The organism is Bradyrhizobium sp. CCBAU 51753 (assembly GCF_015291565.1).
Lineage (GTDB): Bacteria > Pseudomonadota > Alphaproteobacteria > Rhizobiales > Xanthobacteraceae > Bradyrhizobium > Bradyrhizobium ivorense.
This window is the reverse complement of sequence record NZ_CP030037.1, coordinates 1484202-1540374: the sequence shown is the minus strand read 5'-3', so window position 1 is coordinate 1540374 and position 56173 is coordinate 1484202. Positions and strand designations below refer to the sequence as shown.

The 56173-nt window shown below is 64.9% G+C and carries 54 protein-coding genes (2 of these 54 only partly in view); 34 read left to right on the top strand and 20 right to left on the bottom strand.

The window, feature by feature from the left end:
• Nucleotides 1-34, top strand: partial view of a putative quinol monooxygenase gene (locus XH93_RS07060; RefSeq protein ID WP_194472949.1) — the final stretch only. The gene continues 305 nt to the left of window position 1, outside the view; the window shows 34 of its 339 coding nt (coding positions 306-339); its start codon lies beyond the left edge, outside the window; it ends in the stop codon at nt 32-34.
• 121 nt (nt 35-155) lie between these two features.
• Here the strand turns inward: XH93_RS07060 and XH93_RS07055 are convergent, their stop codons facing one another.
• Complete coding sequence (locus XH93_RS07055; RefSeq protein WP_139480859.1) at nt 156-1052, bottom strand: DUF2189 domain-containing protein; 897 nt, start codon at nt 1050-1052, stop codon at nt 156-158.
• A 548-nt stretch (nt 1053-1600) separates the two neighbouring features.
• Between XH93_RS07055 and coxB the strand changes: the two genes are divergently transcribed.
• From coxB to XH93_RS07025, 6 genes are all read left to right on the top strand, one after another.
• Nucleotides 1601-2434 carry a cytochrome c oxidase subunit II gene (gene coxB, locus XH93_RS07050; RefSeq protein ID WP_139480685.1) on the top strand — a complete coding sequence of 278 codons (834 nt, stop codon included), beginning with the start codon at nt 1601-1603 and terminating at the stop codon, nt 2432-2434.
• A gap of 71 nt (nt 2435-2505) precedes the next feature.
• Nucleotides 2506-4281: a cytochrome c oxidase subunit I gene (gene ctaD / locus XH93_RS07045; protein ID WP_139480686.1), complete on the top strand. Its 1776-nt coding sequence runs from the start codon at nt 2506-2508 to the stop codon at nt 4279-4281.
• Complete coding sequence (locus XH93_RS07040) at nt 4278-4982, top strand: cytochrome c oxidase subunit 3 (RefSeq protein WP_194472948.1); 705 nt, start codon at nt 4278-4280, stop codon at nt 4980-4982. The genes ctaD and XH93_RS07040 overlap by 4 nt, the downstream gene beginning before the upstream one ends.
• Before the next feature lie 16 nt (nt 4983-4998).
• The gene (locus XH93_RS07035; protein WP_139863475.1) at nt 4999-5721 is read left to right on the top strand and encodes a heme-copper oxidase subunit III family protein; all 723 of its coding nucleotides are present in this window, start codon (nt 4999-5001) and stop codon (nt 5719-5721) included.
• 8 nt (nt 5722-5729) lie between these two features.
• The gene (locus XH93_RS07030; protein WP_194472947.1) at nt 5730-6137 is read left to right on the top strand and encodes a cytochrome C oxidase subunit IV family protein; all 408 of its coding nucleotides are present in this window, start codon (nt 5730-5732) and stop codon (nt 6135-6137) included.
• 154 nt (nt 6138-6291) lie between these two features.
• Nucleotides 6292-7200 (top strand): heme o synthase, encoded by a 909-nt coding sequence (locus XH93_RS07025; protein ID WP_194472946.1) that lies wholly within the window; start codon nt 6292-6294, stop codon nt 7198-7200.
• A 91-nt stretch (nt 7201-7291) separates the two neighbouring features.
• On the opposite strand, the gene XH93_RS07020 is transcribed toward XH93_RS07025, so the two are convergent.
• Nucleotides 7292-8785 (bottom strand): FAD-linked oxidase C-terminal domain-containing protein, encoded by a 1494-nt coding sequence (locus XH93_RS07020; RefSeq protein ID WP_139863477.1) that lies wholly within the window; start codon nt 8783-8785, stop codon nt 7292-7294.
• Between the two features lie 237 nt (nt 8786-9022).
• Here XH93_RS07020 and cycA point away from each other — a divergent pair, with 237 nt between their 5' ends.
• Nucleotides 9023-9418, top strand: coding sequence for a cytochrome c-550 CycA (gene cycA / locus XH93_RS07015; RefSeq protein WP_139863478.1), 396 nt, complete (start codon nt 9023-9025; stop codon nt 9416-9418).
• Between the two features lie 64 nt (nt 9419-9482).
• On the opposite strand, the gene poxB is transcribed toward cycA, so the two are convergent.
• From poxB to XH93_RS07000, 3 genes are all read right to left on the bottom strand, one after another.
• Nucleotides 9483-11219, bottom strand: coding sequence for a ubiquinone-dependent pyruvate dehydrogenase (gene poxB / locus XH93_RS07010; protein ID WP_194472945.1), 1737 nt, complete (start codon nt 11217-11219; stop codon nt 9483-9485).
• A 114-nt stretch (nt 11220-11333) separates the two neighbouring features.
• On the bottom strand, nt 11334-12296 hold the full coding sequence (locus XH93_RS07005; RefSeq protein ID WP_194472944.1) for an alpha/beta fold hydrolase: 963 nt from the start codon (nt 12294-12296) through the stop codon (nt 11334-11336).
• 109 nt (nt 12297-12405) lie between these two features.
• Entirely contained in the window at nt 12406-12846 is a 441-nt protein-coding gene (locus XH93_RS07000; protein WP_194472943.1) for a PEGA domain-containing protein, read from the bottom strand.
• A gap of 341 nt (nt 12847-13187) precedes the next feature.
• On the opposite strand from XH93_RS07000, the gene XH93_RS06995 reads away from it, so the two are divergent.
• Nucleotides 13188-13364: a hypothetical protein gene (locus XH93_RS06995; protein WP_172626676.1), complete on the top strand. Its 177-nt coding sequence runs from the start codon at nt 13188-13190 to the stop codon at nt 13362-13364.
• Here XH93_RS06995 and XH93_RS06990 read toward each other — a convergent pair.
• The 3 genes from XH93_RS06990 to ykgO all read right to left on the bottom strand — a co-directional run bounded on the left by XH93_RS06990 (nt 13361) and on the right by ykgO (nt 14534).
• Nucleotides 13361-13642, bottom strand: a complete 282-nt coding sequence (locus XH93_RS06990; RefSeq protein ID WP_246799502.1) for a hypothetical protein — start codon at nt 13640-13642, stop codon at nt 13361-13363. The genes XH93_RS06995 and XH93_RS06990 overlap by 4 nt on opposite strands.
• Before the next feature lie 14 nt (nt 13643-13656).
• On the bottom strand, nt 13657-14313 hold the full coding sequence (locus XH93_RS06985; RefSeq protein ID WP_194472942.1) for a tetratricopeptide repeat protein: 657 nt from the start codon (nt 14311-14313) through the stop codon (nt 13657-13659).
• A gap of 95 nt (nt 14314-14408) precedes the next feature.
• The gene (gene ykgO, locus XH93_RS06980; protein WP_002718645.1) at nt 14409-14534 is read right to left on the bottom strand and encodes a type B 50S ribosomal protein L36; all 126 of its coding nucleotides are present in this window, start codon (nt 14532-14534) and stop codon (nt 14409-14411) included.
• A gap of 298 nt (nt 14535-14832) precedes the next feature.
• On the opposite strand from ykgO, the gene XH93_RS06975 reads away from it, so the two are divergent.
• The 4 genes from XH93_RS06975 to XH93_RS06960 all read left to right on the top strand — a co-directional run bounded on the left by XH93_RS06975 (nt 14833) and on the right by XH93_RS06960 (nt 17910).
• Nucleotides 14833-15717: an amidohydrolase family protein gene (locus tag XH93_RS06975; RefSeq protein WP_139863481.1), complete on the top strand. Its 885-nt coding sequence runs from the start codon at nt 14833-14835 to the stop codon at nt 15715-15717.
• Nucleotides 15718-15837: 120 nt separating this feature from the next.
• Nucleotides 15838-16680, top strand: coding sequence for a dienelactone hydrolase family protein (locus XH93_RS06970; RefSeq protein WP_194472941.1), 843 nt, complete (start codon nt 15838-15840; stop codon nt 16678-16680).
• Nucleotides 16677-17420 (top strand): haloacid dehalogenase type II, encoded by a 744-nt coding sequence (locus XH93_RS06965; protein ID WP_139863483.1) that lies wholly within the window; start codon nt 16677-16679, stop codon nt 17418-17420. Before XH93_RS06970 ends, XH93_RS06965 begins: the two co-directional genes overlap by 4 nt.
• A gap of 22 nt (nt 17421-17442) precedes the next feature.
• The gene (locus XH93_RS06960) at nt 17443-17910 is read left to right on the top strand and encodes a YbaK/EbsC family protein (protein WP_194472940.1); all 468 of its coding nucleotides are present in this window, start codon (nt 17443-17445) and stop codon (nt 17908-17910) included.
• 200 nt (nt 17911-18110) lie between these two features.
• Here XH93_RS06960 and XH93_RS06955 read toward each other — a convergent pair whose 3' ends face one another.
• The 3 genes from XH93_RS06955 to XH93_RS06945 form a co-directional block, all read right to left on the bottom strand.
• Entirely contained in the window at nt 18111-18479 is a 369-nt protein-coding gene (locus XH93_RS06955) for a hypothetical protein (protein WP_246799501.1), read from the bottom strand.
• Nucleotides 18480-18624: 145 nt separating this feature from the next.
• Nucleotides 18625-19614 (bottom strand): tripartite tricarboxylate transporter substrate binding protein, encoded by a 990-nt coding sequence (locus XH93_RS06950; protein WP_194472938.1) that lies wholly within the window; start codon nt 19612-19614, stop codon nt 18625-18627.
• A 96-nt stretch (nt 19615-19710) separates the two neighbouring features.
• Nucleotides 19711-20625, bottom strand: coding sequence for a LysR family transcriptional regulator (locus XH93_RS06945; RefSeq protein WP_139480703.1), 915 nt, complete (start codon nt 20623-20625; stop codon nt 19711-19713).
• A 117-nt stretch (nt 20626-20742) separates the two neighbouring features.
• Here XH93_RS06945 and XH93_RS06940 point away from each other — a divergent pair, with 117 nt between their 5' ends.
• The 4 genes from XH93_RS06940 (at nt 20743) to XH93_RS06925 (ending at nt 24033) form a co-directional block, all read left to right on the top strand.
• Nucleotides 20743-21495 carry an SDR family NAD(P)-dependent oxidoreductase gene (locus XH93_RS06940; protein WP_194472937.1) on the top strand — a complete coding sequence of 251 codons (753 nt, stop codon included), beginning with the start codon at nt 20743-20745 and terminating at the stop codon, nt 21493-21495.
• A 76-nt stretch (nt 21496-21571) separates the two neighbouring features.
• The gene (locus XH93_RS06935; protein ID WP_194472936.1) at nt 21572-22270 is read left to right on the top strand and encodes a pirin family protein; all 699 of its coding nucleotides are present in this window, start codon (nt 21572-21574) and stop codon (nt 22268-22270) included.
• Between the two features lie 90 nt (nt 22271-22360).
• Nucleotides 22361-22960: an NAD(P)H:quinone oxidoreductase gene (gene wrbA / locus XH93_RS06930; RefSeq protein WP_194472935.1), complete on the top strand. Its 600-nt coding sequence runs from the start codon at nt 22361-22363 to the stop codon at nt 22958-22960.
• 125 nt (nt 22961-23085) lie between these two features.
• Nucleotides 23086-24033: a DUF5996 family protein gene (locus XH93_RS06925; protein ID WP_194472934.1), complete on the top strand. Its 948-nt coding sequence runs from the start codon at nt 23086-23088 to the stop codon at nt 24031-24033.
• Nucleotides 24034-24065: 32 nt separating this feature from the next.
• Here XH93_RS06925 and XH93_RS06920 read toward each other — a convergent pair whose 3' ends face one another.
• Both XH93_RS06920 and XH93_RS06915 read right to left on the bottom strand, forming a co-directional pair.
• Entirely contained in the window at nt 24066-25256 is a 1191-nt protein-coding gene (locus XH93_RS06920) for a GNAT family N-acetyltransferase (RefSeq protein WP_194472933.1), read from the bottom strand.
• Nucleotides 25257-25283: 27 nt separating this feature from the next.
• Nucleotides 25284-26231 (bottom strand): cupin-like domain-containing protein, encoded by a 948-nt coding sequence (locus tag XH93_RS06915; protein WP_194472932.1) that lies wholly within the window; start codon nt 26229-26231, stop codon nt 25284-25286.
• Nucleotides 26232-26423: 192 nt separating this feature from the next.
• On the opposite strand from XH93_RS06915, the gene XH93_RS06910 reads away from it, so the two are divergent.
• A complete protein-coding gene (locus tag XH93_RS06910; RefSeq protein ID WP_194472931.1) occupies nt 26424-27515 on the top strand; it encodes a glycosyltransferase family 4 protein in 1092 nt (363 codons plus the stop codon).
• A gap of 197 nt (nt 27516-27712) precedes the next feature.
• Here XH93_RS06910 and XH93_RS06905 read toward each other — a convergent pair whose 3' ends face one another.
• Nucleotides 27713-28285, bottom strand: coding sequence for an STM3941 family protein (locus tag XH93_RS06905; RefSeq protein WP_194472930.1), 573 nt, complete (start codon nt 28283-28285; stop codon nt 27713-27715).
• Between the two features lie 340 nt (nt 28286-28625).
• Between XH93_RS06905 and XH93_RS06900 the strand changes: the two genes are divergently transcribed.
• Nucleotides 28626-29984, top strand: a complete 1359-nt coding sequence (locus XH93_RS06900; RefSeq protein ID WP_210340449.1) for a glycerophosphodiester phosphodiesterase — start codon at nt 28626-28628, stop codon at nt 29982-29984.
• 164 nt (nt 29985-30148) lie between these two features.
• On the opposite strand, the gene XH93_RS06895 is transcribed toward XH93_RS06900, so the two are convergent.
• Both XH93_RS06895 and XH93_RS06890 read right to left on the bottom strand, forming a co-directional pair.
• The gene (locus XH93_RS06895) at nt 30149-31462 is read right to left on the bottom strand and encodes an O-antigen ligase (RefSeq protein WP_194472929.1); all 1314 of its coding nucleotides are present in this window, start codon (nt 31460-31462) and stop codon (nt 30149-30151) included.
• On the bottom strand, nt 31459-32454 hold the full coding sequence (locus XH93_RS06890; protein ID WP_194472928.1) for a glycosyltransferase family 2 protein: 996 nt from the start codon (nt 32452-32454) through the stop codon (nt 31459-31461). The genes XH93_RS06895 and XH93_RS06890 overlap by 4 nt, the downstream gene beginning before the upstream one ends.
• 393 nt (nt 32455-32847) lie before the next feature.
• On the opposite strand from XH93_RS06890, the gene XH93_RS06885 reads away from it, so the two are divergent.
• Nucleotides 32848-33936 carry a radical SAM protein gene (locus XH93_RS06885; protein ID WP_194472927.1) on the top strand — a complete coding sequence of 363 codons (1089 nt, stop codon included), beginning with the start codon at nt 32848-32850 and terminating at the stop codon, nt 33934-33936.
• Between the two features lie 1026 nt (nt 33937-34962).
• On the opposite strand, the gene XH93_RS06880 is transcribed toward XH93_RS06885, so the two are convergent.
• Nucleotides 34963-35925, bottom strand: a complete 963-nt coding sequence (locus XH93_RS06880; protein ID WP_194472926.1) for a hypothetical protein — start codon at nt 35923-35925, stop codon at nt 34963-34965.
• 416 nt (nt 35926-36341) lie between these two features.
• Between XH93_RS06880 and XH93_RS06875 the strand changes: the two genes are divergently transcribed.
• The 7 genes from XH93_RS06875 to XH93_RS06845 all read left to right on the top strand — a co-directional run bounded on the left by XH93_RS06875 (nt 36342) and on the right by XH93_RS06845 (nt 45496).
• On the top strand, nt 36342-37268 hold the full coding sequence (locus XH93_RS06875) for a DUF6492 family protein (RefSeq protein WP_194472925.1): 927 nt from the start codon (nt 36342-36344) through the stop codon (nt 37266-37268).
• The gene (locus XH93_RS06870; RefSeq protein WP_194472924.1) at nt 37262-38698 is read left to right on the top strand and encodes a lipopolysaccharide biosynthesis protein; all 1437 of its coding nucleotides are present in this window, start codon (nt 37262-37264) and stop codon (nt 38696-38698) included. The genes XH93_RS06875 and XH93_RS06870 overlap by 7 nt, the downstream gene beginning before the upstream one ends.
• 22 nt (nt 38699-38720) lie before the next feature.
• Nucleotides 38721-39539 carry a bifunctional 2-polyprenyl-6-hydroxyphenol methylase/3-demethylubiquinol 3-O-methyltransferase UbiG gene (locus tag XH93_RS06865; protein ID WP_246799500.1) on the top strand — a complete coding sequence of 273 codons (819 nt, stop codon included), beginning with the start codon at nt 38721-38723 and terminating at the stop codon, nt 39537-39539.
• Nucleotides 39536-40288 (top strand): polysaccharide deacetylase family protein, encoded by a 753-nt coding sequence (locus XH93_RS06860; RefSeq protein WP_246799499.1) that lies wholly within the window; start codon nt 39536-39538, stop codon nt 40286-40288. The genes XH93_RS06865 and XH93_RS06860 overlap by 4 nt, the downstream gene beginning before the upstream one ends.
• Nucleotides 40289-40438: 150 nt before the next feature.
• Nucleotides 40439-42778: a GumC family protein gene (locus tag XH93_RS06855; protein ID WP_194472923.1), complete on the top strand. Its 2340-nt coding sequence runs from the start codon at nt 40439-40441 to the stop codon at nt 42776-42778.
• 32 nt (nt 42779-42810) lie between these two features.
• Nucleotides 42811-43917, top strand: coding sequence for a glycoside hydrolase family 5 protein (locus XH93_RS06850; protein ID WP_194472922.1), 1107 nt, complete (start codon nt 42811-42813; stop codon nt 43915-43917).
• 106 nt (nt 43918-44023) lie between these two features.
• Nucleotides 44024-45496, top strand: a complete 1473-nt coding sequence (locus tag XH93_RS06845) for a hypothetical protein (protein ID WP_194472921.1) — start codon at nt 44024-44026, stop codon at nt 45494-45496.
• Between the two features lie 12 nt (nt 45497-45508).
• On the opposite strand, the gene XH93_RS06840 is transcribed toward XH93_RS06845, so the two are convergent.
• Nucleotides 45509-46105, bottom strand: a complete 597-nt coding sequence (locus tag XH93_RS06840) for a DUF1080 domain-containing protein (protein WP_194472920.1) — start codon at nt 46103-46105, stop codon at nt 45509-45511.
• A gap of 230 nt (nt 46106-46335) precedes the next feature.
• On the opposite strand from XH93_RS06840, the gene XH93_RS06835 reads away from it, so the two are divergent.
• The 3 genes from XH93_RS06835 to XH93_RS06830 all read left to right on the top strand — a co-directional run bounded on the left by XH93_RS06835 (nt 46336) and on the right by XH93_RS06830 (nt 47143).
• Nucleotides 46336-46695 carry a hypothetical protein gene (locus XH93_RS06835; protein ID WP_210340448.1) on the top strand — a complete coding sequence of 120 codons (360 nt, stop codon included), beginning with the start codon at nt 46336-46338 and terminating at the stop codon, nt 46693-46695.
• Nucleotides 46668-46802 (top strand): hypothetical protein, encoded by a 135-nt coding sequence (locus XH93_RS42675; RefSeq protein ID WP_256436596.1) that lies wholly within the window; start codon nt 46668-46670, stop codon nt 46800-46802. The genes XH93_RS06835 and XH93_RS42675 overlap by 28 nt, the downstream gene beginning before the upstream one ends.
• Nucleotides 46803-46903: 101 nt before the next feature.
• The gene (locus XH93_RS06830) at nt 46904-47143 is read left to right on the top strand and encodes a DUF2171 domain-containing protein (protein WP_139863509.1); all 240 of its coding nucleotides are present in this window, start codon (nt 46904-46906) and stop codon (nt 47141-47143) included.
• A gap of 18 nt (nt 47144-47161) precedes the next feature.
• Here XH93_RS06830 and XH93_RS06825 read toward each other — a convergent pair whose 3' ends face one another.
• A complete protein-coding gene (locus XH93_RS06825; RefSeq protein ID WP_194475016.1) occupies nt 47162-51307 on the bottom strand; it encodes a GAF domain-containing protein in 4146 nt (1381 codons plus the stop codon).
• A gap of 400 nt (nt 51308-51707) precedes the next feature.
• Here XH93_RS06825 and XH93_RS06820 point away from each other — a divergent pair, with 400 nt between their 5' ends.
• The 3 genes from XH93_RS06820 to XH93_RS06810 are packed head-to-tail and all read left to right on the top strand — an operon-like array spanning nt 51708 to nt 54965.
• A complete protein-coding gene (locus XH93_RS06820; RefSeq protein WP_194472919.1) occupies nt 51708-52760 on the top strand; it encodes an Ldh family oxidoreductase in 1053 nt (350 codons plus the stop codon).
• A 27-nt stretch (nt 52761-52787) separates the two neighbouring features.
• Nucleotides 52788-54155, top strand: a complete 1368-nt coding sequence (locus XH93_RS06815) for an LLM class flavin-dependent oxidoreductase (RefSeq protein WP_194472918.1) — start codon at nt 52788-52790, stop codon at nt 54153-54155.
• Nucleotides 54156-54167: 12 nt separating this feature from the next.
• Nucleotides 54168-54965, top strand: coding sequence for a fumarylacetoacetate hydrolase family protein (locus XH93_RS06810; RefSeq protein ID WP_194472917.1), 798 nt, complete (start codon nt 54168-54170; stop codon nt 54963-54965).
• A gap of 235 nt (nt 54966-55200) precedes the next feature.
• On the opposite strand, the gene XH93_RS06805 is transcribed toward XH93_RS06810, so the two are convergent.
• A complete protein-coding gene (locus XH93_RS06805; protein ID WP_194472916.1) occupies nt 55201-55656 on the bottom strand; it encodes an Lrp/AsnC family transcriptional regulator in 456 nt (151 codons plus the stop codon).
• Between the two features lie 156 nt (nt 55657-55812).
• On the opposite strand from XH93_RS06805, the gene XH93_RS06800 reads away from it, so the two are divergent.
• Nucleotides 55813-56173, top strand: partial view of an indolepyruvate ferredoxin oxidoreductase family protein gene (locus XH93_RS06800; RefSeq protein ID WP_194472915.1) — the start only. It continues 3113 nt past the right edge of the window; 361 of the gene's 3474 nt are visible here — the first part of the coding sequence; its start codon is at nt 55813-55815; its stop codon lies off the right edge, out of view.

Here is a 56173-nt window from a genome sequence, read left to right as displayed (position 1 = left end):
GAAACGCGAGCGCGCGCAATACGCGCTGCTGTAAGCAGACCGCGGGGAAGGACCGCAACGCCAGCCCTTCCCCGCGGCGCCGGAACGGGGCTCTGGATTCTTGTTTTGACGCGTTTCCTTCACGCGAACCGGTATCCACTTCGCTCGAAAGCGCTCTAGCGCTCACGGCTCCAGGGGAAGAGAGAGGCCGGGAAATCGGCCGCGTAACGGTGTCCGATCGGCGGGCGGGGCTCTTCTTGCGGAGGATTCGGGTCGGGCTCGACCACTTTCCTGTAAAGATGCCAGGTGGCATGACCGAGCACCGGCAGAACGACGCAGAGACCGACGAAGAATGGCAGTGAGCCCACGGCCAGCAACACCGCAACGATCAATCCCCACGCGGCCATCTCAATTGGATTCATCGTCACAGCCCGGATCGAGGTGCGGATCGCATCGATCGCCGTCGCATGGCGGTCGAGCATCAGTGGAAATGAAACGACGCTGACGCACAGGGCAACCAGGGCAAAAAGGAAGCCGACGCCGCACCCGATGATGATGAGCGTCCAGCCTTCGGGCGTCGTCAACACGCGCTGTGCGAAATCAGGGATGCTCGCAGCCGGAGCATAGCCGAAAGTCGCAATGTAGATCGCGTCCGCCGCGGCGATCCAGACCCCGAACAGAACCAGCAGGAGAACGCCAAGTTCGAGCATGGCGCCGAACGACGGCGCACGCAGCACCTGCATCGCATCCCAGGCGCCCGGCTCTTCTCCACGCTCGCGGCGGCGGCTCAGTTCGTAGAGGCCCAGTCCGGCGAAAGGACCGATCAGGGCGAAGCCGGCCGCGAGCGGAAACAGCAGCGGCAGCACCGAATAGCCGAGCACAAGTCTGAAGAGGACGAGGCCGAGGACGGGATACATCACGCACAGGACGATGGCGTGGGTCGGGATGGCTTTGAAGTCTTCCCAGCCGAGGCGCAGCGCATCGCCCAAGTCGGAAAGGCTGATCTTGCGAACGACATAGGCGGTAGAGACGCCAAACACTTGCAGTTTGGGTCGTGCGAATACTGTCGTCATGGTTCCGTCTCCTTGCTTGTGGCCGCAGGGGAACGGAGCGCCATCAAAACACGCACATCCGCCTCATCCGCGAAAATCGCGACTGAGTCCGGCAAATCAGGTTCAACCAGAAGGAGCTTGCCGGACGACATCTGTCGCAGCCGGTCCAGTGAAACTAATCCGATGCGCGGCAGAAGCAAGGTGGTGAACGCGGTCGACGGAATTGTGCAGTTGCACACGCCCGGTTTTGCGATGCGTCAAGCGACAGGGGGGATGGCCGGTCAGTATTCGCGGCATGCAATGCTTTCCCGCCAACACGCGCCGGACCGAGGCGGGCATACTCCTCTATTGACGCCGGGCTCGACGGGTACCATGTTGAAGCAGTGAACGCCCCCAAGCTCCGATGAGGTTGCGGCCGTGACGTTGAGCCTTTGTCATGTCCGACGTCGCGACCGGTAGAATGGGCGAGGCAAGAGGCACGGCGATGGTGACCGTGACACCGTCGCTTTGACGTGAGCTCCGCCCTTTCGTTCGTCTCCGCAGCCTTCGATGGCAAGGAGGAATGAGGGATGGCTGTAGCACTCATACTGCTCCTGGTTGCCGTCGCCTCGGTGCTGTTCCACCTGTACAGCCCCTGGTGGTGGACCCCGATTGCCTCGAACTGGAGCTATATCGACCACACGATCAACCTGACATTCTGGATCACCGGAGCGGTATTCTGCGCGGTGATCGCGTTCATGGCCTATTGCGTCCTGCGCTTTCACCACACCGAGGGACGGCGCGCCCACTACAATCCCGAGAACAAGAAGCTCGAATGGTGGCTCAGCATCGGCACCGCGATCGGCGTCGTCGCCATGCTGGCGCCCGGCCTCGTCGTCTGGCACCAGTTCGTCACCGTTCCCGCCGACGCGACCGACGTCGAGGTCGTTGGACAACAGTGGATGTGGAGTTATCGGCTTCCGGGCAAGGATGGCCGGCTCGGCACGTCGGATGCGCGCCTGATCAGCTCCGACAACCCACTCGGGTTGAATCCCAATGATCCGAACGGGCAGGACGACATCGTCGTCCAGAACGAGGATCTGCATCTGCCGGTTGGGAAGCCGGTGAAGGTGCTGCTCCGCTCGATCGACGTCCTGCATGATTTCTACGTGCCCGAGTTCCGGGCGAAGATGGACATGATCCCCGGCTCGGTGACCTACTACTGGCTCACGCCGACCCGGACCGGAACCTTCGACGTCCTCTGCGCCGAGCTGTGCGGCGCCGCGCACGCGCAGATGCGCAGCAAGGTCGTCGTGGAAGAAGAGAAGGAATATCACGCGTGGCTGGAGAGGCAGCACACGTTCGCCGCCTTGTCCGGCCAGCGCAACGTCGCGAAGGCGGCGTACAAGACGGATAGCGAATGAACATGCCGACGAGGGTTAGCCGGATATGAGGTGAACTCGTCGCCGAGCGGAAGACCAAGGAGGGTATTCCGATGGTCGATATCCCGTTTGATGAGGTCGCAGGCATCCCGCCCGCCGAAGTAGGTGAGGTCGAGCTCTATCACCCGCACAGCTGGTGGACGCGGTACGTCTTTTCGCAGGACGCCAAGGTGATCGCCATCCAGTATTCGATCACGGCGATGTCGATCGGAATGGTGGCGCTGGTGCTGTCGTGGATGATGCGCCTGCAACTGGGATTCCCCGGCACATTCTCCTTCATCGATGCCAACCAGTATCTCCAGTTCATCACCATGCATGGCATGATCATGGTGATCTACCTGCTCACCGCCTTGTTCCTTGGCGGCTTCGGCAACTACCTCATCCCGCTGATGGTCGGCGCGCGGGACATGGTTTTCCCCTATGTGAACATGCTGAGCTATTGGGTCTACCTGCTCGCCGTGCTGGTGCTGGCCGCGACCTTCTTCGTGCCGGGCGGACCGACCGGCGCCGGCTGGACGCTGTATCCGCCGCAGGCCATCCTCTCCGGGACGCCCGGGCAGGACTGGGGCATCGTTCTCATGCTGGCCTCACTGATCCTGTTCATCATCGGCTTCACGATGGGCGGGCTCAATTACGTGGTGACGGTGCTGCAGGCCCGCACCCGCGGCATGACCTTGATGCGGATGCCGCTGACGGTGTGGGGCATCTTCACCGCCACCGTGATGGCGCTGCTGGCGTTCCCGGCGCTGTTCGTCGCCTCGGTGATGCTGTTGCTGGACCGCCTCCTTGGAACCAGCTTCTTCATGCCGACGCTGGTCGAGATGGGCCAGTTGACCAAGTATGGCGGCGGCAGCCCGATCCTGTTCCAGCATCTGTTCTGGTTCTTCGGCCACCCCGAGGTCTACATCGTCGCGCTGCCGGCGTTCGGCATCATCTCGGACCTGATCAGCACGCACGCGCGCAAGAACATCTTCGGCTATCGCATGATGGTCTGGGCGATCGTGGCGATCGGGGCGCTGAGCTTCGTCGTGTGGGCGCACCACATGTATGTCAGCGGCATGCACCCGTATTTCGGGTTCTTCTTCGCCACCACGACGCTGATCATCGCGATCCCGACCGCGATCAAGGTCTACAACTGGGTGCTGACCCTGTGGCGCGGCGACATCCATCTCACGGTGCCGATGCTGTTTGCGCTCGGCTTCATCATCACCTTCGTCAACGGCGGCCTGACCGGGCTGTTCCTCGGCAACGTGGTCGTCGACGTCCCGCTGTCCGACACGATGTTCGTTGTCGCGCACTTCCACATGGTGATGGGGATTGCGCCGATCATGGCCGTGTTCGGCGGGATCTATCACTGGTATCCGAAGGTTACCGGGCGGATGCTCAATGACGCGCTCGGACACTTCCACTTCTGGGTGACGTTCATCGGGGCCTATGCGGTGTTCTTCCCGATGCACTATCTCGGCCTGCTCGGGATGCCGCGCCGCTACCACGACATCGGCGAGACCGCGTTCGTGCCGGCATCCGCCCATGACCTCAATGCGTTCATGAGCGTGGCGGCGCTGATTGTCGGCTTCGCCCAGCTGGTCTTCCTGTTCAATCTGGTCTGGAGCCTGTTCAAAGGAAAAGAGGCGGGCGGCAATCCCTGGGGCGCCACCTCGCTGGAATGGCAGACGCCGGAGACCCCGCCGGGGCATGGCAACTGGGGCAAGGAGCTCCCCGTCGTCTATCGCTGGGCCTACGATTACAGCGTGCCCGGTGCCACAAGGGACTTCATCCCCCAGAATGAACCGCCGGCCAGGGTGGCGGCGCAGGGAGCCCATCCGTGAGTGCCATCGTCCTGTTCATTGCTACGATTGCAGCGATCGCGGGATGGTGGCTCTCGCAGCAACGGCTGGCCGCCAAGCCGTGGCTGGAGCAGGGCGTTGCCGTCGATCTTCGCGGCGATCGCGGCTCGTCGGTGCCGGCGGCGAAAATCGGCCTCGGGGTTTTTCTCGCGGTGGTCGGCTCGCTGTTCGCGCTCCTGATCAGCGCCTACTCGATGCGCACCACCATGGCGGACTGGCGCGAGCTGCCGCTGCCGAAATTATTGTGGTTCAACACCGGCGTCCTCGTCATCAGCAGCGTGGCGCTGCAATGGGCGCTGATGGCCGCGCGCCGCGAAGACAGTGACGGCCTGATCGTCGGTCTTCTGATCGGTGGTGCATCGGCCGTGATGTTCCTGACCGGGCAGCTCGTGGTGTGGCAGCAGCTGAAGATCGCCGGCTATGTCGTGGCGTCGAACCCGGCCAATTCCTTCTTCTACCTGATCACCGCGTTGCACGGGCTGCACGTGACCGGCGGCCTGGTGGCGCTCGGCAGGACGACCGCAAAGGTGTGGCGCGGCGCGCCGATGGCGCAGCTGCGCCTGAGCGTCGAGCTCTGCACCATCTATTGGCATTTCCTGTTGTTGGTCTGGCTGGTGCTGCTCGGTCTCCTGACCGGCTGGACCGACAATTTCGTCGACATCTGTCGCCAGTTGCTCAGTTAAGCGAGGGCAGGACGCGATGACAGAAACCACATTGGCAACTCCCAAGGCGCCGCCCGGGACGATTCCCGGGCTGCGCGGCATCGCCGCCGACTGGGCATCGGATCAGCGCGCGTTCAAGAACGTGTCGTGGGGGAAGGCCATGATGTGGATCTTCCTGCTCAGCGACACCTTCATCTTCAGCTGCTTCCTGCTGTCGTACATGACGGCGCGGATGTCGACGACCGTGCCTTGGCCCAACCCGAGCGAGGTCTTCGCCCTCAATATCGGCGGCAAGCACATTCCGCTGATCCTGATCGCCATCATGACCTTCATCCTGATCTCGAGCAGCGGCACGATGGCGATGGCGGTCAATTTCGGCTATCGCCGCGATCGCGTCAAGACCGCGGCCCTGATGCTGGCCACCGCGGCCTTCGGCGCAACCTTCGTCGGCATGCAGGCCTTCGAATGGACCAAGCTGATCATGGAGGGCGTGCGGCCCTGGGGCAATCCCTGGGGCGCGGCGCAGTTTGGTTCATGCTTCTTCATGATCACTGGCTTCCACGGCACCCATGTGACGATCGGCGTCATCTTCCTGATCGCGATTGCGCGAAAGGTCTGGCGCGGAGATTTCGATGTCGAGCGGCGCGGTTTCTTCACGAGCCGCAAGGGCTACTACGAGATCGTCGAGATCATGGGCCTGTACTGGCATTTCGTCGATCTGGTCTGGGTGTTCATCTTTGCCTTCTTTTATCTCTGGTGAGGTAGCGCATGACAGAAGCAGCAGTACATGTCGAAGGGCAGGCAGCACAGCATGCGCTTCATACCTATGTGCATGACGCGGTGGCATCAGGCAGCGCGCACGCAGAGGGCCAGCAGCATCCCATCAAGCTCTATCTCGTGGTCTGGGGATGGCTGTTCGTGCTCAGCACCTGCTCCTATCTCGTCGACTATTTTGGCATCCACGGCCACCTGCGGTGGTCGCTGATCCTGCTGTTCATGGTGCTCAAGGCCGGCCTGATCGTCGCTGTCTTCATGCACATGGCCTGGGAGCGGCTGGCGTTGGCTTACGCCATCCTGTTGCCGCCGGTGCTGGTGCTGGTTTTTGTAGGGATCATGGTGTTCGAATCCGACTATACGCATCTGCTCCGCGTCATATTTTTCGCGTCGGCGAACTAGGCGCAGGACGGCTATGATCACCTGCGCCGTGCCGCCAAACTGGACCAAGCAAGGCATCCTGAAGGCGAAGGACAAGCCATTTCGTCCGGGACTCTGCGAAGAAAGCCGTCGACCGACGGCCTTCTGAGTATCGAACTGACGAGGAATCAATCTCGTGCAAATCAATCGTTCAATTCTTCGCCGGAGCTATGCCAACATCGGAGATTACGTCGCACTGACGAAACCGCGCGTTATGTCGCTGGTCGTCTTCACCGCGCTCGTCGGTCTGATGGTCGCACCAGGCGGCATCGATCCCTTCACCGGCGTCGTTGCGCTTCTTTGCATCGCTGCGGGAGCCGGCGCCGCAGCTGCGCTCAATATGTGGTACGATGCCGACATCGATGCGGTGATGGCGCGGACCGCCATCCGCCCGATCCCCAGCGGCCGTGTATCGCGTTCGGAAGCGTTGGTGTTCGGATTGATGCTTGGCACGTGCGCCGTCCTCGCCCTCGGCGCTTTGCTGAACATGGCCGCGGCTGCGCTGCTTGCTTTCACAATTTTCTTCTACGTCGTCGTCTACACGATGTGGCTCAAGCGCCGAACACCGCAGAACATCGTCATTGGCGGTGCCGCCGGTGCACTGCCGCCGGTGATCGGCTGGGCTGCGGTCACCGGAAATGTCGGGCTCGAGCCGCTCAGCCTGTTTCTGATCATCTTCCTTTGGACGCCGGCCCACTTCTGGGCACTGTCGCTCAATCTTGCTGGAGAATATGCCCGCGCCGGTGTGCCGATGTTGCCGGTCGTGGCCGGCAAGACCGAAACAAAGCGCCAGATTTTTCTTTATAGTGTGATTTTGGTTCCGATCTCACTGCTCCCCTGTGCACTGGGGTTCGCGGGAGCCATCTATGGCGCGGCCGCGGCGATGCTGGGAGCGACCATGATTTTTCTCGCATGGCATGTCCGTCGAAGCCACGACAGGGAATGGCGGCCTGCTCGTCGCCTGTTCGCGTTTTCTATGCTCTATCTGGTCCTGCTTTTTGCCGTGCTGCTGATGAATGCTGCACCCTACGCTCAGCCCCACTAGAGCCAGTTCCGTTCCGATGGGCGTTTGCGCGAAGATCATGCTCAAGCAAGAAGCCAAAGCGCGATGACGATCAACCTGGTCGCATCACGCTTTAGAACCGCGGGATATCCGGAAACGCCAGCTTGCCGGCATGGACGTGGACGCGGCCGAGCTCGGCACAGCGGTGCAGGGTCGGAAACACTTTTCCAGGGTTGAGCAGGCCCTTCGCGTCGAACGCGCATTTCAGCCGCTGCTGCTGGTTGAGGTCGATCTCGGTGAACATCTCGCCCATCAGGTCGCGCTTCTCGATGCCGACGCCGTGCTCGCCGGTGAGCACGCCGCCGAGCTCGACGCAGCAGCGCAGGATGTCGGCGCCGAACGCTTCCGCCTTCTCGATCTCGCCGGGCTTGTTGGCATCGTAGAGGATCAGCGGGTGCAGATTGCCGTCGCCGGCGTGGAACACGTTGGCGACGCCGAGGCCGTATTTTTCCGACAGGTCGCGGATCCGCGCCAGCGCCTTCGGCAGCGCGCCGCGCGGGATGGTGCCGTCCATGCAGAGATAGTCGGGCGAGATGCGGCCGACCGCGGGGAACGCCGCCTTGCGGCCGGCCCAGAACAGATTGCGCTCGGCCTCTGAATTGGAAATCTGCAGGGTCACCGACCCGCAGCCCTTGGCGATGCTTTCGACCCGCGTGATCAACTCATCGACCTCGACCGACGGACCGTCGAGCTCGATGATCAGCAGCGCCTCGACGTCGAGCGGATAGCCGGCATGGACGAAGGCCTCCGCGGCGTGGATCGCGGGCTTGTCCATCATTTCCATGCCGCCCGGGATGATGCCGGCGCCGATAATTCGCGCCACGCATTCGCCGGCGGCCTCGACCTCGGCAAAGCCGACCATCAGGGCGCGCGCCGTCTCCGGCTTGCGCAGGATGCGCACCGTGATCTCGGTGACGACGCCGAGCAGGCCCTCGGAGCCGGTGATGATCCCCATCAGATCGTAGCCGGCGTTCTCCGCCGACTTGCCGCCGATGCGCAGGATCTCGCCGTTCATCAGCACGATCTCGCAGCCCAGCACGTTGTTGGTGGTCATGCCGTATTTCAGGCAGTGCACGCCGCCGGAATTTTCCGCGACATTGCCGCCGATCGAGCAGGCGATCTGCGACGACGGATCGGGCGCGTAATAGAACCCGGCATGGGCGACCGCCTGGCTGATCGCCAGATTAGTGACGCCGGGCTCGGTGACGACAACGCGGTTGTCGAAGTCAATCTCGCGAATCCGCTTGAACTTGCCGAGCCCAAGCAGGACGCCGTCGGCGAGCGGCAGCGCGCCGCCGGACAGCGAGGTGCCGGAGCCGCGCGGCACCACCTTGATGCCCTGCGCGTGGCAATATTTCAGGACCTTTGCCACCTGCTCGGTGGTATCGGGCAACACCACGACCATCGGCGGCTGCCGGTAGGCGGTCAGCCCGTCGGATTCATAGGCCAGCATCTCGGCGGCACTGTCGACCACGCCCTCTCCCGGGACGATGGCACGCAGGGCCGCCACGATTTCGCCGCGGCGATCGAGGACGGCCTGATCGGCCGCCGGCATCATGATGGACATCGCAGTTCCCTTCGGGGCATCGTCCTGTTGCCGATTTGTTACGACAAATCAACCACGTCCGCACCTGTTTCGATCGACCGGCCAAAGGTCGGTCTTGCCTGCACCCGGCAGGGCGAGTTCGCTCTGAGACAAGCGGGCTGTCATGAAAACTGTCAAAGTTTCGTGGCTTGTCCTGCCCAAGCCGGACATGCCACAAACGATTCTACTCACCTCCCGGGACGAAACGAAGAGCACCCCATGAAGCTAAAGACCTTGAGCGCGCTGGCGGTCGTCACATCGCTGGCTTTCGCATCCTCCGCGCTGGCCCAGGATGCGGCCGCCGGCAAGACCTCGTTCAACAAGTGCCTCGCCTGCCACGCGATCGGCGAAGGCGCCAAGAACAAGGTCGGACCCGAGCTCAACGGCCTCGACGGCCGCCATTCCGGCAGTGCGCCGGACTACAATTACTCGGACGCCAACAAGAATTCCGGCATCACCTGGAACAAGGCGACCTTCCTCGAATACATCAAGGACCCGAAGGCCAAGATCCCCGGCACCAAGATGGCGTTCGCCGGCATCAAGAACGAGACCGAGGCCAACAACCTCTGGACCTACATCTCCTCGTTCGACAAGGACGGCAAGCAGAAGCAGTAAATCGCCCGGATCGGGCTTGCGTCCGCCCTGAGGCTGATCTCAGGGCGGACTTTGCCGCGCCCGGTCAGCGCGGCAACAGATTGGTCTTGGCGAGATCGAGCACCTCGTCGCCGCGGCCGCTCATCACGGCGCGCAGCACCCACAGGCTGAAGCCCTTGACCTGCTCCAGCGTGATGGTCGGCGGCATCGACAATTCCTGCGTCGCGGTCACGACGTCGAGCACCGCCGGGCCGTTATGCGCGAGCACGTCGCGGACCGCGCCCTCGAGCTCGCCGGGATCCTCGACCCTGATGCCGTGAATGCCCATGGCGCGGGCCATCGCCGCGAAGTCGGGGTTCTTCAGATCGACCCCGGTTTCGATGAAGCCGGCGGCCTTCATCTCCAGCGCCACGAAGCCGAGCACGCTGTTGTTGAAGATCACGACCTTCACCGGCAGCTTGGCCTGGGTCAGCGTGATCAGGTCGCCCATCAGCATGGCGAAGCCGCCATCGCCCGACATCGAGACCACTTGCCGCCCAGGCTGCGCCGCCTGGGCGCCGATCGCATGCGCCATCGCATTGGCCATCGAGCCATGCACCAGCGAGCCGATCAGGCGGCGCTTGCCGTTCATCTTGAGATAGCGCGCCGACCAGATCGTCGGGGTGCCGACATCGGCCGTGAACACCGCGTCCTCGGAGGCGTTCTCGCTGAGCAGGCGGGCGAGATATTGCGGATGGATCGGCTTCTGGCCCGGCGTGCCGCGAGCGAGATCGTCGAGGCCGGCGCGGACATCCTTGTAGTGCGCCATGGCGGCGTCGAGATGCTTGCGCTCGGTCTTGGCGGTGAGCTTCGGCAGCAGCGCGGCGATGGTCTCGTTGACGTCGCCGACGATGCCGAGATCGAGCTTGCAGCGGCGGCCGAGATTCTCCGGGCGGATATCGACCTGCGCGATGCTGACATCGGTCGGGAAGAACTGCTTGTAGGGAAAATCGGTGCCGAGCATCAGCAGCACGTCGCAGGCGTGCATGGCGGCATAGCCGGAGGAGAAGCCGATGAAGCCGGTCATGCCGACATCGTAGGGGTTGTCGTACTCGACATATTCCTTGCCGCCGAGCGCGTGCACGATCGGGCTCTTCAGCGCCTCGGCGAGCTTCATCAGATTGGCATGCGCGCCGGCGCAGCCGCGGCCGCAGAACAGCGTGACCCGCCGCGCGCCGTTGAGCAGATCGGCCAGCGCCGTCAACTCGGCGTCGGCCGGCCGCACCACCGGCGCCGGTGGCAGCAGGCCGGCATTGGGCGAGACGTTGCGCTTCGGCGCCGGCTTGAACGCGACATCGCCCGGCAGCACCAGCACGGCGACGCCGCGCTTGCCGACCGCGGCGCGGATCGCGTTCTCCAGCATGTAGGGCAGCTGCGACGGATCTGACACCAGCTCGCAATAATGGCTGCATTCGCGGAACAGGTCCTGCGGATGGGTCTCCTGGAAATAGCCGCCGCCGATTTCCGCGGACGGGATCTGCGCCGCGATCGCCAGCACCGGGGTGCGGCTGCGATGCGCATCGAACAGGCCATTGATCAGATGCAGATTGCCCGGGCCGCAGGAGCCGGCGCAGACCGCAAGCTCGCCGGTGAGCTGGGCCTCGGCGGCCGCGGCAAAAGCCGCCACCTCCTCGTGGCGCACATGCAGCCAGTCGATCGTGCCGCGCTTGCGCAGGGCCTCGGTCAGACCGTTGAGGCTGTCGCCGACGATGCCGTAGATGCGCTTCACGCCGGCCTGGGCAAGGGTTTCAGCGATGAGGTCGGCGACGTTGTCGATCCGCATGAGACTTGTCCTTTGATGAAACTCGAGAACCGCGCGGGGGCATGATGTTCGGCGGCCTCGCACCGCGCAAGCCTCGCCGGATCACATTCGTGCGGATCGGCCGGTGCGCGGCAGCTATTGCACCGTCACCATTTGCGGCGCCACCCGGCCGGCCATCGTCTCGATCTCGGACAGTACAAGATCGGCGGCCACCTGCTGCACCATGTGGCCCACGCCCGGCAGTACGGTTAGCTTCGTGTTGGGCGCGGTGGCGGCGAGCGGGCGCGAATGGATGGCAGTCGAGACCGTCTTGTCGATGGCATCGCCCGCAATGATCGAGATCGGCGCCTTGATCTCGGCGTAGCACGGCGCCTGCGCGATCACCGCGGCTTTCAGCGTCACCAGATCGCGCGCATTGGCGATGAACTCGCGCGGCCGCAACAGCAGCAGCGTGGCGCTGTCGCGGATAAAATCGGCGGGCACCGGCTGCGGCGCGAACACGCCGCGCACGCCTGCCTCCGCGACCAGCCGGCCGAGCGGCAGCGTGATGGTGTGCGCGAGCAGCGGCCCGATCAGCGGCGTCGAGATCACATTGTTGTAGCGGCCGGCGCCGCCGCGCCACGGATAGGCGACCGGCGCGAGCAGCACCAGGCCGGCGACCCGGTCCGGCTGATCCAGCGCCATGCGGAGCGCGAGCGCACCGGCCCAGGAATGCGCCACCACGAGCGCGCGGCCGACGCCGAGCTTGCCGAGCGCCTCGATGATCATGCGGCCCTGGATTTCGGGCGCGGCATCCTCGACGCGGTCGCGCGTGCTCCAGCCATGGCCGGGACGATCGATCAGGATTACGCGATGGTTTCGCGCCAGCCGCTCGCCCAGCGGATGCTGCATGACGCGGAGGTTGGAGCTTGCACCATGCAGCAGCACGATCGGCGGGCCGGCGGCGTCCCGCGGGCCGAGCTCGACGACATGCAGCCTGCCGCCGGCCACATCGACCAGGCGGCCATGGGCCGGAAACGCGCGCTCAATCATCGCCGAGCCGACTTGCGTCGCCAGCACGAGCCCGGCGACCGTAAGCACAACGATCAAGACAAGCATCACGACGATCGGGGAAATCCTGCGCACCGAAAAGTTACGGCGGGAGCACCGGCCAGTTTCGATGCTACCCCGCTTTAACGCCCGAAGTCCAATTGGCAGGGTGATGCGGCTACGAGACGGGCCTCGAGTCGCGCCGCCTGGGCGGCCGCGGTGGTGGCGGCGGAGGCGCGGCCGGCTGCAATGTCACAATGACCGGATTGGGCTTGTGATCGAGTGCGGCGCCGGTCGCCGCGTCGACACCCATGCCGACCACGCCGCCGAGCAACAGATTGCCGGCGAAACCGGCACCGCCGGATCCGCTGATATCCTTGGTCAGCGGGATGATCTGCTGTTGATAGCCTTCCTTGCTGACCGTCACGACGATGTCGGCGTTGCGCTTCGCCTGAATCGCGCACGGCGTCACGCAGGCCGTCGGCACTTCCAGTCCCGCAATGTCGGCCGTCGCACCTGATGGCGTCGAGGCGATCGAAATGGTTTCAGTGGTGCCGCGCGTCACAGAGGCACAGGCGCCCAGCGCGACGCAAAGCGCCGCGGCAATCATCTGCTTCATAAAATATGCATTCCCCCAGCCCGCCACAGCTGTGGCGCAACCTGTGGGAGAAGGCAATCAACCTTTAGCCTAAGTGGGTGTGGGACAGGAGGTCTGTTGCCACCCAGCATCAAGGGCCCAGCGCGAGGCGCGCAGCGGTTTCCGCGGTTGTCCACAGTACCCCCAGCCTGTGGATAGCGGGTTCATACCAGCGTCATTAACGATTCCATAGATTGCCCGCGGCAATTTTGCCATCAGCGGCGAGGCTTCATCCAAACCGGGACGCTTCCTATCTTGTGCACTGTATCCACAGGAACCGGCGTCCTCACGACGAGTTCAACGGGAATAATCGGAGGAGTACCATGATTTCCGACCCTAGCGATGCGGCAATCGACCAGATCGTGGCAAGCTGCAATGGCGACCTGCGCGGGGCCCTGAAGGCGCTGCTGCTCGTCAATGAGCATCTGGAGGCGGAGCTACAGCAGTTCTACGCTGCCGCCGCCCAGGATAGCGCACCCCGCGGCAAGTTCCTGCACTAGCGCGTCTCGCCATCGTCGTCTTCGCGGGACAGTTCGTCCTTCGGACAGGCGCCGACCGTCGAGCGAGCAAGCTTCGCATCCGCCACTAAGGGTTCGTCCCCGAACCAGTTGTCGCCGTCGATCACCGGATTGGTCCTGACGATCGGACAGCGGCCTGTGGCGTGATTTCCGACCACCGAATAAGGGCTGTCGGCGAGGCACAGGTTCCGGCTGCGAGCATCATCGCGCTGGCCAGCAGCAACAATGTCACGGCTTTGCTGCCCATGCCGGGCCGGCAAGCCGCCGCACGCAATCAGATGTCGCGGCCTTCGACCTTTTCGGAGAGCTGCTTGACCATGTCCGGCACCTTCTCGAGGAAGGGATCGACCGCCAGCGCCCTGCGGAACGCGTCCAGCGCCCGCTTCTCGTCGCCGAGATCCTGCATGATCATGCCGACGCCCGCCAGCGCGCCGAAATGGCGCGGTTCGCGCGACAGCACCTGCTGCAGGTCTTCCAGCGAACGGACATAGTCGTTCTTTAGGTAATACAGCGTCGCGCGCCGGTTCCAGGCCTCGACATAGTCCGGCCTGAGCTTGATCACGGCGTCCAGCAGCTTGAGCGCGACATCGATGTTCTGGGCGTCGATCGCCGCCTTGGCGCGGGTCATCAGCAGCGCGGCGGTGTCGCTCGGGGTCTGCAGCCACAGCGCCCAGATCCGCGCCTCGACATGACGGGCGCTGTCTTCATCGGGCGCGGCCTTCAGCGCGCCGAACAGGAAATCCAGCCCGCGCGAGCGGTCGGCCGGAACCTTGGGCAGCTTGGTCGGGGCTTCCGGCAGCTTCTTCTGGGTGCGCGGCGGCGGGATCACGCGGGGATCGCCCTGCGCAGCCGCGGCGACAGGCATCACCAACAGCGCGGCGAGGACGATCGCCAGCCGGCGGTGGTTGGTCCCAGGAAGTCTCAAACGCATGGGGCAAGTCTAGACGCGCAAACGCGCGCTGCAAAGCAGCGCGGCGTCAAAGACCTGTGAGGAGCGCAGTTCGGGGCCCGAAACGGGCCCGCCGATCAACCCTGGCGCGCCTTGAAGCGGCGCTGAACCTTGTTGATCACGTAGACGCGGCCCTTGCGACGGACCAGGCGGTTGTTGCGATGACGACCGCGCAGCGACTTCAACGAGTTACGGACCTTCATGGGACCAATCCTGTTGCTTCGAAAGGCCCGTGTTGGAGGCCGTACCGATCCATGCCACGACCAATCGATGGCAAAGAACGGCGAAAATGGATTTATCCCGACAAGCGACCCTGCCGCCCGGGACGGGGCGGTTTCTAAGCCATCGGACCGGCAAATGTCAACCGAAACGGGCCGATCTTCACCGCCCGGCTGGAACCCGGTCAGATGGCTGCCCGCAGTTAGAAACGGCCCTTGCGAAATTCGTTATATATTATAATCATTATCCAACGCCACCAATCAGGCCGCCGGGGAAACCGCCATGCCCAAGCTCAAACTGCCCGACATCGAAAAAGTCGTCGCGATCGACATCCACACCCATGCCGAGGAGCCCTGCGGCATGCATGGCGACGACGGCTATGACGACTTCCAGGCCCAGATGGCGGAGTATTTCAAATCGCCGCACAAGCATCCGCCAACCGTGCCGGAGACCGCGGCCTACTACCGCGCCAAGAACATCGCGGCGGTGATCTTCCCGGTCGATGCCGAGCGCGAGACCGGCTTTCGCCGCTACAAGAATGAGGAGATGCTGGAGATCGCCTCCGACCATCTCGACGTCCTGATCCCGTTCGTCTCGATCGACCCGCACAAGGGCAAGCTCGGGGTGCGCGAGGCGAAGCGGCTAATCGAGGACTACGGCGTCCGCGGCTTCAAATTCCATCCGACCATGCAGGGCTTCTACGCCAACGACCGCATGGCCTATCCGCTCTATGAAGCGATCAATGACGGCGGCGCGATCGCGCTGTTTCACACCGGCCAGACCGGCGTCGGCTCGGGCATGCCCGGCGGCATGGGGATGCGGCTGAAATACTCCAACCCGATGTACATGGACGACGTCGCGGCCGACTTTCCCGACCTCAAGATCATCCTCGCGCACCCCTCCTTCCCCTGGCAGGAAGAGGCGCTGTCGGTCGCGACCCACAAGCCGAACGTCTATATCGACCTCTCCGGCTGGTCGCCGAAATACTTTCCGCCGATTTTGGTGCGCTACATCAACTCGATCCTGCAGGACAAGATGCTGTTCGGCTCCGACTGGCCGGTGATCACGCCGGACCGCTGGCTCGCCGATTTTGCAAAGCTCGACATCCGCGAGGAGATCCGGCCAAAGGTCCTGAAGGCCAACGCGCGCAAGATTTTGGGGATTTAAGGGAGTATCATCGGCGGCACGCTAAAGCATGATCCGGAAGCGAGGCGGTTTTTCCGAAAAGATCATGCTTCAAGCAAAGAGCTAAAGCGCGATCACGATCGCGCGTTAGCGGGGCAGCCGATGACGAACTGCGCCGGACTTGCCACCCTCCTCACCGTGCTCCTGGTCGGGAGCGCGGGCGGCAAGCCTGCGGCGGCGGCCGAAATTCCTGCCGCGCTGGTCGAGCTCGAAAGCCCGCTGACCAACACGCAGCCGTTGCAGGGCCTGTTGCGGCGGCCGGAGCGACCGGGTCTTTTGCCCGCCGTGGTGTTGCTGCATGGCTGCAGCGGCCTGTGGCGCGAGCTCGACGAGCGCTGGGGCAAGCGGCTCGCGGCCTGGGGCTATGTGACGCTCACGGTGGACCGGTTCGGCCCGCGCGGCATCAGCAACACCTGCATCGGCGGCGTTCCGGCGGCAACGATTCACGACGCCTATCGCGCGCTGAGCTTCCTGACCCGGCAATCCCAGGTCGATCCGGAACGCATTGCCGTGGTCGGCTTTTCGCAGGGCGGATGGCTCGCGCTGCTCTCGGTCGAGCGCGGTGCGATCGAGCGCTACGCGACCGAAAAATTCCGCGCCGCCGTCGCCTTCTATCCGCGCTGCCTCGGCATCAAGGGCAACATGACGGTGCCGACCCTGATCATGGTCGGCGAGCTCGACGACTGGACGCCGGCGCAGGAGTGCCGGAACCTGGCCGAAGGCCGCGACGATGACGGCATCTCGCGCCAGCAGGGCCTCGGCTATCCGATCCAGCTCATCGTCTATCCCGGCGCCTACCATGGTTTCGACGTGCCGCAATACCGCACGCCGGGGCGGTTACTCGGTCATCTCCTGGAATTCAACGAGCCGGTCCGCGATCAATCCATCGACGCTCTCAGGAAATTCCTGTATGCGACGATCGGCGGACAAGAGAAAACACAATGACCATCAAAGCTGTTGTCTTCGATGCCTATGGCACGCTCTACGATGTCCAGTCGGTGGCCGATGTCACCGAGGACGCCTTTCCGGGCTATGGCGACATCATCACCCAGATCTGGCGCATCAAGCAGCTCGAATACAGCTGGTTGCGAACGCTGATGCGGCGCTACCAGGACTTTTCCGTCGCCACCCGCGACTCGCTGGCCTACACGCTGCGCAGCCTCGGCCTGCAATACGACGATGCGACGTTCGCGCGCATCATCGACAAGTATCAGCATCTCGCGCTGTATCCGGATGCGGTGGCGGCGCTCGAGGCGATGAAGGACCGGAAGCTTGCGATCCTCTCCAACGGCAGCCCCGACATGCTCAATGCGCTGGTGCGCAACTCAGGGCTCGACCGGCTGCTCGATGCCACGATCAGCGTCGATGCGCACAAGGTGTTCAAGCCGGCGCCCGAGGCCTACACGCTGATCGAAGAGGTGCTGAAGGTCGCACCCGCGGAGGTGCTGTTCATCTCCTCCAATCCATGGGACGCCTGCGGCGCCAAGGCGTTCGGCCTCAACGTCGCCTGGATCGAGCGGGTGACGCCGGAAGCGATGGCGCTCGCCTGCGTCGAGAGCGAAACCGTCGCCCCGTTGACGATGTTCAAGGCGTTGCGTACCCAGATGGACGAGCTCGGCGTCGCGCCCGATCACCGCATCCACGGCCTCTCCGAGCTTCCCGCTTTGGTGTCTGCCAAATCCTGAATCTTCAAGGTCCTGAAATCATATGAGTCTCGAGTCCGTTCGTGCCTTCTTCGCCGAGAAGGCGCCCGACATTGCCGTGATCGAATCCAGCGTGAGCTCTGCGACCGTCGTGCTGGCAGCGGAGGCCTATGGCGTCGAGCCGGCGCGGATCGCCAAGACGCTGAGCCTGCGCGTCGGCGACCGCGTCGTGCTGATCGTCGCCAGCGGCACCGCGCGAATGGACAACAATAAGGTGAAAGCGATGTTCGGCGGCAAGCCGAAGATGCTCGGCCTCGACGAGGTCGCCGAGATCACCGGCCACGAGGTCGGCGGCGTCTGCCCGTTCGGGCTGAAGACGCCGCTGCCGGTCTATTGCGATGTGTCGCTGAAGGCGTTCGACATCGTCGTGCCCGCCGCCGGCTCGACCCACAGCGCGGTACGCATCACACCCGACCGGCTGGCGGAACTGACCACGGCCGAGTGGGTCGACGTCTGCGAGGTCAGGGCCTAGCGCGACAACAGTTTGGTTCGGTTAGTCCGACGGGATTCTCAGTGCACCTCTCCCGCTTGCGGTCGGATCGCATCGACCGATGCGATCCGGGTGGGGGCTCTCTCCGCTAGTCATGTTGCGAAGAGAGCCCCCACCCTAACCCTCCCCCGCAAGCGGGAGAGGGGACGCAATTCCGATGCAGGTACTACTCGGCCTCGAGGTTAATCGTCGTCGTCATCGTATGATGGCCGCGGCGGCGCAGGCTGTACCTGCTGCGGCGCGCGCGGGCGCTGCTGATACTGCGGCTGCGGCGCGCGCCCCTGCGTCCGCGGTTGCTGCTCGGCCTGCTGTTGCGCTTGCGACTCGAACACCGCGCGGCAGGAACTGCCAAGCCGTGCCGTGTTCTGCCGCAGACAGGCGACGATGCGGTTGGTGTCGGGAATCTGGTCACCGCACAGGCGCATCACGTCGGGCGTGCACGCCATCTGCTGTTCCCAGGTTCCACGATATTCTTGCGCGAGCGCAGGCGTCGCGGCGGCCGCGCCGCCGATAACGATCGCCAGGCTCAGGACCATCCGATGCATTTGCATGCCGCGTCCCCTCATCCGATTCATGAAGCGCGCGGAAGTTCCGCGTCGCATTCGCGCTAATGCTGGCAAATGAATGCGGCCAAGGATCGTTTCAAGGATCGATCTCAAGCACAACTAAATGTGAAGAAAATCGTGAGCAGGTTCCCTACTCGACCTTGCCAATCTTCTTCACCGCCGCGATCAAGCGCGCGCTGTCGGCTGCAACAAATTTTGAAAACTCGGGCGCGTCGAGATAGGCGACCGGGCTGCCGGCGGTCTCAAACGTCTTGATCACCTCCGGCGCCTTCACGGCCTCGGCCATCGCCTCGCGCAGCCGGGTCATGATCGGCGCCGGCAGCGCGGCCTGCGCGAACAATCCCGCCCAGATGTAGAACTCGACGTCCTTGTAGCCGAGTTCCTTGAAGGTCGGCAGGTCGGGGAAGCTCGCGATCCGCTCATTGCCCCAATTGGCGAGCACGCGCATCTTGCCGTCCTCGACCTGCTGCTTCAGCGTGCCCGGCGCCGACGCCAGCGCCTGCACCGTGCCCGAGAGCAGCGCGGTGAGCGCGGGCCCGGCGCCGCGGAACGGCACGTGCAGCAGTTTTATTCCTGCGCTGGCGGCGAACATCTCCATCGCGACATGCAGCGTGCCATAGGGGCCGGACGAGCCGTAGGGAATCTGGCCCGGGCGCTTCTTCGCATCGTCGACGAATTCCTGCAGCGTTTTCCACGGCGCCGAGGCCGGCACCGCCAGCAGCGTCGGATCGGCGAGGACGCGCGCGACCGGCGCGAACTGCGAGACCTCATAGGCGACCGGGCGATCGAACAGGCGGTCGGCCTCCGGCAGCACCGCGAGCGAGGACAGCGTCATCAACAGCGTGTAGCCGTCGGGCTCGGCGCGCGCGGCCTGCGCATTGCCGATCGATCCGCCTGCCCCGCCGGCGCGGTTGTCGACGATGCAGGGTTTGCCGAGGATCCGCTCCAGTGCCGCCGCCACCGGCCGCGCCGCGAGATCGGCCTGGCCCCCGGCCGGAAACGGCACGATCATCGTGATGTTGCGGGTGGGATAGGGACTTTGCGCGAAGGCGGAGTTTGCGAGCGCGGCGTGCGCAAGCGGCAATGCGGCAGCAGCGCGCAGAAGTTCGCGGCGGTTCATCGAAGTTTCTCCCCGGCGGTTTTTGTCGTTGTGGGGAGAGACTAGCCGCAACTCACAGGGTGGGCAAAAGCGAAGCGTGCCTACCCTACGAAAATGCTACGAAGGGCGTTTCTTGCCCTTGGCAAAATGCTTCGCCAAAAAATCCGCGAGCACTTCCACCCGCGCGGGGCGCGGGCCGCCGGGCGGGGTGACGAGATGAACGGCGCCCTCGGGCTGCTTCCAGCCCTTGAGGATCACCTCGACCTCGCCGCGCGCGATCGCGTCGCCGACGATGAAGTCGGGCAGATCGGCGATGCCGAGGCCGGCGACCAGCGCCGGCATCACGGCCTCGCCATTGTTGACCCGCAGCTGCCCCGCGGGACGCACATTGGCCTGCTCGCCTGAGGCGTTGGTGTATTGCCAGACGCCCTGGGTCGAGAGGTAGGCGTAGCCGAAGCATTTGTGATCGGCGAGATGCATCGGATGCGTCGGCCGCCCGTGGCGCTTCAGATAGGACGGCGCGGCCACCGTGTAGCGCGGCATCGCGCACAGCCTTCGCGCGATCAGCGAAGAGTCCGGCAGCCGCGCGATGCGCAGGCCGGCATCAAAACCCTCGCCGATCAGGTCCACCGTCGCATCGCTGAGGTGGAGATCGATCGAAACCTCCGGATAGGCTTCCATGAACTCCGGCAGCAGCGGCGCCACCGTCTTGATGCCAAAACTCATCGGCACCGCGAGCCGCACCAGCCCTCGCGGCGTGGTCGATTGCGCCAGCGCCTCGTTTTCGGCGGCCTCGCCGTCGGCAAGCAGCCGGGCCGCGCGCTCCGACAATTTCTGGCCGGCATCGGTCAGCGCCAGCCGCCGCGAGGTCCGGTTGAACAGCCGCGCGCCGAGCCGCTCCTCCAGTCGGCTGACCGCCTTGGAGACCGTGGCCTTGGACAGCGACAGCTCGGTCGCGGCCGCTGCAAACGACCGTAATTCCACGACTTTTGCGAAAATCGCGAGCGCCTCGAAGTCCGGCAGTTTCGGCATGGGCAGTGGTCCCGCTTGCTCAATATGGGAAACAATGAGTTTCGATAGTTTCTATTTCTATATCACAGCGGGAGGCATATCCAAGGGTCAACAGAACTTAACCCATGGAGAAATCCAATGACCAAGAAGCTCTCAGGCAAGGTTGCCCTGGTCACCGGCGGCTCCCGCGGCATCGGCGCTGCCAGCGCCCGGGCGCTCGCCGCCGAAGGCGCCAGTGTCGCGATCAGCTACGTCGCCTCGCCGGAAAAGGCCGAGGCCGTCGTTACCGAGTTGAAGGCGAGCGGCATCGATGCCCGCGCTTACAAGGCCGATCAGGCGTCATCATCCGACGTCGATCAGCTGGTGAAGACCGTCGCCAGGGATTTTGGCCGGCTCGACATCCTCGTCAACAATGCGGGCGTTGCCAATGGCGGCGCGGTCGATGACCCGAAGGTCGACACCGCCAACCTCGCCCGCCAGGAAGCGATCAACATCGACGGCGTGATCACTGCGATCCGCGCAGCCTCCAAGCTGATGGGCGAAGGCGGCCGCATCGTCACCGTCGGCTCGATGCTGGCCGATCGCGCCTCGTTCCCGGGCCTTGCCGACTACGTCGCCACCAAGGCGGCGGTCGTCGGCTACACCAAGGGTGCAGCGCGCGACCTCGGACCGCGCGGCATCACCGTCAACGTCGTGCAGCCGGGTTCGATCGACACCGACATGAACCCGAAGGACGGCGGCGAGTTTGCCGAGACGCAGCGCTTGCAGCACGCGCTGCAGCGCTTCGGCCGCCCGGAGGAAGTTGCCGCCGGCGTGCTGTTCCTGGCGAGCCCGGAAGCCTCCTTCGTGACCGGCACTGTGCTCAACGTCGACGGCGGCTTCGGCGCCTGATCGAAGAATTCCGAAAGATGCCGGGCGCAATTCGCCCGGCCCCTCCGCAAACATTCCAATCAAGGAGACATCACAAATGATCGAACTGAGACCATTCGCAAAGCTCGGCGGTGCCGATCACGGCTGGCTGAAGGCGAAGCATCACTTTTCGTTTGCGAGCTACTACGATCCCGACAATGTGAGCCACGGCGCGCTGCGCGTGTGGAATGATGACGAGATCGCACCCAACAGCGGCTTCCCCGCGCATCCGCACGCCAACATGGAGATCATCACCTATGTCCGCGAAGGCGCGATCACGCACCAGGATTCGCTTGGCAACAAGGGACGCACCGAAGCGGGCGACGTTCAGGTGATGAGCGCCGGCAGCGGCATCCGTCACTCCGAATACAATCTGGAACCGTCGAAGACCAAGATCTTCCAGATCTGGATCGAGCCGACCACGAGGGGCGGCCAGCCGACCTGGGGCTCGAAGCCGTTCCCCAAGGCCGACCGTTCGGGCAAGCTCGTCACCATCGCCTCGGGCTTTGACGGCGACGCCGATGCGCTGCCGATCCGCGCCAAGGCGCGGGTGCTCGCCACCACGCTGAAGGCCGGCGAGAGCGCGGAGTATGCGCCCGACAGGGCCCGCCACCTCTATCTGGTGCCGGCAGCCGGCAGCATCGAGGTCAACGGCGTGCGCGTCAACGCGCGCGACGGCGCCGCGATCCGCGACGAAGCCACACTGAAGATCACCGCGCTCGAGGACGCCGAGCTCGTGCTGGTCGACGCGGCGTAACCTCCTTCCACCGCTCCATGCGCGGACAAAGCTCCGCGCATGTGTTTCCCCAAAACCTCCTCCCCCCTGAAAACCTGAAAGGAAGCCATCATGGCCAAGGTTCTCGTCCTCTACTACTCCGCCTACGGTCACATCGAGGCGATGGCGAATGCCGTCGCGCAAGGCGCCCGCGAAGCCGGCGCCACCGTCGATATCAAGCGCGTGCCCGAGCTGGTGCCGGCCGAGGTCGCGAAAGCGTCGTACTACAAGCTCGACCAGGCCGCGCCGATCGCCAAGATCGATGACCTCGCCAACTACGATGCAATCGTCGTCGGCACCGGCACCCGGTTCGGCCGCATGTCCTCGCAGATGGCCAATTTCCTCGACCAGGCCGGCGGCCTGTGGGCCAAGGGCGCGCTGCACGGCAAGGTCGGCGGCGCCTTCACCTCGACCGCGACCCAGCATGGCGGCCAGGAGACCACGCTGTTCTCGATCATCACCAACCTCTTGCATTTCGGCATGACGGTGGTCGGCCTCAACTATGGCTTTGCCGGCCAGATGAAGCTCGACGAAGTCACCGGCGGCGCGCCCTACGGCGCCACCACGATCACCGGCGGCGACGGCAGCCGCCAGCCGAGCGAGAACGAGCTCGCCGGCGCACGCTACCAGGGCCGCGTCATCGCCGAGACGGCCAAGAAACTTCACGGCTAAGCTGCACCGCCGATGCGTCGGGGCGGCATGCTCGTTCGGGACTGCCGCCCTGCCCCCGCGCCATCCGCATGTTCACCCTTCAATGATAGAATACAGGTCGCATAGCAGCGCCCGGGAGTTTTGCCATGACCAACACTGCGAAGAACCGCTGGCCGGAACTGCCGACCGCGGCGTGGCGTGACACCAGCCTGACGCTCCAGCTCTGGACCCAGATCGCCGGCAAGATCCGGCTGACGAAATCGCCCTGGCTCAACCATTCCTGGCACGTCACGCTTTATGTCACGGCGCGCGGATTGACGACCTCGCCGATCCCGGACGGCGATCGCACCTTCCAGATCGACTTCGATTTCATCGATCACGTGCTGCGTATCTCGACCAGCGACGGCGCCGAGCGCCGGTTCGCACTGGCCGGACAATCGGTCGCGAGCTTCTACGCAGCAATTATGGCCAGCCTGAAGGACCTCGGCATCGAGGTTGCGATCGACGAGATGCCGAACGAGCTGCCCGATCCCGTCAGGTTTTCGCAGGACACCCAGCACGCATCCTACGATGCCGATGCGGTGCGCCGCTTTCACCAGATTCTGGTGAACTGCGACCGCGTCTTCAAGCGCTTCCGCACCGGCTTTCTCGGCAAGGCCAGCCCGGTGCATTTCTTCTGGGGCAGTTTTGATCTCGCGGTCACGCGCTTCTCGGGCCGCCTCGCGCCGCGGCATCCCGGAGGCGTGCCGCATTTGCCTGACAGCGTGGCGCACGAGGCCTATTCGCACGAAGTCAGCAGCGCCGGCTTCTGGCCGGGCGGCGGCGCGATCGATTATCCCGCGTTCTATTCCTACGCCTACCCGGAGCCGCCGGGTTATCGCAGCAAGCAGGTCGGGCCCGCTGCGGCGTTCTTCAGCGAGGCGCTCGGCGAATTCATCCTGCCCTACGACGCCGTGCGCACCGCTGCCGATCCCGACCGGGCGCTGCTCGAATTCCTGCAGTCGAGCTATGAGGCTGCCGCGATCAGCGCGAACTGGGACCGCGGCGCGCTCGAATGCGCGCCGGGGCAGCCCGGTGTGGTCAGAAAGATCTAGCCGGGATCGAGCGCGGACGCCTTGCCGTCGGCTCAGTCCTCTTCGCGCGACGGCGCCGTCTTGCCGAGCGCCTGCTTCAGCCGCGCGGTGAGCTTTGGATAGCGGCGCAGCGCCAGCACCGCGCGGTCGCGCAGGGCGTGCGGCCGGCCGCGCCAGCTCAGGAATGAGCTGACATCGACCAGCGGCGTCCGCTGCGGACCGAAGCGCCGCTTGTAGCTGTAATTGCCGATCGAGAAATCGAACTCGCGCACGCCATCCTTGTGCAGCGCTGCGATGGTGCGGTCGATGATCAGCCGGCCCGGCGAGCAGGTCGACCATTTCTCGCCCGCATTGCTGATGCGGATCATGACGTAGCGCGCGCCGGTGCGGATACCGAGCAGCGTCGCTACCACCTCGTCGCCGGCCGTGAGCGCGGTCATCAGCGCATAGCCGCGATCGGTGCCTTCGCGCACGAGGTCGCGGTAGAAGGCGGCGCAATCCGCGTTGTTGAGCGCGTAGTTGATCCCGAGACCCTCCAGCCGCGTGCCCTGCTGCACCTCCGTTACCGCGAGCAACCCCAGTGCCTCGTCGGTATCGGTCGCGACCTTGAAGGCGGCGGACGGGTCGCGCGTGAATACGCGCCAGCTCCGGCCCAGTTCCTTGCGAACCTTCCTGTCGAGCTCGTACCGCCAGGCCTCGTGATCGTCACCCATGGTGAGCAGATTGCCGTTGACGAGCGACGGGCCGGCGCCGTCGAGCAGCGCCAGCGGATTGGGGCGCGCGGCGAGCCTTGGCGGCATCTTGCGCAGACGGATGATATCCGCACCGCCGTTCGATTTGCGCAGCGCGGCCTGCAGATCGCGCCACAGCCGCCGTGCTGCGGTGACGTCGCGAGGGGCGGCCGGGCCGAGCAACGGCGCGTTGAAATCGGTGAGATTGAGGTCGGCGAATTCCACGACGCGGAGGCGGCCCTGCCGGTGGCGGATCAGCGGCAGCAACGCCGCGCGCTCGCCGCTCGATGCATCGGTCACGACGGCGATCAGCGGATCGACGCCGTCGGTCGCCGCGAAGGCCCGATACCACGACGCATACCATTGCGGATGCTGGAACGCGGTCGGCGGATCGAACGTGCCCCAGCGCGCCACCGCCTGCGCCCAATCGGAAACCAGCTCGACGCGGAAGCCGACCGCGTCGGAGGATGCCCGCGCCCCGAATTTTTCGGCCGCCGTCGTCAGCACCGTCATGTCAGCACCTGCGTCCCGCGCCACGACTCACGCTGCTTCCAGGGCCGGCTTCGGCAGATCGACGATCTTGCCGAGATCGGTCTCGTCGAGACGGAAATCGATCGCGCGCCGCACCGCGCGCTCGCGCTTCACCCATTTGCCGTCGCGCAGCAGCTTCTGCATCACCTGCTTGGCGAAGAACACCGGACCGCGGATGCTGCGGCTGCGCGGCGCGTAACCGAATCTGTGCCGCAGCATGCCGTTGGCCAAATGCAGGATCTGGGCGCGGCGGATGTCGTCGTTCACATAGGAGATCGTCATCGAGATGTTCACCGTATCGAGATTCTCGACCCGGTGCGGCGCATTGAGCGGCCAGTTCAGCATCTGGCCGGGCTCGAGATCGATCACCTTCGCGTGCCAGTCGTACCAGGGCTCGTAGGGGATATCGACCTCGACATCGAACAGCGCGATGTTTTCGAGGTGCTCGGGCCGGATGAACGGCTTGGTGTTGGGATAGATGTAGACCCGCTTGCGGCCGGAAATCTGCACCAGCCCCTGCCCCGGCAGATCGGCGTGGTAATAGACCTGCGCGTCGGGCGACGAGATCAGAATGCCGGCCTGGTGCGTCGGCGCGTCGAAGCCCGGCACCTTGGCGGCGATCTCGCCGAACATCTGCTCGATCATGTCGCGGTAGCGGCGATCGACCGCGGTGACGTTGCGCAGATTGAGCCACAGCCCGCCGCGCGAGATCGCCTCGATCACCTGGCGGCCGCGCAGCCTGCCGATCTCGCCCTCGCGCCAGACCCGGCTCGATCCCTTGGCGCCGGTCTTGACCAGGCTGTAATGCTCGCGCGGGTAATGCTCGATCAGCTTGGCGAGGTCATCCATCGAGAACGCCGGCTGCTTGTGCATGGCGTGCTCGAGCCGGATCGGCGCATGGCCCCACAGCTTGGAATGCTTGTCGTCCCAGTTGGTGAAGATCCGGCCTGTCGTCATTGTCGCGCTCCTGGTGCTGCGCCATTTCGCTTCATCCGATGTCCCGTTCCGGGACGTGCGGATGGCTTTGAGCTAGGGATTGGCAAGATCGGTGCCGCCCTGTATGCGACGCCGCTTACCGGAAGCTAATGTCTCGGCGATATGGCTAACCGCGTCGCCGGACCCGGCCAACGAGAACCGTTAACAGGCACGATGACGCAAAAATCCCGATATCGGGCGCTGTTTCTCGACGCCGGGCCGCAGATGCAATGCGGCGTCGGGCAGTTCACACGCCTCGCGCAGGCGACGCTCGAGAAGATCGAGCCCGGCGCTAGCACGGCGTTAACCCTGACCCAGAGCGACGGAACAATTGCCGAGATCTGGCGCGCGGTCGGCAGCGCCGACAGCGTGGTCTGCAATTTCCCGATCGTGGCCTGGAAGCGGGTGATCGTGCGGCCGCTGCTGGCGCTGCTGTTCGCGCGGCTGCGGCGGCGCAAGGTTGTCCTGATCCAGCACGAATGGGCCGGCCTCAACACGCTGCGCCGGCTGACCTACATCCCGGCGCTGTGGCTCGCCAGCAGCATCGTGATGTTCTCGCCGCTGGTGCGCCGGGAACTCGCCGACGATCGCCTGATGCGCGGCATGCTGCGGAAATGCGTGCTGGCGCCGCTGCCGCCGAACATCGCGGCGCCGGCCGGCATCGCCGACTCGATGCTGCTGCAGCGACTCGTTGCCGCGCGCGGCGACGGCCGGCTCATCATCGGCCATTTCGGCTCGCTCTATCCGGGCAAGCAGCCGAACGCGCTGCTGGCGATCGGCGCGATCCTGAAGCAGCGCGGGTTGCGGCCGCTGGTCATCTACATCGGCTCTTTCATCCGCGGCGTCGACAATATCGAGCAGAAATTCGACGCACGGGTTGCCGAGCTCGGGTTGAAGGGTGACGTGATCGTCTCTGGCTATATCGGCTCCGATCACGAGGTGTTCGGCCTGCTCAGCGAAGTCGATGTGTTCTGCTATCCGCTCAACGAGGGCCTGACCGCGCGGCGCTCGAGCGTGCTGGCCTGCGTGCAGTCCGGCCGGCCGCTGATCGCCACCGGCCCGGCGCTGCCGGACGAATTCGACCACCATCCGCGCTTCAAGGAGCTGATCGACCGCGGCGCCGTCCAACTGGTGCCGCGCGACGCCGACAGCGCCGCCTATGCCGACCGGATCGTCGCGGCGCTGAAGCGGCCGACGGTGGCGGTGCCGTTCGACTTCGACGGCTGGTGGGGCGACGTGGCGAAGGCGATCCGCGCTCAGCTGTGAAGGATTCGCTCGGGAACTCGCCGCCGCAGGGGCGCGCGCCATTATCGACAAAACAACCCCATGCAAAGTAGCCGGCGGCTGCCGGCGCTCGACCAGACGCCGCTTGACACGTCGGGCAAGTCAGGGGTAATCTTCCAATATTCCGAAATTTCGGAACGACCATAGCTAAGATTATTTGAACGCGTGCGGGCTTCGACTTATCTGCCTTCTTCGGCAACCGCATAGGTCCGTGTTACTCCCGCTCGCAGTTGCCAAGCGCGCGCAAAAGCCAAGCTTGTCGCTAGCAACTCGTCGAAACCGACTTTGAGGTCATTTGACCCTACGCAGAGGCCGTCAACGCCGAGCGCACGATTGGCGTCTCGCGACCAGCGCGCAAGCCGGGTGAGACCGAGCCCCGCCTCGATCGCTGGATCGATCACGAGCACCATAAATCGTTGTCGCCGGTGCTCCCAGACTCTGATGTCTTTGACGACGTTCCACGGAATAAGCTCGGTCGCTAGGCGGCTATCCCGAATCCCATCCCGTGTGATAGTGACCACTGGGCCGTGGGTTGTGACTGCTCTCCACCCCGCAAGCAATGTACAAGCGGTGAAGAACAGCACACCAACATAACCGCAGAATTCGGCAAAGCTGCCGGGCTGAACCTTAGGAAACAACCGAAGGGCCATCGCCGTCGAAAGCGCCGTCATGACGAACCCGAGTACCGCGATGCCGAGGAGCTTAATTCTCGACGCTTCGATCTCAACTGCGCCGCCGGCATCGATCGTCATGTTGAAGCTCCATTCATATGGGTTGGTTGATCAGCAGCGCTTCCCAAAGCCGCTTATTTGGCACAGCTTACCATAAGTTGCATCGCCGGTTTAATTCCTTTGTGATTGCATTGATCTATGTGTGGTAGCGGGGAGCAGCGATGTCGGTTTTGGCCCGAAGCAGCGCTCAATGATGTCCGCTCCAATGTCGGTGTTCGGGGGTGAAGCAGAAATCTTGTGCTCGACCTGAGCCTTACCGGTTTTGACCCTGGCTGTGTGAAAACGGCCGCCAATACCGAGCCAGTGCGCCGTTTGATCCTTCGCATTGGCTAAGGGTTGGAGACGTTCAGCCGATGATCGAGTGTCTATCGAAACGGCGCTGGGTGGCCGGGTTGAGGACATGCTCGACGCTTGCACGCGACAGCTGTCGGTCATCCCAGCGTCACTCCTCGCGCGTAGCGTGCGCCCCGCAATCAACCATGGGGGGAATAACATGAAAGTGGGGTTTCTTGCGCGTGGCCTCGCGCTCGCCGCGGCAATCTTGGCTCTTTGTCCGGCGTACTCGACCGCCGGGGACCGCGACGATATCAAATTCCGCAAGCCGCTCGTGATCGGTCACCGCGGCGCGCACGGCTATCTGCCGGCGCACACGCTGGAGGGCTACGCCCTCGCGATCGAACTGGGCGCCGACTTCATCGAGCCGGACCTGGTAGCCACCAGGGACGGGCATCTCATTGCCAGCCACGAGCCCAACCTCATCGCAACCACCGACGTGGCGAGCCGGCCGGAGTACGCCTCGCGCCGGCGCACCGTCGTCATCGACGGCGCGGCCGAGACCGGGTTCTTCGCCTCCGACTTCTCGCTGGTCGAGATCAAGCGGCTGCGCCGCGTGCAGGACTTCGCCGACCGGCCGCAGCAGTTCAACGGCAAGTTCGAGATACCGACGCTTGAGGAGATCATCGCGCTCGTCAAGCGCAAGAGCGGGGAGAACGGCCGCACCATCGGCATCTACCCGGAGACCAAGCACCCGACCTACCACAAGTCAATCGGCCTTCCGCTCGAGCAGCGGCTGGTGCAAGTGCTGGCACAGGCCGGCTGGAGCCGCCGCGACGCACCAGTCTTCATCCAGTCGTTCGAGCAGAGCAACCTGATGGAGCTGCGCAGGATGACGCCGGTCCGCTTGATCCAGCTGGTCGACGCGAACGACGTGAATGCCGACGGCAGCCTCGATTACACCGCGCCGTTCGACCGGCCCTACGACTGGACCGCCTCGCGCAACCCGCGCCTGCTCGCGCGCACTTTCGGCTACTTCGCCACCGACGCCGGACTGCAGGAGATCAAGAGCTACGCCGACGGCATCGGTCCGTGGAAGCGCTACGTTGTCAGCTCGACGGCCGCCGGTCTGCCCGGTCCGGGCGAGGCGAGCCGCAAGCTCCTGCCGGCGGGCGACCTGATCGAGCGCGCGCACAAGGTCGGCCTGCTGGTGCACATGTGGACCTTCCGCAACGAGCAAAAGCGCCTGGTCTCGGACTACCAAGGCAACCCCGTGAATGAATATCTGCAGTTCTATCGGCTCGGCATCGACGGCGTGTTCTCCGACTTCGCCGACACCGCGATCGCGGCCCGCGTCCTGTTTAGACTCGAGCGTGACCCGGATTTCGGACGCTGCTTCACGGGCGACCGCGGCGGCGCGCAGCGCTCGCCGCCGAACTGCGAGTGAAAACGAAGCGCGAGGCGCGGACCTGGGGCGGCTCGCGCAGCACGCCTCACAGATGCATCGTGGAATCGGTGCGGTTCGATGCGCGTGGCTCGCCGGCACTCGAATTAGCTGCATCCGTCCAACGCACTCGGCGAGCCGACATGGCGAATTTGTGAGTACACGCCCTAGCTCCGCATCCGGAACCGGGCGAGATAGTGCAGCCCGAACACGGAGATCAGGAACGTCACCCAGATCGTGTCCGCGCGGTCGAGGAAGAAGCTCTCCATCGCCGAAAGATAGAGTCCGAACAGCCAGATGCGCAGAAACAGCATCGCCAGCGGGCCGGCATTGCCGCCCTGATCGGCGGCCTGGAAATCGCGCAGCGGCTTGATCACGATCGCCGCGATCAGGAGCGCGAGCCCGGGCAGCCCGGTGCCGAGCGCGATGTCGAGGTAGCCGTTGTGGCTGTGCGAGGCCAGGGCGGCCCACTCCTTGCCCTCCTGCAGGTTCTGGATCGCGCTGCTGCCCCAGAACGACTCGAAGCCGTATCCGGTCCACAGCCGCCGGCGCAGCGAGTCAAAGGCGAACTCCCAGATGTCGGCGCGGCCGGTGAAGGAGGTATCGAGCGGCAGCCGGCTCGCGATCGCATCGAGCGTATCGCTCATGACGGTACCGACGCCCAAAAGATTGAGCAGCACCAGCGGCGTCAGCAGCAGCAATGCCCGGCCCCACAGCGAACGAACCAGCGGCATCAGCGAAGTCAGCAGCAGCACCGCGACGCAAAGCGCCATCGAACTCTTGCCAGCGGTGCAAAACAGGAAGACCGCCGCAAGCCCCGACACGGCGATACCCGCCAGCCATCCGCCGACCCTGGTCAGCGCGATGCCGAGGAACAGCAGCATCGCCATCATCGCGGCTGCGACGTTCTTGTGACCGAACACGCCGCGCCAGTGGCCGGCGAGCGCCGGCTCCTGCGGGTCGCCGGCCTGGTGGATCGACAGATGCGGCGCCAGCAGCACGCCGAGATAACAGGTCGCGAGCAGCACCAGCGCGGCGATGCCGCACCAGCGCAGCAATTGGTCCTGCGACTTCGGCAGCAGCAAAATGGTCGCCGCCACCACGACCACGAACACCGAGAGCGACAGCCGGCGCAGCGATGTCGCCGGATCGAACGACAGCACGACGGTGACGCAGATCCAGCCCGCGAACAGCAGGAAGGCCGGGGTCAGCAGCGATTTCAGCGCCGGCATGTTGTCGCTGACGGTCAGAGCCAGCATCACCACCATCAGCACGCCGAACAGGCCGTAGAGGAACGCGTCGCCGCCCGCGGTCACGTCGCTGAGATAGAACCCGCTGAGGTCCGGGAACGGCCGCAGCGAGATCCAGACCAGGAGCAGGATGCCGATGAACAGTGCGCCGCGGACGATATCCAGCACCGGCCGGCGCGCGATGCCGGCGACCAATGCCCGGCCTTCCGCGGTGATCGGAAGATCGCTCACGACGCGATCTTGGAGGCCGCGTAGGGCTGCGGCTCGATGCCGAGCACCGCCAGCGCGCTGCCGACGGCGACCACCATCGGATGCATCGCGATCACGGCCTGATGCTCGCGCAGCACGATGCGCGCGAAGCGAAACAGCGAGAACGGCACCAGGCCGAACATCTTCGCCTTCACGGCCGCGCGCGACCACACCGTCCGCGCCGCCTTGCTTTCGATGTGATAGTTGATCGCGCCGATCCGCAGGCCGCGCCGCACGATCCAGCCGAGATTGGTGCGGCTCTGCGGCACCGTCTCGCTGATCGCAGCCTCGACGACCCAGTAGAAGCCGAAGCCCGCGCGACGCGCCCGGGCGAAGAAATCATGGTCGCCGCCACCGAGGAAGTTGAAGCGCAAGTCGAAGGCCGGCTGGCCGAGCCGCTCGAACACCGCGCGCCGGATCAGGCAATTGCCGCAGCCATAGATCACCGGAACCGGGCCGCTCTCATGATAGGCCGGCGCAAATGCCGGATGACGCTTGAGACCGCCCTTGTGCTTGTCGGCGAAATTCGGCCACACCGGCCCGCCGATGACGGCGGCGCCGGAAGTTTCGGCTGCGCGCACCATGCGCTCCAGCCAATCCGGAGAGGCCACCTCGTCGTCGTCGATCATCAGGAAGTTTTGCGCGCGCGGAAAATTCTCGAGCGCGGTCTCGAACGCCGCGTTGATCGCCCGGCAATTGCCCTGCCGCGGCTCGACGATGCAGATGCCGTGCAGCCGGCCGGAATTGAGGAACTCGGCCGCGACCGGCGCGCTCTCGCATCGCCCGGCGTCGTTCTCGACCACGACCACCGCAAAGCGGCGTGCGGTGCGCTGCGCCGCGAGCGACTCCAGAGTCAGGCGCAGATGCTCTGGCCGGCGAAAGCTCGGAATGCAGATCACGGTTTCGACGGTGCAGTCGAGCGAAGACGAGGTGGTGACCCAGGCGCGGTCGGCAAAGGGCAGCTCGATCGACATCTCATCGCCTCCTGGCAATCCCGATCCGCATGCATCGTCCCGGCACGGCTCAGAATGGGACATCACCGTCCCGAATTGATTGGCCTGTGCCGCGATGCAGACGCGGTTCAAACGTTACGGCGAGCTCATGGCAAAATCCGATCCAGCCGCCGCACGCATCGCCGCGACTTCGCCGCAAGGTTAATTTGAAGGCGAACGAGCCGATCTATCGGCGCGAATAGACCTATCAGGGGCGCGGACCCCATCAGCGCTGCGCCCCTTAAAGGATCCTTAGGGTTAAAGACTGGCCTGCGCCCGCGACAGTCTGCGCGGCGGCGAGGCTGGCATCCGAATTGCTCAGCACCGGCCGGATCAACGCGTTCTCCCAAAAACACGCAACAGCTGAGGTTCACCTTGAAAGCGCTCGACCTCGTCTCGCTCGGCACCAAGCATGTCCGCAACGCATTTTCAGAAGAGCTCTACCTGCGCACCGGACGCGACGTCACCCGCCCGGCCGCGATCTTCGCGGAGGTGGTGGAACGCTGCAATTACAAATGCCGCTATTGCGACTACTGGCGCCGCCCCAACTATCGCGACGAGATGAGCATCGAGGAGTGGCAGCGCGCGCTCGCCAGCCTGAAGGAGTTCATCGGCGCCTATCATATCGAGTTCGCGGGCGGCGAGCCCTACATCAAGAAGGGCTTTCTCGACCTGCTGCGGTTCTGCCGCGACAACGACATCCACTGGGGCGTCACCACCAATGGCGGCGCCTATCTCAACAAGAAGATCGTGGCGCAGACCGTCGAAGCGCACCCGTTCAACATCAACATCTCGATCGACTCGACGGACCCGACAATCCACAACTACTCGCGCGGCATCGAGAACTCGCTCGACGACATCGTGCAGGGCATCCGCAACGTCGCCGAGGCGCGCCGCGCCGCGGGGCTGGATTTTCCGATCATCATCAAGCCGGTGGTGCACAAGCTGAACTTCCGCCGCCTGCCCGAAATGGTCGACTGGATCCAGGAGATCGGCGCCACCGCGCTGAGCTTCCAGCCGGTCGAGCAAGGCACGCAGGAGGTCGAGGACGAACTTTGGATCGGCGAGAGCGAGATGGACGATCTGATCAAGGTCCGCGACGAGCTGCTGCGGCTGAAGCGCGCGGGCGCGCCGATCCTCAACGGCGAGGCTTTGCTGCGGGCCTGGCCGAACCATTTCCGCCGCGAGAAGGCGCCGAAGGAAGTGATGCCGTGCCGAGTCGGCATGCGCAATTATTTCATCCGCTCCGACGGCCGTCTCGAAGTGTGCTGGTTCTTCAAGCCGATCGGCAATGTGCGCACCCAGACCGCGCGCGAAATCTGGTACAGCGAGGAAGCCCGCGCCCGCCGCAAGGAGACCGTCGGCTGCGACAAGCTCTGCCTGTTCACCTGCCTCGCGCAGCGCACGCTGCAGGACAAGATGAAGATGGGCCTGACGCTGCTGAGCGGCACCAAGGCGGCGTGAGAGTCCGGCTCAAGACTGATAGAGTGAGACCCTGGCATTAGCTCCGTCATGCGCGGCCTTGTGCCGGGCATCCACGTCTTTGCTCCAAACGCGCAACGAAGACGTGGATGGCCGGGACATAGGCTAAAGCAGGATGAAGTTAGGTTTGATTGGTTTGGCCTCGGCTTCGGTGCACCTCTCCCTTGGGAGAGGTCGATTTGCGCAGCAAATCGGGTGAGGGGTTACGGTCTATCGAGAGAGCAAGAGCCCTCACCCGGCGCTACGCGCCGACCTCTCCCCGGCGGGGAGAGGTGAACCTCCGATGCCGCTCCAAACCAACCTAATCTCATCATGCTTTAGCATTGGCTCCGTCATGCCCGGCCTTTGTGCCGGGCATCCACGTCTTTGCTCCAAACGCGCAACGAAGACGTGGATGGCCGGGACATAGGCCAAAGCAGGATGAAGTTAGGTTTGATTGGTTTGGCCTCGGCTTCGGTGCACCTCTCCCTTGGGAGAGGTCGATTTGCGTAGCAAATCGGGTGAGGGGTTACGGTCTATCGAGAGAGCAAGAGCCCTCACCCGGCGCTACGCGCCGACCTCTCCCCGGCGGGGAGAGGTGAACCTCCGATGCCGCTCCAAACCAACCTAATCTCATCATGCTTTTAGCATTAGCTCCGTCATGCCCGGCCTTGTGCCGGGCATCCACGTCTTTGCTCCAAACGCGCAACGAAGACGTGGATGGCCGGGACATAGGCTAAAGCAGGATGAAGTTAGGTTTGATTGGTTTGGCCTCGGCTTCGGTGCACCTCTCCCTTGGGAGAGGTCGATTTGCGCAGCAAATCGGGTGAGGGGTTACGGTCTATCGAGAGAGCAAGAGCCCTCACCCGGCGCTACGCGCCGACCTCTCCCCGGCGGGGAGAGGTGAACCGAGATCGAAGCCGATTCAACCAAAACTCATCCTGCCTTAGCGGAAGCGACGCCGTCTTCGGACGGCTAGGCCCGGCCATGACGGAAAACGGATTCGGCTTCAGCTTTTGCTTTAATCGATCAGCCCGCGAACAGCTTTCGGAACAGGCCCGCCGACTTGGGAAACCGGCCGCTGTCGATCTGCGTCGGCCACAATCCGTCGACGTCGAAATAGGCGGCATAGGCGATCTCGGCCTTGTTGGCCGCGAACCAGTCGTGCATCTGCTGCACGAAGTAAGCGTTGTCACCCGCCTGGCCGACGCCCCACTCGGGATAGCTCATCTTCTTGCCATGCGCGGCGGCGAAATCGCGCTGCCATTCGAGGCCGAACGGCACCTTGAGGCACCTGTTGGTCCAGCGTTCCGCGGGAGTGCCGTCGGACCCGAAGTCGTAGATGTCGAGACCGATGATGTCGACGACATCATTGCCGGGATAGGCGGCATCCGCCGGCATGCCCTGCGCTCCCCAGCCGGGGCACCAGTCGAAGGTGAAGCCGCCGGAATACCGGCGGAAGATCCCGACCACGCGGCGGAACGCCTTCACGTAGTCGTCCTCCTGCCCCTTGGCGAACCAGTTGCTGTCGGGAACGTTCATCTCCCAGCCCAACCGGACGATCGCCTTTGGGTGCGAAGCCGCGATCGCGCGTGCGGCGGCCTCGAAATCGTCATCGTGCAGGCCGCCTGCGACATCGGCGAGCGGCGTGCCCGCAAAGCTGAGCGGCACCGACCAGACCAAATTGCGCGCTGGGTTGAGCTTGTTCCAGAGTGCCGGCACCCACGCGAACTGATGGAATTCCTGCCACGCCTTCTCGCCGTAGAAGTCGACGCCGAACACCGAGGAGCGCGGCTGATTGAGCCACTTCTCCCACGCCTGCAGCACATGCTCGCGGCCGGTCTCGCCCCAATTGACGAAGGCGCCGGCGAAGCGCGCGGAACCCGGTCCGAGTTGCGAGCGGCGGGACGGCGCGGCCCGCACCGCCGATGGTCTGCCCAGAGCAAGCGCGGCGAATGCCAGAACGGCCCTTCGCGTGATCCCGTTGCTCATATCAACTCGCACCACACACTCCGACGGTTCTCGCACCGCGCGTGTCAAAAGCGGACAGCGCGGACAGCACGGCTGTTTCGAAATGGGCGCGCGGCGCCGCCCCCGTCCGGTCGCGCCGCTTTCCCGCCGGGAACGCCAACAGATTCTCATACTCATTCACCTGCACCGATTGCGTCGGCAATCGTACCGCAGCCCTGCAATATCCGGGCTACACGCGATCGGCGCGGCAAAATCACGCGCGCGGATGGTTGCTTGGCCTCCGTTAACCGATGCATCGCGCCGGCATTGTTCTCTGATTAACCATCAGCGACCGCGCAAAAATGCTCCGGCATCGTTCTTGCTGAATTGGCACCAACAACCATTCCGGCGGGCTGCAACGTACCGTCCTGACACGGTACTGGCGGAGAGCTTACAAGATGAACCCTGTCGCGTTGCTGACCCCGACCTACGGGCGCGATCTGGAAATCTGCACGCTGCTTTGCGAGAGCGTGGATCGCCACGTCACCTCCTTCTCCAGGCATTATCTGCTGGTTCCGGACTGCGACCTGCCGCTGTTCGCGCCGCTGGCGAGCGAACGGCGCATCATCATCCCCGCCTCTTCCTTCCTGCCCGACTGGCTGCGGCCGCTGCCGCGCATGATCCAGCGCAAGCGTCGCCAGTTCTGGTGGTCGCTGCGTACCAAGCCGGTGCATGGCTGGCACATCCAGCAGGTGCTGAAAATCGCCGCGACCATCACGCTGCCGTACGAGCGGTTCTGCATCCTGGATTCCGACATCGTATTCTTCCGCGACTTCGACCTGGCGCGGTTCGAATATCCGAACCGGATTCCGCTGTTGAAGATGCAGGACGCCGTCACCGCCGACCAGCCGCGCCATTCGCGCTGGCTGGAGACCAGCCATCGGCTGCTCGGCCTGCCGACGCCCCCCTTCCCGGCGCCGGACTTCATCGGCCACATCATCTTCTGGGACAGGCTGACCACAAGGACGATGGTCGACCGCATCGAGGCCGCGACCGGCGTCAGCTGGATCGAAGCGCTGTGCCGGACCCGCGAGTTCTCCGAATATCTGCTCTACGGCTTCCTGGTCGAGAACGATCCGGACGCCGCGCAGCGCCACAGCGTGGTGCCCAAGACGCAATGCATCAGCTACTGGGACGACCCGACGCTGAGCAAGGACGAGCTCAAGGGGTTGCTGCGGCGCGCCGACAAGGACGACGTCGCATTCTCGATCGCCTCGTTCTCCGGCACGCCGGTCGCGACCATTCGCGAGGTGGTGGCCGAGAGCGACGCCATCCTGGCGCCGTCGCTGGCTCCCGCGGCCGCGGAGTTTGCCGCATCATGCTGATCGGACAGGCCAGCATCAATCTGACTGCCAACGTGCTGTCGGCGCTGCTCGGCCTGCTCAGCGTGTTCATCTTCACGCGGCTGTTCGCGCCGCATGATTATGGCGTCTATCTCCTGGGTGTCGGCTTCGCCTCCGTCATCTCCGTGTTCCTGGTCGGCTGGTTCCGCAATCTGATCCTGAGCGGCCATGCGCGCGATGACGGCACCGACGTCCGCGGCCTGGTCGTGTCGGGCTACCTGATCTGCTGCCTTACCGCGCCGATCGCCTGGCTGCTGGCGCGCCTGGTCGGGCTCGATGGTTCGGCCGCGCTCGCAGCCACCGCACTCGCAATTGCGATCGGCCTGTTCGAACTGACGCAAGACCTGCTGCGCGCGCGGCTGAAGGCGCTCTCGGTGATGAAGGCGACGCTGGTCCGCGCCGGCGCGCTGCTCGGCTTCGGCGTCGTCGTGGCGCTGATCAGCCCGACCGGCGTGCTGCTGCTGCTTGCGGCGGCCGCGGCCTATCTCATTGCGGTGCTGGTGCAGTCGCGCAGCGCGTGGCGCGGCACCATCACCAGCTTCGATCGCGCCGATTTGTCGACGCTGGCGCGCACCGGCCTGCCGCTGACGGTGTCGCTGACGCTGCTGGCGATCTCGAGCGTGACCGACCGTTTCATGATTGCCAATTTGATCGGCGCCGCCGACGCCGGCAAATATGTCGCCGCGCTCGACCTGGTGCGCCAGACCCTGATGATGCCGGCGATGAGCATCGCCGCGGCGTTCTTCCCGATGGCGGTGCAGATCCACGCCAAGCAGGGCGATGCCGTGGTCAAAACCCACCTTGCCGAATGCTTTGAGCTGCTCGCCGGCGTCACGCTGCCGGCCTGCCTCGGCTTTGCGGTGATCGCGGCGCATATCGCCAACATCGTGCTCGGCGTCGACTTCCGCGCGCTGGCGGGCGAGATCATGCCTGTTATCGCGGTCGCCGTGCTGTTCCAGGTGCTGACCCAGCAATATCTGCATGCGAGCTTCCTGCTGTCGGGGCGCAACTCTTTCTATTTGATCAACACCGCCTCGATCATCGCGGCCAACGTGATCCTGTCCTACGTGCTGGTCAGCCATTACGGCACGGTCGGCGCGGCGTGGGCGCGGCTCGGCGCCGACATCACCGGCTTTGCCTGCGCCCTGATCCTCAGCCGCTTCGCCTTCCATATCCCGATCCCGCTCGGCCGGCTGGCTCTGATCGTGATCGCCGCGCTTGCGATGGCGCTCACCGTCGGCGCGCTGGACCGCGGCCTGCACATCGCCGATCTCCCCGCCAGCATCGCGCTGGCCGCCGCGGGGCTCGCCGTCTACGCCGCGCTGTGCTGGCTGTTCGACATCGCGCAACTGCGCGGCCGGTTGAAGCGCGGTTTCGCCATGTTCCGTGCCAAGTACGTAACAAGTTCGTAAATAGCAATGTTGGAACGAGCCGATGACCAAGTCCCTAGCGCTTGCCTCCCGTCGTGCGCCACTCGCTGATCTGACGATGCCGGCTCCGGCCGCGGCGGTCCATCCGGAGTCGCTGCTCGCGCTGCCGCCGGGCGAGGCCAAGCAGAGCCTGTTGACGGTGCACAGCATCCTCGAGGCGCGGCTGCCGGCCGGGCCGCTTTCGATCTACGAGGCCGGCGGCGGCTCGACCAGCTATCTGCCGCTGAAAGTGCTGCGCCGCGCCCATGTCACCGTCGTCGATATCGACGAGGACCAGATCCGCAACAACACCTATGCGCAGGAGCCGATCCTCGGCGACATCCAGACCTACCGCTTTCCGCCGGGGCGCTTCGACCTGATCATCTGCTACAACGTCATCGAGCACATTCCCGATGTCGAGGCCGCGCTGCGCGGCTTCTGCGACGCGCTGAAGACCGACGGCCTGCTGCTGATCGGCGCGCCGAACCCGAGATCGCTGTCCGGCATCGTCACGAAATATTCGCCGCACTGGTTCCACGTGTTCTTCTACCGCTACGTCCGCGGCGAGAAGAAAGCCGGACTGCCGGGCGAGGCGCCGTTCCCGACCCACTTCCATCCGCTGGTCACACCAGCCAAGCTGGAAGCGTTTGCCGTCAAGCACGGGCTGCAGGTGATCTACCGCAAGAAGTACGAGAGCCCGCGCTATCCCGAGATGCGCCGGCGCAAGCCGGTGCTCGCCGCCTGCATCGACGCGGCGGCGAAGCTGATGAATGCGTTGCTGCCGGGCAAGATCGACGTCCGGCACGGCGACTACCATGTCATCCTGCGAAAGCTCAGGTCATGAATGCTCTGTGGTCCGAGGCAAGGGTCAAGGTCAGCCACCGCCTGGCGATGCATGTGCAGGTGGAGCGTTTCCGCTTGCACAATGCGACGCCGATGGTGACCTTCTCCTTTGACGACCTGCCGAAGAGCGCCGCGACGCTCGGCGCCGACATCCTGGAATCCTACGGCGCCCGCGGCACGTTCTACGTGTCGGGCGGCCTGGTCGGGATCGACGCGCCGGACTGGGCCACCGGAAGCGCCGACGACGTCGTCTCGCTGTATCGTCGCGGCCACGAGATCGGCTGCCACACCTTCTCGCATCGCCGCGCCTGCGATCTCGACGAGACCTCGCTGGCCGGCGAGATCGCGCGCAACCGCACCTATCTCCACTCGCTCGATCCGACCATGACGGTCGACAGCTTCGCCTATCCGTTCGGCTACGGCTCCTACGCGCGGAAGTACCAGTTGAAGTCCGAATTCCGCACCTGCCGCAGCATCGTGCCGGGCGTCAACAGCGGCGAGGTCGATCTCCAGTTCCTGCGCGCGATGCCGCTGATCGATCGCCAGACCTCGCGCGAGCGGATCGAGCAGGCCTTCGACGAGGCGGCAAGCACTAACGGCTGGTTAATTTTCTACAGCCACGACGTCGACGAGGCGCCGAGCCTCTATGGCTGCTCGCCCGACCTGATGACCTACGCGCTGGAAGCGGCGGCACGGCGCAACATCCCGGCACTGACGATGGCGGAGGCGTTCCGATGCGCCCGCGCTTAAACGCTTTGTTTGCCTTTCTGTTGAATAGTCCCGGCATGCGTATGGTTAATTTTTCGTGTTGCGTGCTTTCCGCGTCTTGCGCGCGTTGCGTGGCCCGAAAGATAGCTTCTCAGCCGACGCGTGCGGCCGTTGAAATGGAAGCTGGGGCCAATGCTCATCTATGACCAGCCGATAGACCCGCCGAAGCCGGAGCTTCGCCAGGCCGCTGCGCCGGCCGGCTTCAATCTGGCCGACCTGATCCGGCTGTTGTGGCAACGCAAGGTCGCAATCATATCGGCCGCCCTGCTCTGCGCCTGCATCGCGGTTGCGATCGGCAAGAGCCTGACGCCGCGCTACACCGCGGGCGCCCAGCTCTATCTCGACCCGCGCGAGCTGCAGCTGGTCGAACGCGAGCTGACGCCGCGGGCACAGGACGTCTCGGGCCTGGCGATGGTGGTCGAGAGCCAGTCGCGCCTGATCACGTCCAACAAGGTGCTGCTGCAGGTGATCCACGACACCAACCTGCTGAGGGATCCCGAATTCGGCGGCAGCGCGGGCAAGGGTATCTTCGCCGCGCTGCTCGGCCTGTTCGGCATCGAATCGAGGCCGACCGCCGAGCAGACCGAGCAACTCGAACTGGGCGTGCTCGACGCGCTCAACCGCCATATCAACGTCAAGAAGACCGACCGCACCTTCATCGTCGACATCGACGTGTGGTCGCGCGAGCCGGCCAAGGCCGCGATGCTCGCCAACGCGATCGCCAAGGCCTATCTCGCCGAGTCCAAGCAGTCGCAGGCCGCCGCCGCCCGCCGCGCCACCACCGACCTGTCCGGCCGGCTGAAGGAGCTGCAGCAGCGCCTGCGCAATGCCGAAGAGGCGCTCGCGACCTACAAGGCGCAGAACAATTTCGTCGGCTCGCAGGACAACATGATCACCGACCAGCAGCTCTCGGCCAGCAACCAGCGGCTGGCCGCGGCGCGGGCGCTGACCCTCGATGCCCAGGCGAATTATGATCAGATCGAGGCCAGCCGCCGCGGCGCGGCCGATCCCGGCGCGATCCCCGAGGTGCTGCAGTCGCAGAGCATCGCCTATCTGCGCGCGCAATATGCCGAAGCGAAGAAGAAGCAGGCCGAGTTGCAGGCCGAACTCGGACCGCGACACCCGGCGCTGCGCCAGGTCGACCAGCAGGTCGACGATTTGCGCCGGACCATCAAGGAAGAGATCGACCGCGTCGCGCTCGCCGCCAAGAACAATCTGACCCGGGCGCGCGATTACGAGGCCTCGCTGAACAAGTCGCTGGACGTGCAGAAGAGCCAGAGCGTGCAGATGAGCCAGGCGTCGGTGCGCCTGCGCGAGCTGGAACGCGAGGTCGAGGCCAGCCGCGAGGTCTATCAAGCCTTCCTCAAGCGCTCGCGCGAGACCGAGGAGCAGGAGAGCCTCAACACCTCAGCCGCTCGCGTGATCGGCGATGCCACCATCCCGCAGCAGCGCACCTTCCCGCCGGCGATGAGCCTGCTGGCGCTGCTCGGCTTCATGTTCGGCGGCCTCGCCGCCGCGGCCTGGATCGTTGCCGCCGGCCGGCTCGCGCCCGGCGCGGACCCGGTGCGGCCAAAGCTGCAGCCGAAGCAGGATCCGGCGCCGGAACCGCAGCGGGTCGCCGCGCCGGTGAAGCCGCAAGCCAGGCCTTCCGTCACGCCGCAGCCCGCCGCGCGGCCCGCGGCCGGCCCGATCGAACCGCCGTTCGAGAAGCCGCTGTTCGACAAGCCGCTGATCGCCGAGCTGCAGGAGACCGACGTGATGCGCACGCTCGGCGGCATCCTGACCGACGGCAATGCCGCCGACGTCACCCGGTTCGGCTGGCCGACGCTGCGCACCAGCGCGGCGCTGGCGCCATTTTCCAACACGACGCGGCAGATTCTTGCCGCGCTGGCGGCGCTGGAGCCCACGAATGGCGTACCGGTGCTGGCCGTGATCGGCACCGCCGGTGATCGCGATCGCAGCATGGTCGCGCTGAACGTGGCGCTGGTCGCCGCACGCGACGGCGCCCGGGTGCTGCTGATCGACGCCGACGGCGCCAGCCACGCGCTGACCGACAAGGTCGCGCATATCGGCAAGGCCGCGCCGAGCCGGCTCGACTGGCTCACCATCGGCAGCAAGGCCGCGCGTGCCATCAACACCGCGAACGGCATCGCGATCCTCCCTGCGATTGGCGGCAGCGGCGCCAAGGCCAGCGAGGCGATCCGCAAGGCGATCGTGCAGGCGCGATCTGCCGGCGGCCACGACCTCGTGATCCTGGACGGGCCGGCAATGCCGTGGGACGCGGCCGAACGCAAGCTGTTCGAGATCGCCGACGGGCTCGTCGCGGTGCTGCCGGTGCATGGCGACATCAACGAGGCGATGGAAGACATCATCACGGCGCTGGGCGGCGCGGAGCGCAAGCTCGCCGGTGTCGTGCTCAACGAGCTGCAGCCGTCCGTCGCGAGCCCTCAGCACGACAAGCAATATGCCTGAGCGCCGCGCCACCTACGCGAGGTGAGCATTCCATGGCCCGGCCGCCGATCCCCGCCATCATCGCCGCCGCATCCCTCCTGCTGTCGGCCGCGGCGCAGGCGTGTCCTGCGCTGATCGAAGGCGTTCCGGCGAACCGGATCGAGGCTCTGTCGCGCGGCGTCAATGCCGACGGCTGGATCGCCATTCCGCAATCGGCGCCGCCGCGCAGCCTGCTGGTCGAGCTGCGCAAGGCTGGCCTCACCCACATCCGCCTGCCGGTGCCGGCCGACTTCGTCATGCCGCGCTTTGCCACGCCGGCGGATCGCGAACAGCGCCTGCGCACGGTCGATGCCGCGCTGAAGGAGCTGCTCGAGCTCGGCTTCGCCGTGTCGGTCGACCTGCATTCCGGCGAGCGCTTCAACGCGCTGCACAAGGACGATCCGACCGGCGCGATGCAGGAGATGAAGGACGCATGGCGCGCGCTCGCACAGATCGTGCAGCGCTATCCGGCCGATCGGGTGTTTGCGGAACTGTTGAACGAGCCCGACGTCGATGCCGCGCAGTGGCAGGGCGAAGCCACCGAGCTCGCCGCGTTCATTCGCCGGCTGCTGCCGCAGACCACGCTGATCATCGGACCGGTGAACTGGCAGCGCGCGGATTCGCTACCGGACTTCAAGCCGCTCGACGATCCCAACGTCGTCTACGCCATCCACTTCTACGATCCGATGGTGTTCACCCATCAGGCGCACTGGGATCCGGCCGAGCCGCTGCATGACATCACCGGCCTGCCCTATCCTGCCCGCGCCGACGACCCGCAGGTCAAGCAGCTGCGGCAGCAGCTCACTGCGCTGAACAAGCGCAACGCACTCGCGATGCTGGAACGCGCGATCCCCGACCGCGGCGTCGACCAATGGCTGGCGCCCGCCGCCGCCTGGCAGCAAAGATATTCGCGGCCGCTCATCATCAACGAATTCGGCGTGCTCAAGGCCGGCGCCCCGCGCGACAGCCGGCTGCGCTGGCTCGCCGCGGTCACGACCTACGCAAGGCAACAGTGCTGGGGCTGGACCCATTGGGAGCTGTCGCAAGGTTTTGGCCTCGCCGATGCCGTCTCGGGCAAGGCCGATCCCGACGTGCTCAAGGCCCTGCTCGGGACGCGCTAGGCGTAGTTGGTTAACCTGGTCTTACACATTGGGCGGCTAGATCGATCGTGCGGCGGTTATTTCCAGGTCAGAGCTCGTGCAAGCAGGGATAGCCCAGCGGCCGCTGATGGCCAACGATCTGATCCCGGCGCTCGGCATCGCCGTGGCGTCGATCGCATTCGTCCCGATTCTGCAGGCGGCCAATGCCGGGCTCGCCATCGTGGTCGAAGCCCTGGTCGGCTGCGCGATCGTTCTCGCGGCGCCAGCCTATGCGCCGTCGGTCGCGATCTTCATCATCTTCTTCCAGAACCTGTTCGTCTCGATCCTGTCGTCATACCTGTCGACCGAGCAGGAGATGGAGTTCGTCAAGGGCTACAACTTCCTGCTCTGCGCCGTGATGTGGCTTTTGACGGTCGGGCTGTACCTGCTGCGCGAGCGCAGGCATTCTCCCGAGATCGACCGGATCATGAAATGGGGCATGATCACGCTGGCGACCGTGCTGCTGTATTGCGCGCTCGGCGCCACGCAGGACCCGCGCGCCGCCATCGTCTATCTGCGCAACATCGCGTTCCCGCTGTTTCTGTTTCAGCTGGCGCTGCTGACCGCGGCGACGTTCGAAATCCGCATCACACCGTTCCTTGTGACCGTTGCGGTGCTGCTGATCGCCTGCGGCTATGTCGAGCTGCTGTTCCGCGATTTCTGGCTCCAGATCACCAACGGCTACACCTTCTGGCACTTCGACGAGCTCAAGGCGACCCGCTCCGGGACCTGGGAAGCCGAAATGCGCGCGACCGGCTTCGTGCCGGTGGATCTGATCGACCGCTTCCGCTTCAGCTTCCTCAACAGCCCGCTGTTCGAGGATCTCGGGCTGTCATCGATCCTGCGCATCCACGGCCCGAACATGAGCGCGATCAGCTTCGGCTACGGCGTTGCGTTCTCGATCCTGTTCCTGTTCTCGGTCGGGCATCGCTGGCTGGCGCTCGCCGCGATCCCGCTGCTGGTGCTCTGCAGCGTCAAGGGCGCGCTCGTCACGGTGATCTTCGTGGGGCTGGCCTGGGGCGCGACCTGGCTGCTCGGCCCTGTCATCACGCTGGTCGTCGGATGCGTCGGGCTCGCACTGTATGCCATCGCGGCGATCTATATCGGATTGCAGATCGGCGACTTTCACGTCATCGGCTTCATGGGCGGCTGGGACGGCTTCCTGAAGAACCCGATCGGGCGCGGGCTTGGCGTCGGCGGCAACCTGTCCGAGGGCTACTTCTCGATCGACTGGAGCGCAGCACAGAATGCCGGCACCATGGACGGCGCGGTGGAGAGCGCCGTCGGCGTGCTGCTCTATCAGATGGGGATTGCGGCCGTGGTGCCGCTCGGCTTTTTTCTCGCCATGGCGCTGCGCGCCTGGCGGCTTTACGCCTCAACCGGAATTCTCACCCAAGGGCTCGCCGCCTTCGGCACGCTGGTCATCGTGGTCAACGGCATCTTTCAGGAGGAGGCGCTGTTCGCGCCGCCGGCGCTCGGGCTGATGCTGTGCCTGACCGGTCTGGTGATCGGCCATCACATGCGCACCCAAGACGGCGGCGACGCGGTTGACGCGCGGTAGCGAACAAGGCGCTCAGAGCGGCTTGATCTGCACCTTGCGGAACTTGACCACGCCCGAGCCGTACTGCAGCGCGATGTAGCCGCTGGCGTGCTTGGAGTCCTGTGCGTCGACGGTCTTCTGACCGTTCAGCGTCACGACGAAATGCGGGCCCTGCGCGGTGATCTCGTAGACGTTCCACTTGCCGGCAGCCTTCGGCATCGGATCGACCTTGCCGACATCGACAATCGCGCCGGTGCCATAGGTCGGGTCCGGCCGCTTGTCGAAGATATTGACCTCGTAGCAGACCTTGGAATCGATCGTCTTGTTGCCTTCGCAGCGGATGAAGATGCCGCTGTTGGCGTCCTCGTCGGTCCAGAACTCCGCGCGGATCTGGAAGTCCTTGTACTGCGTCTTGCTGACGAGATAGGACAGCTCCTTGCCGTCGAGCTTGTCGGCGACCAGCGCGCCGTCCTTCATCTCCCAATTGGCCTTGCCGATCTCGTCCCAATCGCCCTTCTTGGAACTGTCGAGCAGCGTGACCCAGCCGTCCTGGCTGATGGCAGGACTCGAGAATTGCAACGCGGCTGCACTGATCAAGACACAGCTTGCGAGTATCGACAAACGCTTCATCAAGAACGCCCTCCCGTGTTTTGGTTGGCGCGCAACCTAGCATCGTCTGCGGCGGCGACAATCCCCGTTTTTGATATTGCAGCTGCGATATGCGGTGACTGATTGCCTCCTGCTGAGATCAGACATGCGTGTGCGTGTCTTGCCCGCGGCGAACGACCGCGGCTAGCATCGCCCCGCAACAGGGCACGACAATTGCCCGACCAAGCCCATAACGATGGGAGGAAGCGATGATGGCGTCGAACCGCTCCTGGCGATACCTGATGATGCCGCTGGCGTTTGTCGGAATGCTGAGCATCAGCTCCGCGGCCGAACTCAATCCCGCCACCGTCACCTACAAGCTGCCGAACCAGATTCCGTGGGGCCCGGTCGACGCGCGCGGCGCGCAGAATGCGGTCGTGGTCGGCGATCCCGACAAGCCCGGCTTCTACATGGTCTACACCAAATGGACCAAAGGCAATCATTTCAGCCGCCCGCACTTCCATCCCAACGACCGCTACATCGTGGTGCTGCAGGCACCTGGTGGGTGGGCTCGGGCCCGAAATTCGACCCCGAGCACGGCACCGTGGCGATGCCGGCCGGCAGCTTTGTGACCCATTACGGCAAGCAGGTGCATTGGGACGGCGCCAAGGACGAGGATACCGTGCTCCTGATCATGGGCGAAGGGCCCGCGACATCGACGGCGGCCGAGCAGAAGTAGCCGGGAATGGTTCTTCAAGTGCCGTTGGCACTGTCGGCGGGATAGCAACCTTTGCCGCGGCACAACGTTTCATCCCCTCCATCATGACGAGGAGACGACGCATGGCGAGTGCCGCAGATATCAGGGAACATATGGATGTGATCTCGTCGGACAAAAAGACCGTCGGCAAGGTCGATCACATGGAAGGCACCGACAAGATCAAGCTGACCAAGCAGTCTTCGCCCGATGGTCAGCACCATCACTTCATTCCGCTGGCCTGGGTCGATCATGTCGACCAGCACGTCCACCTCAACAAGTCGGGCGCCGACGTCACCGCGCATTGGCAGCACGGCCGTCAATAGCCGCGCCATCCGCGAAGGTCAGCCGGTGGCGCGTTTCGGCTCCAGCTCGATGTCGTCCGCATCGACTTCGTCCTGGCCCATTTCACCCCGCATCGCCTGATCGTCCAGCCCTGGCTGCAGCGGAGGCGAGGCCGGCGCCGGCGCCACCTTCAACAGCTCGGCGAGATCGCGCGGCGGCAGCGGCCGGGAGAACAGAAAACCCTGCATCTCGTCGCAGGCATGGGCGCGCAAGAACTCCTGCTGCTCGGAGGTCTCGACGCCCTCGGCGACGATGGTCATGCCGAGCGCCTTGCCCATCGAGATGATCGCCTGCGCGATCGCGACGTCCTCGGAATCGTCGGGCAGGTCGCGCACGAAGGAGCGGTCGATCTTGATGGTGTCGATCGGGAACTGCTTCATCAGCGACATCGACGAATAGCCGGTGCCGAAATCGTCGATCGCGAGCCTGATGTCGCGGTTCTGGATCGCATCGAGCACGCGGACCGCGCGCGACACGTTGCGCATCACCATGCTTTCGGTGACTTCGAGCTGCAGCAGCGACGGCGACATGCCGCTCGCAAGCAGCGCCGCGTCGATGTCGTCGAGCAGTTGCGGATCGGCGAACTGCCGCGGCGACAGATTGACCGCCATGGTCACCTGGCGCAGGCCGCGGCGCTGCCACGCCATGTTCTGCGCGCAGGCCTCTTTCAGGACCCAGCGGCCGATCGGCACGATCAACCCGATCTCCTCGGCGAGCGGGATGAACTGTCCCGGCGAGACCTGGCCAAGCTCGGGATGGCTCCAGCGCAGCAGCGCCTCGACGCCGCTGATCTGTCCCGTCGCCATGTCGACCTTGGGCTGATAGTGCAACGAGAACTGGTCGCGCTCGAGCGCGCGGCGCAGCGCGCTCTCCATGGTGAGGCGCTCGATCGACTGCGCCTTGATCTCGCTGGAGAAGAAACGGAAGCCGTTCTTGCCGTCCTCCTTGGCGAGGTACATCGCCATATCGGCATTCTTGGTCAGCGTCTGCACGTCGGAGCCGTCGGCGGGATACATCGCGATCCCGATCGAGGCCGTGGTGTGGCATTCGTGCCCGCTGAGCTGCAGCGGCTGGCTGAGCGCGATCAGCAGCTCGCCGGCGATCCGCGCGACATCGTCGCGGGCGGCAGCTTCCTCCAGAATGACGACGAACTCGTCGCCGCCGAGCCGCGCCACCACGTCGCTCACCCGCAACGACCGGCGCAGCCGGTCGGCGATCGCCACCAGCAGCATGTCGCCGGCCTCGTGGCCGAGCGAGTCGTTGATGATTTTGAAGCGGTCGAGGTCGATGAACAGCACCGCGAGCGGCCGGCGATGGCGGTCCGACATGGTGATGGCGTGACGGAGCAGCTCGTTGAAGGTCTCGCGATTTGGCAGCTTGGTCAGGCTGTCATGCGAGGCGAGATACTCGATCCGCTCGTCGGCCTTGTTCTTCTCGTCGGCGCGATCAAAACTCTCGAGCGCGAACGCCAGATTGTCGGCGAGCCGCTGCAACAGCTCGGCGAATTCCGGCGTGAAGGTGTCCTTCTCGATCGCGACGAAGATCATGACGCCGATCACCCGGCCGTGGACGATCAGCGGAAACGAGGCGCCGGATTGCGTTCCATCGGCGCGGGCCCGGGCATGGAAGGCCGCGGTGTCCGGGTCGGCGCAATAGTCGTTGATGATGCAGGGCTTGCCGGAGCGGAACGCCCGGCCGCAAGCGCCGCGGCCTTCCGGATGCGCCGCGCTGGTCGAGAGCGTCACCTGGCGCGCGCCTTCCGCGGCCGGCCCTGCGGTGGCGGCGATCGCGAGATAATCGCTGCCGGGCTGCGCGAGCGCGATGGTGGTGGAGGTGAACCTGCCGCCGGACGCCGCCGCCTCGCAGACCAGCTGATACAGCTCGCTGCGGGACTTCGCCCGCATGATCGCCTCGTTGGTCGCACTCAGCGAGGCGAACATTCGCGACAGCCGTTCGCGCTGCTCGTCGGCCCGCGCCTTCTCGTCGGCGCGGTCGAAATTGTCGAGTGCAAAGGAGACGTTCTCGGCGAGCCGCTGCAGCAGCGCCATCATCTCCGGGCTGAAGGTGCCGAACTCGCCGGACAGGAACACCAGCGCGCCGATCGCCTCGCCATTCTTGAGCAGCGGCAGCGCCGCGCCGGACTTGCTGCCGCTGTCGCGGACGATCTGATAGACATGCGACTCCGGCTCGAAGTCGCTGAGATAGTCGTTGCTGATGCAGGGCCTGCGAGTGCGGATCGCGACCCCGGTCAGGGTCTGTCCCTCCGGACGCGATGCATCGGCCGACAATTGCAGCTCGTGGGCGCGCACCCGATCGGGGCCCGACGCCGCCACGTTCTCCAGGAAGATCTCGCCCGGCCGCACCAGGCGGATCGTCGCCGAAATGAACTGGCCGCCGACCGCCGCCGCGTCGCAGACCAGCTCGAACATCTCGCTGCGGGATTTTGCCCGCATGATCGCCTCGTTGGTCGCGCTCAGCGCGGCGAACATCCGTGTCAGCCGCTCCTTCTGCTCCTCGGTCCGCGCCTTCTCGTCGGCGCGATCGAAGCTATGAAGCGAATACGCCACGTTGTCGGCGAGCCGCTGCAGCAGCTCGGCGAATTCGGAGCTGAAGGTGTTGCGCTTGGCGGAGATGAACAGCATCACGCCGACCGGCTCGTCGCCAACGATCAGCGGGAACGCGGCGCCCGATCGCGCGTCCTCGCGGTCGATCACGTCGCGGAACGGGCTGGTGGCGACCGCGCTCAGGAAGTCGTTGTTGATGCAGGCGCGCCGCGACCGGAACGCCCGGCCACAGACGCCGCGTCCCTCGGGGCGGGCCTCGCTGCGCGAGACGGTGAGACGGCGCGCATTCTCGGCGGTTGGACCTGCGACCGCCATCATCTCGAAGAAGTCGTCGCCGGGTTTTGCGATCAGAATGCTGGTCGAGTTGAATCCGCCGCCATGGGCCGCCGCCGCGCAGACCAGTTCGAACATCTCCAGCCGCGAGCGGGCGCGCATGATCGCCTCATTGGTGGCGCTCAACGCAGCGAACATCCGCGACAGCCGCTCGCGTTCGCCGTCGGCCTTGGCCTTTTCGGTGGCGCGGCCGAAATTGTCGAGGGCGACCGACACGTTCTCCGCGATGCCGGCGAGCAGCGCGATGATCTCCTCGTCCGCCGCCCAGGAGTTGCCGATGAAGAAGATCAGCACGCCGATGCTGTTGCCGAACCGCGTCAGCGGCAGCGCGACGCTGGCCATCAGGCCGCTGCCGCCGCGGGTCTTTGCCTGCGGCGGGCACGCCGATTTCGGGATGTCGCGCTCGATGCAGGGCCGCTGGGTGCGGAACGCGTCGCCGCAGATGCCCTTGCCGTAGACGCTGTCCGGGTCGGTCGAAAAGCGCGTCTGCGTGATCAGGTCGAGGGCTTCGCCGGTGCCGGCGACGGGCTCCAGCCATTGCGTGTCGGGTTCGACCAGCAGCACCACGGTGGCAAAGGACTTGCCGCTGAACACCGCGGCATCGCAGACCCGCTGATAGAGATCGTGCTCGGTCTTGGCGCGCAGGATGGCTTCGTTGGTGGCGCTGATGGCGCCGAACATGCGGTTGAGCCGGCGCATCGCCCGCTCGCCGCCCTTGCGCTGAGCCTCATGGTCGAAATTGTCGAGTGCAAAGGAGACGTTCGCCGCAATGCGCTCCAGCAGCGACACGGTTTCCTCGCCGAGCGAGTGCGGCTCGCGCCGCGTCACCACGAAGATGCCGAGGCTGCGGCCGTTGCAGATCAGCGGCACTGCCGCGGCGGCGCCGACACCGGCGGCGGCCGCGCCGCTGCGCCAGGCCGCCGAGCTGGCGTCGCCGATGTAGTCGTTGCTGACACAGGCCTTCTGGTCGCGGAACGCCCGCCCGCAGATGCCCTCGCCTTCGGGAATGTTGGCGATGATCGAGATGGTGAGGCCGCGCAGCCGCGGAACGTCGTCGCCGCAGCCGGCCGCGAACTTCAGCAGACCGGTATCGGGCTCCAGCAAAAACACGGCAGCGGCCAGGAAGCCTCCGCTGGAGAAGGCGGCTTCGCAGACCTTGCCGTACAGCTCTTTCGGCGATTTCGCGTACAGGATCGCTTCGTTAGTGGCACTCAACGCCGCGAAGGTACGTCCGATGGTCGACTGCACAGTCCTCAACGCCCCTGGGGCTTCCCCCTTCAATCTGGCCCGGGACATTGCCCATGGGAGGCCTAAGCGGAGGTTATTGTATCCGGCAAGTTGCGCGTCAGAGTAAACGCATGACGAACGCGAAGCGCGCTTTTCCGGGGTATTACGGAGCCTTATGTGCCAGGCTGAGGCGCTGCCGGCGCAGCCAGTCGCGGCCGTCGACCCGCGCCGCCGGGCCGGCCAAATTCCGCGTTGCGACCGCGCGCGTTCCACGCGGTGAAATCGGCGCGATGAGCACCCTGCTCCCGGTATGGCGGACCGGATTTTCTGGCCTTGCTCGCCCGGCGGCGCTTTGAGAGGGTGACGTAAACATCGTTAAGCAAGACCCGCCGGTCGCGCAGGCCATTCGCGAGGAACCCCGATGCCGATCGTCCAGGCCGACCGTCTCACGCGCATCGGCGCGGCGCTGCTCAAGGCCGCCGGCGCATCGGAGGAGGAGGCGAACGCCGTCGCCTCGGGCTGCGTCAACGCCAACCTCGCCGGCCACGACTCCCACGGCATCATCGCGATCCCGACCTATATCGACCGCGTCAAGGCCGGCCACATCGTGCCCGGCGCGCAATGGACCATCGTGCAGGAGACGCCGACCACGACGGTGATCGACGGCCATTGGGGTTTTGGGTTCCACGTCAACGCCAAGGCGATGGAGATGACCATCAACAAGGCGAAGACGGCCAATGTCGCCGCCTGCACCGTGTTCCGCCAGAGCCATGTCGGGCGACTCGCGCATTATCCGCTGATGGCGATGCGCGAGGGCATGATCGGGATTGCCGCCGCGGATTCCGGCCGTTCGCCAAAACATGTCGCGCCGTTCGGCGGCCGCGAGGCGCGGCTCGGCACCAACCCGCTCTCGATCGCGGTGCCGTCCGATCTCGAGGCGCCGTTCTATCTGGATATGGCGACCTCGGCGGTCGCTGCCGGCAAGATCCAGCTCGCGGTGGCGCGCGGCGAATCGATTCCGAAGGGCTGGATCATCGACGCCGAGGGCCGCGACACCACCGACCCGAAGGACTACCGCAAGGGCGGCGCGCTGCTGCCGCTCGGCGGCACCGAGGGCTACAAGGGCAGCGGCCTCGCCGCGATGGTCGAGGTGCTGTGCGGCCTCTTGACCGGGCTCGGCTTCGGCGTCGAGCCGACCGGCCGGCACAATGACGGCTGCTTCATGGCGGTGTTCAATGTCGCCGCGTTCCGCCCGCTGCAGCAGTTCAAGAAAGAGGTCGCCGACTTCGCCCGCTATCTGAAATCGACGCCGCCGTCGGAAGGCAGCCGCGGCGTATTCTATCCGGGTGAGGTCGAGCATCTGCGCGAGCTCGAGCGGCGCAAGAACGGCATCGAGATCGAGGATGCGACCTGGGAGAAGCTGAAGGCGCTCGCCGCCGACTACAAGCTCGCAGAAGAGCTCGCGCTTCGCTGACACATTGCCCGAGCACAGGAGAACGACATGACACGGCAGATGGCGCTGGTTGGCTTCCTGCAGGCGCAGAACTGCACCAACCTGCCGGGCTCCTGGCGCCACCCGGAATCGCGCGACGATTCGATGTCGGCGGACTACTACCAGGAGATCGCCCGTATCCTCGAGCGCGGCAAGTTTCACATGGCGTTCTTCGACGATCGCCTCGCGATGCCGGACCGCTACAACAACGATCACGCCCACACCGTCGAATACGGCATCCGCTGCGTGAAGATGGACCCGATCGTGGTGCTGACCACGATGGGCATGGTGACGACGAAACTCGGCCTCGCCTCGACCGCCTCCACCACCTATTTCGAGCCGTTCGACGTCGCCCGGCGCTTTGCCACGCTCGACCTGATGACAAATGGCCGCGCCGCCTGGAACGTGGTGACGTCGGTCAATGACGGCGAAGCCCTCAACATGGGCAAGGCGCAGCATCTCGAGCACGATCCGCGCTACGACCGCGCCGACGAGTTCATGGAGGTGGTGCTCGGGCACTGGGATTCCTGGGAAGACGGTTCGCTGCTGATCGACAAGACAAGCGGCCGCTTCGCCGATCCGACCAAGGTGAAGCGGCTCGACCACAAGGGCGAGTTCTTTGCCTCGCGCGGGCCGTTCACCGTGCCGCGCTCGGCGCAAGGGCACCCGGTCATCATCCAGGCCGGCGCCTCCGGCCGCGGCCAGCGCTTTGCCGGGCGCTGGGGCGAGGTGATCTTCACCGCCTCGCGCAACCTCGCCAGTGCAAAGCAGGGCTATGACGCGATCCGGGGCGAGGCGGTCAAGGCCGGCCGCGATCCCGACCAGATGTTCCTCTGCAATCTGATCACGCCGGTCGCCGGCGCCACCAAGGCGGAAGCAGAGGATCGCATGGCCGTGATCCAGAAACTGCCGCTCGAGATCGACGCGCTGTCGCTGCTCGCCGAAGCGCTCAATTTCGACTTCGGCGCAAAGCCGATCGACGAGCCGCTGACGTCCGAGGAGCTGCAGGGCATGCAGGGCATGCTCGGCATGCGCGACGGCGTGCTGCGCGCCTCCGGCAAGAGCAATCCGTCGACCCGCGACTTCATCACCTTCTCGGGCCGCGCCCAGGTGCAGGATGCGATCGTCGGCGGACCGAAAGAGATCGCCGACCGGCTGGAGGAGATGTTCGTGGGCCGTGGCTGTGACGGCTTCGTGGTCGCGGCGAGCTACGTGCCGGGCTCCTACGCCGATTTCGTCAACCACGTGGTGCCGGAGCTGCAGAAGCGCGGCCTGTTCCACCAGGACTACGCCGGCACCACGCTGCGCGAGAATCTCGGGCTCAAGCGCCCTGCCGCGGGCGCCTGGAAGACGCGCGCGCAGGCCGCCGCCGAATAGAAGGACATCATCATGCGCTGGCTCAAATTCACTGCCGCAGGCAAGACCGCGAGCACTCCTTCCTGGGGCCTCGTCGAGGGCGACACGGTGACGACCGTCAGCGGCGATCCGCTCAGTGAATGGAGCAAGACGGCACAAACGCACGCGCTGAAGGATGTGAAGATCGAGCTGCCGCTGATCCCGCGCACCTTCTACTGCGTCGGGCTGAACTACCTGAAGCATCTGAAGGAGGCCGCCGACAAGGCCGGCACGGTGCCCAACATTCCCGACCGTCCCGAAATCGGCTACCGCGCCCAGAACGCGCTGATCGCCCATGACGAGGATGTCGTGATCCCGGCCTTTGCGACCGAGAAGATTCACTACGAGGGCGAGCTCGCCGTCGTGATCGGCAAGAAAGCAAAACATCTCACCGAAGCCAACGCGATGGATTGCGTGTTCGGCTACACCATCGGCAACGACGTCTCCGAGCGGACCTGGCAGAAGGCCGACCGCGGCCTGTGGCGCGCCAAGAACGCCGACACCTTCAAGCCGATGGGCCCGTGGATCGAAACCGATGTCGATCTCGACACCATGGAGACCGCGATCCGCGTCAACGGCAAGGAAACCGGCCGCTTCCGCACCAACGACATGATCTTCGGCATCGTGCCGTTCCTGGTCGAACTGACCAAGTATTTTACGCTGTGGCCCGGCGACGTGATCTGGATGGGCACCGATGGCGCCTCGCCCGATTTGAAGCACGGCGACGTGGTCGAAATCGACATCACCGGCATCGGCACCTTGCGCAACCGCTTCGTGCGGGAGCAGGCGTGAGATCAGCACGATGGTCGGGCTCCCTCCCCCCTTGCGGGGGAGGGTTGGGGAGAGGGGTACCGCTTGCTCCGCTGTTCATTTAGCCGGGCCCTGACACCCCTTCGTCGCCGCTCGTTGACGCAACGTTTCCCGATCACTTGCATCGTGCCCGGGGCCACCCCTCTCCCCAACCCTCCCCCGCAAGGGGGGAGGGAGCCCAACTAGCGTGCTCGCCTCACGCGCACACGTCGCCGCCTCAAAACGGCAGCGCGACGCCGGTCTTGATTTCCTTCAGGATCACGTTGGTGCGGACGTGGCGGATGCCGGGGATGCGGAACATGAACTCATCGAGGAATTTGTTGTAGGCGTCCATGTCGCGGACGACGACGCGCAAGTGATAGTCGGCGTCGCCGGTGGTCGCAAAACACTCCAGCACCTCGCGGCGCCGCATCACACGGGCGACGAACTCGTCGACGAATGTCGTGTCGTGGCGCTCCAGCGAGACGTGCAGGATCGCGGAGGTCGCAAAGCCCGCCGCTTCGCGCTTCACCAGCGCCGAATAGCCTTCGATGACGCCGGACTCTTCCAGGGCGCGGACGCGGCGCCAGCAGGCCGAGGTCGACATGCCGACGGTGTCGGCCAACTGCTGGTTGGTGGCGCGGCCGTCTTTCTGCAACTCGGCGAGGATCTTCTCGTCTTGCTCCTCAACCACGATTCAGCTCCATTTTGGTAAAATCTACCAGAATTGAACGAATTCAGCAATCTTTTGCCGAGAATGTGTTTCGAGCCGAACAGATAGGTAAGACCTACCAACGGCTCAGGCGTAGCGTTGGGTCTGAGATCACATCGATTCCTTAAGGGGTCAGTCATGGGCCAGATGCCGCAGCTTGACGCCTATCAGCTCTCCGACCGCTACACCCGCCAGCACGGCCGTGTCTTCCTCACCGGAACGCAGGCGATCGTGCGCATCGCGCTCGACCAGATCAGGCGCGACCGCGCCGCCGGGCTCAACACCGCGGGCTTCATCTCCGGCTATCGCGGCTCGCCGCTCGGCGGTGTCGATCTCGAGCTGTGGAAGATCCAGCAGCAACTCAAGGACAGCCGCATCGAATTCTTGCCTGCGGTCAACGAGGACCTCGCGGCCACCGCGGTGCTCGGCTCGCAGCAGGTCGAGACGCAACGGGATCGCGAAGTCGATGGCGTGTTCGGGCTGTGGTACGGCAAGGGCC

What these genes read in the sequence shown, in the direction of transcription:
- XH93_RS06960 (WP_194472940.1), top strand. Translation starts at nt 17,443, where the DNA reads ATGAGTCTCGAGTCCGTTCGTGCCTTCTTCGCCGAGAAGGCGCCCGAC.
- XH93_RS06860 (WP_246799499.1), top strand. Translation starts at nt 39,536, where the DNA reads ATGAATGCTCTGTGGTCCGAGGCAAGGGTCAAGGTCAGCCACCGCCTG.
- XH93_RS06975 (WP_139863481.1), top strand. Translation starts at nt 14,833, where the DNA reads ATGCCCAAGCTCAAACTGCCCGACATCGAAAAAGTCGTCGCGATCGAC.
- XH93_RS06950 (WP_194472938.1), bottom strand. Translation starts at nt 19,614, where the DNA reads ATGAACCGCCGCGAACTTCTGCGCGCTGCTGCCGCATTGCCGCTTGCG.
- XH93_RS07055 (WP_139480859.1), bottom strand. Translation starts at nt 1,052, where the DNA reads ATGACGACAGTATTCGCACGACCCAAACTGCAAGTGTTTGGCGTCTCT.
- XH93_RS06945 (WP_139480703.1), bottom strand. Translation starts at nt 20,625, where the DNA reads ATGCCGAAACTGCCGGACTTCGAGGCGCTCGCGATTTTCGCAAAAGTC.
- poxB (WP_194472945.1), bottom strand. Translation starts at nt 11,219, where the DNA reads ATGCGGATCGACAACGTCGCCGACCTCATCGCTGAAACCCTTGCCCAG.
- XH93_RS06875 (WP_194472925.1), top strand. Translation starts at nt 36,342, where the DNA reads ATGAACCCTGTCGCGTTGCTGACCCCGACCTACGGGCGCGATCTGGAA.
- XH93_RS06965 (WP_139863483.1), top strand. Translation starts at nt 16,677, where the DNA reads ATGACCATCAAAGCTGTTGTCTTCGATGCCTATGGCACGCTCTACGAT.
- XH93_RS06840 (WP_194472920.1), bottom strand. Translation starts at nt 46,105, where the DNA reads ATGAAGCGTTTGTCGATACTCGCAAGCTGTGTCTTGATCAGTGCAGCC.
- XH93_RS06890 (WP_194472928.1), bottom strand. Translation starts at nt 32,454, where the DNA reads ATGTCGATCGAGCTGCCCTTTGCCGACCGCGCCTGGGTCACCACCTCG.
- XH93_RS06820 (WP_194472919.1), top strand. Translation starts at nt 51,708, where the DNA reads ATGCCGATCGTCCAGGCCGACCGTCTCACGCGCATCGGCGCGGCGCTG.
- ykgO (WP_002718645.1), bottom strand. Translation starts at nt 14,534, where the DNA reads ATGAAGGTCCGTAACTCGTTGAAGTCGCTGCGCGGTCGTCATCGCAAC.
- XH93_RS07035 (WP_139863475.1), top strand. Translation starts at nt 4,999, where the DNA reads ATGACAGAAACCACATTGGCAACTCCCAAGGCGCCGCCCGGGACGATT.
- XH93_RS06915 (WP_194472932.1), bottom strand. Translation starts at nt 26,231, where the DNA reads ATGACGACAGGCCGGATCTTCACCAACTGGGACGACAAGCATTCCAAG.
- wrbA (WP_194472935.1), top strand. Translation starts at nt 22,361, where the DNA reads ATGGCCAAGGTTCTCGTCCTCTACTACTCCGCCTACGGTCACATCGAG.
- XH93_RS06880 (WP_194472926.1), bottom strand. Translation starts at nt 35,925, where the DNA reads ATGAGCAACGGGATCACGCGAAGGGCCGTTCTGGCATTCGCCGCGCTT.
- XH93_RS06905 (WP_194472930.1), bottom strand. Translation starts at nt 28,285, where the DNA reads ATGACGATCGATGCCGGCGGCGCAGTTGAGATCGAAGCGTCGAGAATT.
- coxB (WP_139480685.1), top strand. Translation starts at nt 1,601, where the DNA reads ATGGCTGTAGCACTCATACTGCTCCTGGTTGCCGTCGCCTCGGTGCTG.
- XH93_RS07000 (WP_194472943.1), bottom strand. Translation starts at nt 12,846, where the DNA reads ATGAAGCAGATGATTGCCGCGGCGCTTTGCGTCGCGCTGGGCGCCTGT.
- XH93_RS06985 (WP_194472942.1), bottom strand. Translation starts at nt 14,313, where the DNA reads ATGCGTTTGAGACTTCCTGGGACCAACCACCGCCGGCTGGCGATCGTC.
- cycA (WP_139863478.1), top strand. Translation starts at nt 9,023, where the DNA reads ATGAAGCTAAAGACCTTGAGCGCGCTGGCGGTCGTCACATCGCTGGCT.
- ctaD (WP_139480686.1), top strand. Translation starts at nt 2,506, where the DNA reads ATGGTCGATATCCCGTTTGATGAGGTCGCAGGCATCCCGCCCGCCGAA.
- XH93_RS06935 (WP_194472936.1), top strand. Translation starts at nt 21,572, where the DNA reads ATGATCGAACTGAGACCATTCGCAAAGCTCGGCGGTGCCGATCACGGC.
- XH93_RS06940 (WP_194472937.1), top strand. Translation starts at nt 20,743, where the DNA reads ATGACCAAGAAGCTCTCAGGCAAGGTTGCCCTGGTCACCGGCGGCTCC.
- XH93_RS06830 (WP_139863509.1), top strand. Translation starts at nt 46,904, where the DNA reads ATGGCGAGTGCCGCAGATATCAGGGAACATATGGATGTGATCTCGTCG.
- XH93_RS06970 (WP_194472941.1), top strand. Translation starts at nt 15,838, where the DNA reads ATGACGAACTGCGCCGGACTTGCCACCCTCCTCACCGTGCTCCTGGTC.
- XH93_RS06835 (WP_210340448.1), top strand. Translation starts at nt 46,336, where the DNA reads ATGGCGTCGAACCGCTCCTGGCGATACCTGATGATGCCGCTGGCGTTT.
- XH93_RS06910 (WP_194472931.1), top strand. Translation starts at nt 26,424, where the DNA reads ATGACGCAAAAATCCCGATATCGGGCGCTGTTTCTCGACGCCGGGCCG.
- XH93_RS06845 (WP_194472921.1), top strand. Translation starts at nt 44,024, where the DNA reads ATGGCCAACGATCTGATCCCGGCGCTCGGCATCGCCGTGGCGTCGATC.
- XH93_RS06815 (WP_194472918.1), top strand. Translation starts at nt 52,788, where the DNA reads ATGACACGGCAGATGGCGCTGGTTGGCTTCCTGCAGGCGCAGAACTGC.
- XH93_RS06925 (WP_194472934.1), top strand. Translation starts at nt 23,086, where the DNA reads ATGACCAACACTGCGAAGAACCGCTGGCCGGAACTGCCGACCGCGGCG.
- XH93_RS06810 (WP_194472917.1), top strand. Translation starts at nt 54,168, where the DNA reads ATGCGCTGGCTCAAATTCACTGCCGCAGGCAAGACCGCGAGCACTCCT.
- XH93_RS07020 (WP_139863477.1), bottom strand. Translation starts at nt 8,785, where the DNA reads ATGTCCATCATGATGCCGGCGGCCGATCAGGCCGTCCTCGATCGCCGC.
- XH93_RS06865 (WP_246799500.1), top strand. Translation starts at nt 38,721, where the DNA reads ATGACCAAGTCCCTAGCGCTTGCCTCCCGTCGTGCGCCACTCGCTGAT.
- XH93_RS06855 (WP_194472923.1), top strand. Translation starts at nt 40,439, where the DNA reads ATGCTCATCTATGACCAGCCGATAGACCCGCCGAAGCCGGAGCTTCGC.
- XH93_RS06995 (WP_172626676.1), top strand. Translation starts at nt 13,188, where the DNA reads ATGATTTCCGACCCTAGCGATGCGGCAATCGACCAGATCGTGGCAAGC.
- XH93_RS06920 (WP_194472933.1), bottom strand. Translation starts at nt 25,256, where the DNA reads ATGACGGTGCTGACGACGGCGGCCGAAAAATTCGGGGCGCGGGCATCC.
- XH93_RS07005 (WP_194472944.1), bottom strand. Translation starts at nt 12,296, where the DNA reads ATGCTTGTCTTGATCGTTGTGCTTACGGTCGCCGGGCTCGTGCTGGCG.
- XH93_RS06870 (WP_194472924.1), top strand. Translation starts at nt 37,262, where the DNA reads ATGCTGATCGGACAGGCCAGCATCAATCTGACTGCCAACGTGCTGTCG.
- XH93_RS06850 (WP_194472922.1), top strand. Translation starts at nt 42,811, where the DNA reads ATGGCCCGGCCGCCGATCCCCGCCATCATCGCCGCCGCATCCCTCCTG.
- XH93_RS07030 (WP_194472947.1), top strand. Translation starts at nt 5,730, where the DNA reads ATGACAGAAGCAGCAGTACATGTCGAAGGGCAGGCAGCACAGCATGCG.
- XH93_RS06955 (WP_246799501.1), bottom strand. Translation starts at nt 18,479, where the DNA reads ATGCAAATGCATCGGATGGTCCTGAGCCTGGCGATCGTTATCGGCGGC.